The organism is Clostridium thailandense (genome assembly GCF_019207025.1).
In the GTDB taxonomy this organism is placed as follows: domain Bacteria; phylum Bacillota; class Clostridia; order Clostridiales; family Clostridiaceae; genus Clostridium_AM; species Clostridium_AM thailandense.
In genome coordinates, this window is sequence record NZ_JAEEGC010000017.1 from 1 (window position 1) to 43,390 (window position 43,390).

Here is a 43,390-nt window from a genome sequence, read left to right on the forward strand (position 1 = left end):
AAAGTATTTATCGTGCTGGAAGAATCTAAATATATCCCGGAGCATAAGTTAAGTGTCGGCCGTGGATGTCTATATAGTTTATAATAATCATTTTACAAAACAATTATTGCATAATTGTCTCATATTTGTTACAGTACTATTACATTTATTTTTTGCTTGTAAGATAAATATAGATAAACTACAATATATATGTAACTTTAAATCTGATCTTTGTTTTATATTAATCTTTTTATAAGAAGGTGAAAATATGAATATTTTTAGTAAAAAAAAATTAAAGGTAAGCAGACAATCTACAAAAAATCATACTAAATTCTGCATTGACTATTATTATTTGGAGAAATCTAATGATTTTAAGATTAAGATATTTGAAGAATTGTTTAACAAAAACGCATGTTTAACAATAGTAGACACTAACTTATCCTATCTCCAATCTCAAACTGGAAAAGATGAATTAGAAAATAATCTAATTACTTTATTAGATTATCTTAATGTGAAGTATAAAAAATTAATAGTTAAGCCATCTTCCAATGGATCAGGATTAAAAGCACTACTTAATAGTAAAGCTAAGGATAAAGGTAAAGAATACATAATCGGCTTTGTTGTTTCAAAAAAGGATCTTGAAACTATAGAACCTATCATTAAAACCTACAATACCCATTACTACATAGATTCCGCTGAATTGGATAAAGACGAGTTACTTGAACAAGTTGAAGTATACTATCATGATGAGGATGACCTATTAGATAAGTTTGCCTATAACATCTTTGATTGCAATTCTGTCAAAAATTTAGTCATAAATTCAAAAATCGAAAACACTGAATTCGTTGACTCTGTCGTTACTAAATTAGAAAAAGAATTTAATACTTAAATTTATAGACAAACACGACTGAAAGTAGACATATACCGAAGTCTAAGTCTACTTTCAGTCGTAGATATCTATAAACTCTATTTTGTATAAAATAAATCAACATTATCTTTTGTAACGACACTAACTCCTGTATCTACGAAGGATGGAAGTGGACCTGAACTTTTGCTTGATCCATCTGTAGATTTTATTAAGCCATGTTTAATTTCATAAAGGAAATTCATTGATTGATACCCCATAATATATGTACCCTGAGCAATTGAAGCCGATATAACTCCAGATTTAATTGCATCCAAAGTTCCCTTATCTGTGTCAAAACTCACTATCTTTACTTGACCAATTTTGTTTGCTTCTTTAATAGCAGCTGCTGCTGCAACACCACTTGTAGCTTCAGTACAAAAAACACCTTTTATGTTAGGGTGTATCTGTAGAATTCCCCCCAGCATCTTTGCAATCTCTGTTTGATCACCTTGGGCATTAGCCACTTCAACGAGCTTTAAATTTTTATATTTTGTTTCTAACGCTTTTTTAAATCCAGCAACTCTTTCCTCATGATTTTGTTGTGTTGGAAATGTAATTATAACAACTTCTCCGCCTGCTGAACCTACTTGATCATTTAAAGTTTTTGCAGCAACCTCTCCCGCATATTCATTATTTGTAGCAAGAAATGAATATCTTCCACTTCTTGGTGAATCAGCATCAAAAGTTACAACCGGTATTCCCGCTTCTATAGCCTTTTTGATTGGAGCATCTAGTGCATTTGGGTTAATACATGTAACTGCAATGCCAGCAGGCTTTTTAGCAATAACCTGTTCTAATGCTGTTACTTCTTGATTTATATCATATTGAAGACCACCTGTATAAATTGTTTTTATTCCATATAGATTCCCCGCATCTTCAAACCCCTTGTAACAACCTTTCCAATATTCAATGCCCGAATGAAAAGTAACCATGTAGTATTCTTCATTTTTTTCACCTACTAAAGGACTTTTGTTGTTTTTATTTGCAGCATCATTATTTCTGGAACATCCCGCTAATACCAAGCAAGATGCAAGTGTTACCATAATAATAAGCGAAAAAGTTTTTTTTGCTTTCAGCACCTAAACTCCTCCTCACTAAATTATTTCAAAATATATCTTAATTTTTATTTATATTTCTATGAGTTAAAAAATCTATAGTAACAGCAGCAATTAGTATGATTCCATTTACAAGGTCTTGCCAATAAACAGGAATATTCAAAATAATAAGTCCATTATTAATTAAATTTAAAAGAATAAGTCCAAGCACTGTTCCTAAAATTGTTCCTTCACCGCCATTAAGACTTGCCCCTCCTATAACCGCAGCCGAAATACTAATTATACTGAGCTCTGCTCCTGATCCTGTGGGTGGAGTTGCAACATTAAATCTAGCTGCAACTAATATTCCCGCTATACTTGCTAAAAAAGCTAATAAAACGTATACACAAATTTTTATTTTTAAAATATTTATACCGGACATAACAGCTGCCTTTTCATTGCTCCCAGTGTACAAAACCTTTCTCAGCACTTCAGATTTTCGCATCATAAAATCGCCAATAGAAGCAATTAATATAAACACTACTACTACAAAAGGCAATCCCAATATTGTACCATGGCCGATGAATGCAAAGGATTTTGGAACATTAAAAAGTGATATAGAGTATCCTTGAGTCAAAACATAGGCTCCACCCCTAGCTATCCCCATAATCGCTAAGGTGGTAATAAAAGGATTTAGTCCAATCTTTCCAATAAAAATACCATTAGCTAACCCGCATAACATACCAATAACAATGGCAATTAGACATGCAATCCATATATTTACTCCCGCCAAATATAATGCTCCAACTATTACTCCAGCAAATGATGTCACTGAACCAACTGATAAGTCAAATCCTCCAGAGACTAAAGCAATCGTCATTCCCACTGCAACGATTCCATCTCCAGATAAACCGACCGCTATAGACATTAAATTATCTGTAGTAAGAAAGTGTGGTGAAAGGATAGTTAGTATAAGACCTATTACAACTATTATAAAAATTATTGTAGTTTCCCTAAATAAAGTAATTTTCTTCCACAATGCTTTTAGACTTCCGTTCCAGCTCTTATTGTTTACTAGTGCCTTAGAATTCATTTCCAATTCCTTCCTCTTGTTCATATTTATTACTTTATCAGATCGTTTTCTTTCGTTTTTGAACTATATTAATTATATCAGTTAGTTACTTAATGTGTAAACTAATAAATTATTCTTATTATCTGAATAGCGCTATTTTTATAAAAACAAAAAAACATAAACAAGATTTAAACAAATCTTGTTTATGTTATAATTACCATTAATTATAAGATTTCTTTTATGAACTTTTAGATTTTGTATAAACATCAAAAGCTACAGCTAATAATAATACTAATCCCTTAATAGCCTGCTGCCAATCAATTCCTAGTCCAATCAATGACATACCATTATTCATAATTCCCATTACCAGACCACCTATAATCGCTCCAATAACAGTACCTATACCACCACTTGCTGATGCTCCTCCAATAAAACACGCTGCTATGGCGTCAAGCTCAAATCCTTGACCAGCATTTGGAGTTGCTGAGTTTAACCTAGCTGCGAAAACAAGCCCTGATAGTGCTGCTAATACTCCCATATTTACAAATACCCAGAAAACTAATCTTTGCGTCTTTACTCCAGATAATTTTGCCGCTTTTTCATTTCCTCCTAAAGCATAAATATGTCTTCCTAAGACTGTTTTAGTCATAATGAACGTATAACCTACGATCAAGACTGCCATTAGTACTAGCACATTAGGAATACCTTTATATGAAGCAAGATTAAAAGTAAACGCATTTATTGCAGCTATAATTAGTACTATTTTTGCTATAAATATTCCTTGAGAACTAACTGCAAGATTAAATTTCTTTTGAGTATTTCTCTTACGTATTTCAAATACTACATATATTACTGTACAAATTATACCTATCAAAATAGTAGTTATATGATAACTCTTACCATGGAAGATATCGGGTATAAAACCTGAACTTATTTTTTGGAAAGCTACAGGATATGGTGCAATTGACGTACCATTTAAGCTTACCATTGTTAATCCTCTAAATATCAACATACCTGCTAATGTAACTATAAACGCTGGGATTTTAACATAAGCAATCCAGAATCCTTGGAAGGCACCTATCAAAGCTCCCACTAATAACGAAAGAATTATACTAACAACAACAGAAAAATGCATTTTTATCATTAATATTGCTGATATAGACCCTATAATAGCTGCTACTGAACCAACGGACAAATCGATGTGAAACGCAACTATAACTAATAACATACCTACAGCTAAAACCAAAACATAACTATTTTGTAGTATCAAATTTGTAACATTCAATGGTTTTAACAAAGTACCACCAGTAACAATTTCAAAGAACCCTGCTATTACCACTAGTGCTATTACCATACTATATTCTTTAACAATATTTTTAAAGTTTCCCATCACTGTCCCCCCTGTTTTTGCTTTACTATAATCTTCTTTAGTCTTGTTTTTCACTATTTCATTAGAATCTTCCATCTACTACACCTCCTGTTTTTTGTTCACAACCAATTTCATGATTTTTTCCTGAGATGCTTCTTCACGACTTAACTCGCCCATAATTTTTCCTTCATTCATAACATAAATTCGGTCACACATACCTAATATTTCAGGAAGTTCTGAAGAAATAACAACTACACCTTTACCTTCTGCAACTAATTCATTAATAATAGTATAAATTTCATATTTTGCACCAACATCTATACCACGAGTAGGTTCATCTAGTATTAATACATCTGGTTTAGTAAAAATCCATTTACTTAACACAACCTTCTGTTGATTTCCACCACTTAAATTACCTGTTTTTTGCTGTATACTAGAACATTTAATGTTCATTTTTTTGCGAAAATTCTCTGATTCTAAAATCTCTTTATTATCATCTACTACAAAGTTTTTAGATATATGCCCTAGATTGGATAAGGTTATATTTCTCTTTATATCATCTATTAAAATTAATCCATATTCTTTTCTATCTTCTGTAACGTAAGCAATACCGTTTTGAACTGCTTTATTTACGGTACTAACGTTAATTTCTTTACCATCTTTATATACTTTTCCACTTATTCTCTTTCCATAAGACCTTCCAAAGATACTCATAGCTAGTTCAGTTCTTCCGGCTCCCATTAAACCAGCAATACCTACAACTTCACCCTTACATACATTAAAACTAGCATTATTAACAATTTTACGTTCCTCATTTGTCGGATGATATACAGTCCAATCCTTTACTTCAAAGAAAACATCTCCAATTTTATGTGTTCTCGTTGGATAACGATTTACCAAATCCCTTCCAACCATTCCCTTAATAATTCTATCTTCTGTTACACCATCTTTTTCAACGTCTAGTGTTTCTATAGTGGCTCCATCACGCAAAATTGTTATGGAATCCGCAACCTTTGAAACTTCATTTAGTTTATGGGATATAATTATAGAAGTTATCCCCTGTTTCTGAAACTCTAACATTAAGTTTAATAAATTCTCACTGTCATCTTCATTTAGTGCTGCAGTAGGTTCATCTAAGATTAATAATTTAACCTTCTTAGATAGAGCCTTTGCAATTTCTATTAATTGCTGTTTTCCAACTCCTAAAGTGTTTACACGTGTATTAGGTGATTCACTTAACCCAACTTTTTCAAGTAATTCTTTTGTATGATTGATAGTGCTATTCCAATCTATAACACCATTTTTAGCTTGTTCATTTCCTAAAAATATATTTTCCGCTATGGACAAATATGGAATCAACGCCAACTCTTGATGAACAATTACTATACCTAATTCTTCACTTTGTTTTGTGTCTTTAAATTCACACACATTACCTTTAAATAAGATATCTCCGGTATAAGTTCCATGAGGATATACACCACTTAAAACCTTCATAAGAGTTGACTTTCCTGCTCCATTTTCTCCACATAAAGCATGAATTTCGCCTTCCTTAACTTTTAAATTTACATTATCAAGAGCCTTTACACCTGGAAAAGTTTTTGTAATACCTCTCATTTCTAGAATGATATCCGACATGTATTGTTCAACTCCTTTAACATATTAAATAATTTAGTGATGGTAGTTACCATCACTAAATTATTTGAATCATTGATTTGATACTAATTTCCAAGTTTATCTTTAGTATAATATCCACTGTCTATTAATTCTTTTTGATAGTTTGATTTATCTACTGAAACTGGTTGACATAAGAAAGAAGGAACTACTTTAACACCATTATTGTATGTTTTTGTATCGTTAACTTCTACTTTTTGACCTTTTAATACAGCATCTCCAGCTGCAACAACTCTCTTAGCCAATTCTCTTGTATCTTTGAATACAGTTTGAGTTTGTTCACCTTTTATAATTGATTTAACTGAAGGCAATTCAGCATCTTGTCCTGTAACAATTGGCATCGGTTGGCTTGCTGTACCGTATCCAACACCTTTTAAAGAAGATATAATACCAATACTGATACCATCATATGGTGACAACACAGCATCTACTCTAGAACCAGTATAGCTCTTACTTAATAAGTTATCCATTCTTGCTTGTGCAGTAGCACCATCCCATCTTAAAGTAGCACATTGATTAAAATCTGTTTGTCCACTTTTTACTACCAATTTTTTCGAATCTATATATGGTTTTAAAACTGACATAGCTCCATTAAAGAAGAATTGTGAATTGTTATCATCTGGTGATCCAGCGAACAATTCAATATTGAATGGACCTTTTCCGTCCTTTAATCCTAATGCCTTTTCAATATATTGTCCTTGTAGAACACCTACTTTAAAGTTATCAAAAGTTATATAATAATCTACAGCATCTGTTTTTGTTATTAAACGGTCATAAGATATTACTGGAATGTGTGCATCTTTCGCTTTTTGAAGAACATCTGTTAACGCTGAACCGTCAATTGAAGCTACAACTAGTAAACTAACTCCTTGTGTGATCATATTTTCAATCTGAGAGACCTGATTTTGTACTACGTCCTCTCCATATTGTAAATTTGTTTTATAACCAAGTGCTTGGAAACCCTTAACAACATTGTTACCATCATCAATCCATCTTTGCGATGACTTTGTAGGCATTGCGATACCTATTGTTTTTCCATTAGAGGCTGCCCCTCCACTTGTTGCTGTTGAACCTGACTTGGATGATCCACATGCTGTTAGTCCAAATATCATGCTAGTTGCAATTACTGCCGTTAAAAGTTTTTTAATTTTCATTCACATTTCCCCCTCATTTTTGTTTTGTGTTCGTTTTATTTCGTTTGTTTTCGTTTACAATCACATTCTATCATACACGCAAATTCTTTGCAATAGTTTACATGAATTTTATTTTATTTTTTTGATTATTTTTTTACAAATTTATATATTTAAGAACTCTTATCACTTCCGATTTAAATTATTACGTTTCTTTTGCTTTCGTTTTTGTCCGTTTATCTAGAGTTTTAATAACTAAACATAATATTATAATATAGAAAATTGGCGTGCATAATGTAAAATTTTATTACAATAATGAGTTTTATCAACAGCTATCTAATGTTTTCTTTCCTTCACTTATGAAGTTGTAATATTATTTTTCTTAATGTATAATTAGGTTTGTAAATAAATAATCAATATAAAAAGGTACAGGTGGATTTTATGTTTGCTGCAGAGCGAATTAGATTAATAAAAGAACTTTTAACGGATAAAAAGCATATTGATGTTTCCACATTAAGTTCTCTCCTTAATGTTTCTGAAGTAACAATAAGAAGAGATCTTGAGAAACTTGAAAATCAAGGATTTCTCACAAGAACACATGGTGGAGCTATAATTAATGATGAATCAGTGGCTGAAGATACAGAATACGACAATGATTTTGAAGACCCACTTGTTGAATATAGAAAAGAAATAAGTGATATTGCTGTACAACTAATTGAAGATAATGATGTAATAATTTTAAGTCCAGGACCCACTAATTTACAAATTGCTAAAAAGCTGTCCTCAAAACGAAATGTAACAGTACTCACAAATGATCTCAATATTGCAAGTGAAATTTCAAACAATATAGGTAATAAGGTAATCCTTCCTGGTGGAGACTTAGACCCGGTTACTTTAAATTTATTTGGTAAACTAACAGAAGAAAATATAAGAAAATTTTATGTTAATAAAGCTTTTATTGAAGTAGATGGTGTTAGTCTTGACAGGGGTTATACTTTACAAAATATCGATAGGACCTCTGTAGTCAAAGAAATGCTTGGTATTTCTCATCAAAAGATTATCGTATGCACATATAAAGCTTTTGATTTTATAGCCTTTTCTCAGTTGGCCCAAATATCAATTGCCAATAAACTTATAACAAATCCACAAATACCTGATAACTATAAGAATTATTTTTTTGAAAACAACATTCAACTTTTTACTGCTTTTAATACTTATGAAGGTGGTATATAAATGAATAATATTATATTAAAAATTGAAAATATAAACAAAAAACTTTCTGAATACTTCTCCTTAAAGAATATAAATATAGAATTAAACAAGGGTGAGGTACACGCAATAGTTGGTGAAAACGGTTCCGGTAAGTCTAGCTTGATGAATGTCTTATGCGGCATATATACAAAAGATAGCGGTAGTATTTATATAGATGGCATATTGGCTAATATAGACTCTCCCTCCACCGCAAAAAAACTTGGTATTACAATAATTCATCAAGAGTCTTCACTTTTTGAACATATTAGCATTGCAGAAAATGTCTTTATAAATACCATGCCATATTTAAACAAAAAATTCAGAATAGTAAATTTTTCGAAAATGCATTCTGACTGCAAAAATCTACTTAATAGACTTGGCCTTAACATAAGTAGTAAAACCCTTGTGAGATATCTTAATCCAGCTCAAAAGCAAATTGTTGAAATTGCAAGAGCTTATGCCTCTAAATCTAAAATAATCATCATGGATGAACCAACCTCCTCTTTAGGGGAAAATGAAACTCCAATGCTCTTTAATATTATAAATGAATTAAAAAGTAATGGAGTTTCAGTATTCTATATAACTCATAAATTTGAAGAGTTAAAACAAATATGCGACAGGGTTTCTATAATGAAAGATGGCAAAATAATAGAGACCAAATCAATTGAAAATATAGATATAAGTGACATATTTCATGTAATAGCTGGCTTCGAACTGAATAAACCATATCCTAAAATAAATTTTAAGCTAGGTAAGGAAGTTCTAAAAATAACGAAATTAAATTCTGAAGGATTTTTAAAAGATATCAGTTTATCTCTTAGGAAAAGAGAAATACTAGGTGTAACAGGCTTAATTGGCTCTGGTGGAACAAAAATTGCAGAAGCAATATTTGGCATTAGCAAGATTGACTCTGGAGAGATTGTTATAAATGGAACTGCTAAACAAATTAATTCTCCTTATGATTCTATTAAATCTGGTATAGCATATGTTACAGAAGATAGAATTGTTAATGGGATATTTCCAAGTCTTAAAATATATGAAAACCTTTCAGCTGCAAGTACATCCAGAGTATCAAGCAAATTTTTAATAAATAAGAAATACGAAAAGGAAATCGCAACTTCCTATGTAGATAAGCTAGCAATTAAGCCTCCTACAATAAATGATAAAGTATCACATTTAAGCGGAGGAAACCAGCAAAAATTAGTACTAGCCAAATGGATTATGTCAAAATCGAAAATATTTATTTTTGATGAGCCCACAAAAGGCATAGATGTAGCCTCAAAGATAGATGTTTATAATTTAATGAATGAACTTTTACAAAAAGGTGCTTCTATACTACTCATATCCTCAGATATTAATGAACTTATAGGTATGTGTGACAGAATATCAGTACTATCAAATGGAAAAATTGTTGACACCCTACCAAGACAAAGTTTTTCCGCAGAAAAAATACTTCAATTAGAAATCAATAAATAAGCGAGCTGGTGCAGTTCTCTATAGATGCACCAGCCTCATTATCATAGAATACCTCTACAAGAGTTTCTAACTATTAACTCAGGTTTATATATATAATTATTCTTGTCAATTTTTCTCTCTATTATATCCAGCAGCATTCTTGCGGCTTTCCTACCCATATCTGTTTTAGGATGCTTTATAGTAGTCAGCTTAACTTCTGTTGCTGTCGCAAGGCTTGAATCATCATAGCCTATAATTGATATATCTTCTGGAACTTTAAGATCACAATCTCTTACAGCTTGTAAAACTTGAAATGCTATTTTATCGTTATAACAGAAAAATGCAGTAGGTTTTTCCTTTCGCGACAAGACATTACTTGCAAATTCATAAGCATAGGAACTCAATTCTTTAGTGGTATAATTGCCCAATAAATCATAATTAATCTGTATACCGAACTCTTCGAGGGCTTTGATATACCCTAGTCTTCTATTTACTCCCTGCATATCATCACTCTTAAAAATTCCGCATATTCTTCTATGACCTAACTGAAGTAAATACTTTGTTCCAATGTATCCTCCATCAAAATCATTCATACCTAAATACGAACAATCTAATTCATTATATTTAGCATGAAACATGACATATGGAATTCCCTTTTTTTCAAGCTCTTTAAAATAACTTATATTTACATTTTCTAAAGAACTTAATGTAGGCTCGATTATAACCCCATCAAAATTTCCGTCAATAACTTTTCTGAGACATTCTTTTTCTTTATTTTTATCGTTGTTAGTATTAAAAAGAGAGAGTGTGTCACCGGACGAACTTAAAACATCTTCTATTCCACTTATAATGCCCGGAAAAATATAGTCAGATATATAAGTTGTAATTATAGCTATATTTCTACTTGCTTTCTTTTCTATACTATAACAACAGAAAGTTCCTTTTCCTTGTTCTCTTTTTATAAAACCATTATTCTCTAAGTTATCTAATGCTTTTCTCACTGTGTGCCTGCTTACATTAAAAGTTTGAGCTATTTCATTTTCAGTTGGAATCTGCTCCATATATTTTATAGCACCAGAATATATATTTTTGATAAAATGCTGTTCTATCACTAAATACTTAGGTAATCCATTATTCTCCATAAATTTTCTTGTTCTCCCTTCAATTGTACGTACAATCAATAGTTCTATTTTACTATCTGAGCTAACTTTAAGCAATATCTATAATTCAATAAAATGCAAATCTTGTACAATTTCTTGACTTATGGTTAATGTAGTATTTTGTAAAAAAGGGCTGTTACACTTATACAAGATACCTACACTAGACAATTAACTTATTCCGGAGTATAAGTTAATTGTCTGCCCTAGTTCTCTATAGTGCGACAGCCCATTTTTTATAAAAGTGCATGAATGTTAAAATTAGCGTAAGCGATAACCCCATGCAACTTCATTGCATCTAAGTTGGTTTCTGAATGTAAGTGGTGATGTATTTTTATCAATAACTACACATTCTATTCCTGCTATTTCTGCCCAATCTACAAGATCTTGTGAAGTTACTCCATATGAGAAAGAGGTATGGTGAGCACCTCCTGCAAGTATCCAAGCTTCAGCAGCATCACGTAAGCATGGTTGTGGTTTCCAAAGAACACGAGCAACTGGAAGCTTTGGCATATCATTTTCAATTTTTACAGCGTTAACTTCATTTACAATTAGGCGGAATCTATTTCCCATGTCAATTAATGAAGCGCAAACTGCTTCCCCTTCTCTACCATTGAAAGTTAAACGTGCTGGATCATCTTTTCCTCCAATTCCTAGAGGATGGACTTCAATTTTGGGACGCTTATCAGCTAGCGTAGGACAAACTTCAAGCATATGTGCTCCTAGTATTAATTCATTTCCTTTTTCAAGATGATAAGTATAATCTTCCATAAGTGATGTACCCTTAGGATCCATTACCTTCATTACACGAACTAAAGCAGCTGTTTTCCAATCACCTTCAGCTCCAAAACCATAACCTGCTTCCATTAAACGTTGAACTGCAAGTCCTGGCAGTTGTTTCATTCCGTGTAAGTCTTCAAAAGTAGTAGTAAATGCACTGTAGTTTCCTGCTTTCAAAAAGGCCTTCATTCCAAGCTCAATTTTTGCTTGTTCATAGATAGAATCATAAATTTTACCTGGCGTACGTGCTTCAGGTGCCATTTCATATAATTCGTTATATTCTTCTAAAAGCTTCTTTACTTCTGAATCTGATATTTCATTTATGCTATCTACTAAATCACCTATACCATATCCACTTACTGACCAGCCAAATTTAATTTGAGCTTCTACTTTATCTCCTTCTGTTACAGCAACTTCACGCATGTTATCCCCGAATCTTGCCACCTTAAGTTGACGCCCTTCAGTAGCTGCAGCTGCTGTCTTCATCCACTTTCCAACACGTGTACGAGTTTCTCCATCTTCCCAGTGTCCTACAACTACTTTACGAGAAATACCCATTCTTGCACCGATAAATCCATATTCACGATCTCCATGAGCTGATTGATTTAAATTCATGAAATCCATATCAATGCCACCCCATGGAATGTCACGATTAAATTGAGTGTGAAGGTGTAATAATGGCTTTTTAAGTTCAGAAAGTCCAGGTATCCACATTTTTGCTGGTGAGAATGTGTGCATCCATGTAATTATACCAGCACAGGAATCGTCCGCATTAGCTTCTATACACACTCTGCGTATAGCATCTGGTGTAGTTACAACAGGTTTAAATACTACTTTATAAGGAATTGCATTATCATCATTTAAACCGTCTACTATAATCTGTGAATGTTTATCTACCTCTCTTAATGTCTCTTCTCCATAAAGATGCTGACTTCCAGTAACAAACCAAAATGAATATTCTCTTGTTTCTAACATAATTAATCCTCCCTAAATTTTTACTAATTGTTATTTTATAACTGATTTAAAATCTATTTTTTCTTCTCTATTAGTTTCTTTGTATTTTCTATAATATCTTTATGTGTTAAATTAAATTTTTCAAATAACTGCTGAGGTTTTCCTGACTGACCAAAGCAATCTTTTACTCCCATTATCATCATAGGAACAGGATAGTTTTCTACAACTACTTCTGAAACTGCACTACCAAGTCCTCCCATAATATTGTGTTCATCTACAGTTAATATAGCACCAGTTTCTGAAGCTGCTTTAATTATTAGTTCCTTGTCTATTGGTTTGATAGTATGGATATTTATAACTCTTGCACTTATATTATCTTCTTTTTCTAAGGTTTCTGCCGCTTTAAGAGCTTCAAATACCATAGATCCGGAGGATATTATAGTAATATCCTTACCCTCCTTTAAGGTAACTCCTTTTCCTAATTCAAACTTATAAGTCTTTTCATCATTTATTATTGGCACGCCCATTCTTCCTAGTCTTATATAGAATGGTCCATCCGTTAATATAGCCGCCTCTATAGCCGCCTTAGTTTCAACCGCATCAACAGGGCATAATACAGTAATGTTTGGTATAGTTCTCATAATTCCTATATCCTCTAAACATTGATGTGTTGCCCCATCTTCTCCTACAGATAACCCAGCATGTGTAGCACATATTTTAACATTTAGCTTTGGATAACATACAGAATTTCTTACTTGTTCGAAAGCTCTCCCTGCTGCAAACATTGCAAAGGAACTAGCGAATACTGTATTGCCGCAAGCTGCTAATCCTGCTGCTGTGCCTATCATATTTGCTTCTGCTATTCCAAAATCAAAGAATCTATCTGGAAAAGCTTTTTTAAAAATTCCAGTTTTTGTTGCTTCTGCTAAATCTGAATCCAAAACAAGAAACTGATATTTGTTACCTAGTTCAGACAAAGCTTTACCATAAGCTTCTCTTGTTGCTATTATTTCTGACATTTAAAGCACCTCCAATACAGAAATCAACTCATCTAATTCTTTAATGGCTTGATTATACTGTTCTTCATTAGGTGCTGAACCATGCCATTTAGCTTGATTTTCCATGAAAGATACACCTTTACCTTTTGTTGTTTTACATATTACAGCTGTAGGTTTTTCTTTTGTTTCTTTTGCCTTTATAATTGCTGATTCTATCTGATTATAGTTATGTCCATCTATTTTTATAACATTCCAGCCAAAAGCTTCAAATTTTTTATCTATTGGTTCTGAGTTCATAACCTCACAAGTTGGTCCATCAATTTGAAGGCCATTGACGTCAACAAAAGCAGTAACATTATCTAATTTGTAGTGTGCTGCAAACATAGCAGCTTCCCAAATTTGTCCTTCTGCTATTTCTCCGTCTCCTAATGCTGCATATACTCTATAATTCTTATTGTGTATTTTAGCTGAAAGAGCCATTCCGTTAGCCGCAGATAATCCTTGTCCTAATGAACCTGAGGACATATCTACACCTTTTATATATTTCATATCTGGATGTCCTTGCAAAACACTATCTATACTTCTAAATCCCTTTAAATCTTCAACCGAAAAGAAGCCCCTTTCTGCTAAAACTGAATATAATGCCGGGGAACAATGTCCTTTGGATAGTACAAACCTATCTCTATCTTCCCATTTACTATTATTTACATCTATATTAATATTGTTAAAATATAGTACTGTCAATACATCTGCTATAGAAAGTGAGCCACCTGGATGCCCTGATTTCGCTCTATATACTTGTTCTACTATGTGTTTTCTAACTTTTGTTGCTATAATAGCCAATTCTTTTTCTTTACTTTTATCCATCTGTATCCTCCTAACAGTTTATTTATGACTAACCTTTTAGCAATTTTGTCACTAGCTGTTTAGCTACTTATATTACATTAATTTTATTGTCCATAATATGCATTTTTTCCATGCTTTCTTAGGAAATGTTTATCCAAAAGTATTTTGTTCATAGACTCCATACTCCCTTTTAAATTAATAGTATTAAAAGCCATTTTAGCAACTTGTTCCATTACTACAGCATGGTAAACAGCGTCTGCTGCATCTTTTCCCCAACTAAATGGTCCATGTTCATTTACCAATACTCCTGAAACAAATAACGGATCTATATCTTTAAAAGTTTCAATTATTACATTTCCTGTTTCTTTTTCATATTCTCCCTTTATCTCCGCTTCAGTCATTGGCCTTGTGCACGGTATGTCACCATAGAAATAGTCTGCATGAGTTGTGCCGAATGCTGGTATACTTAATCCTGCTTGAGCAAAGCTAGTAGCCCATTCTGAATGAGTGTGAACTACTCCTCCTACTTCCTTAAAAGCTTTATAAATTACAAGATGAGTAGGCGTATCTGAAGATGGCTTTAAGTTTCCCTCTACTATGTTACCTTCAAGATCAACAACCACCATGTCCTCTGCTTTTAGCTTATCATAATCCACACCGCTTGGTTTTATAACTACAAATCCCGTTTCTTTATCTATAGCACTTACATTTCCCCAAGTATATATAACAAGATCTTTTTCTACTAATTCTAAATTCGCTTCTAGCACTTTCTTTTTTAAATCTTCTAACACACTTCAGCCCCTCTTTCTTATTACATTATCCTTAAATTCAATTAATCGTTTGCATAGTATAGTATAATTTTACTATAGACTACAAAAACCTTTTAATAATTGTATGTACTTAAACAAAATTTGTACGTACATCTTGTAGCTTTATATTATCATCTTAAATCAAATTAATCAATAACCAAAATAAAATATTTTAAGAAAATTTATATTATTTGTATTAATAAAATTGCTTAAAAGTGTACAAGTCTACTTATCATATCGATCATTAAAAGCAAGTAATTTTTTATAATCTTCGTATGTATCTATATCAGTAAGTTCATATTCATCTTTAATGTCTACAAAAATTATATCTTCAGTATGCTTATTAATAACATTTTTCCCACCATTATCACCTTCAAGCGACATCAGCTCACCTATAAGTTTCTTTGGAAATATTACAGGATTTCCTCTTCTGTTTTTAATCCTCGGAATAACTATATTGCAACTATCGTATTTATTAAAGGTATTAATTAATAGTTTTATAGTATCAATACTAATTAAAGGCTGATCTGCAGTAAAGAACATATATCCATCAGCTATTGGAGTACTATTTATTCCTAGCTTTATCGATTCACTCTGCCCTTTGTACGCATTTTTATTTTCTACAGCTTTAAGGCCCTTTTTAGTTGCTATATTTAATATTCTTTCATCTTTTGATACAATTATACTACTATAAAAATTACAACTTATCACCTTTTCCATAATATATTCAGCTAGTAGTTTATCCCTAAAAGGCATTAAAAGCTTATCTTTACCCATCCTCTTGCTATAACCAGAGGCCATAATTATTGCATTAATCATTATCTATCTCCACCTTTAAATCTTAAAGTTTAATTAGACTATATTCTTTGTTTTTTAAGCTTCCACTTATAATTCTATCTATATAACCTTTATTTTTCTCTAAAATACAAGTTATTAGTTTGTACGCTAGTTCTCTCTTTCCTAACCCCTCCACCTTATTTATAAATAATATCTTCTCTCCTTTTGAATCTTTAAATAAACCTTTATTATGATAAATTAGAGAAACCAAACCTGCTATGTTAATCAGATCATTTTCTTTCATTTTTGTAATATTAATAAACTTTTCTAATCTATGGACGTTATCATTGTTTATTTCTTTTCCTATTACTTCGATATCTATAATACCAATAGTCTTTTTCGTGTTGTTAATTACAACAGGCTCATCATCCTTCCAGCCCTTAATTGGCTTTTTTTTGGAACCATCCGCTTCTATCAATATATAGTCAAAATAGGACAATTTATTATCTATAACATTTTCATTTAATCCAATAATTTTATTTTCGCTATTTACACACTTACCATATAAATAAATTCCATTATGATTATTAAATTTATCAAAACTGCCCTCACCAATAGACACAAAATCATAATATTTCTTTTCAGGCATATAAATTTTTGTAGTAGTAGTTACAAGAACCTTACTCTCATTTCTAAGCTCTTCAGCCAAAGAATACATGAATGTAGTCTTGCCACCAGCGCCTACAATAGACACTATATCTCCTCTATTTAAATTCAATAAATCTTTCAGTTTCATATAACACCTCTAAGTTTATTTTATCATATATTATTCATCTTTCAGTGAGCATATAAAAACTTTTTATCTATAGCAAAAGCGTGCTGACCTAGTCAACACACTTTTTATTTTGCTCTAAAAGCCAGCTTAATACTACTTCTGAAAGAGCTATCCTCTTGTCTGAAAAAGAATGATCTGAATCTAAAATTATGCTTTTAAGATTAGCAGCTTTACCTTTTGGGAGAGAATCTACCAATGCTATATGGTGTTCTTCTATAGTTGCAGTATCGTCTCTGCTTCCAGCAACCATTAATATTGAGTGAGATTTTAATTTTTTCACTAAATTTATCAGATTCCAATTCTCCTTATTTTCTATAGCACTATTCAAGAATTCTTCTGCGGTAATACCCCTAAGTGGCAACATAGAATCCTTCCATAATTCAACAGAAGATTTAAATAATTTCTCACTTTTAAAAAGCATATCACCATATAATCCTACATTGAAGCCTGCAAGAGAAGCTACTAGTTTTATCTCAGGATGCTTTGCTGCAGTCATTAATGCTGTAAATCCTCCAAGGCTATGTCCAATTAAAATTATATTTTCTGAATCTACCCTATAAGATTTTTTACACTTTTCAGATCTCAAAAAATCTATAGCTGCATCTGCATCTTCAAGAACATTATTTACAGAGTAAAAGCCTTCACTTCCCCAACTTCCTCTATAGTGAAAAATCATGACATTGTATCCAGCTCGTCTAAAAACTTGTGCTAAATCAAAATTTTTTTCATATCCAGGAAATCCGTGGAAAAGTATTATTGTAGGATGAGGTCCTCGTCCTTGTGCAATATAGAGTGTGCAATTTAATCTACACTCGTTGCTATTAAGTGTAAAACACTCTAGCAATGCTGGATATTCCCTATCAATTTCTAAAGGATCACTATTTATGGCTTCTAAATTCATTTTAACTCCCCCTAACTTCTAAATAAAGCTAAAATACTAAGAAATAATACACTAAGGCTTAGTATTTTAGCTTAATTGTTTTGTGAAAAATATTTTCTATAAAAATTTATATATAGTTGTATAATTATATTTTTCTCCTGCCTTCAATATTGGTGAAGGAAAGTGCTTATGTTTTAAAGAATTGGGGAAATATTGTGTCTCTAAACACAATCCACTATTCTTCCCATATGTAACACCATTTTTACAATATTCATGTTCATCGACATAATTTCCAGTATAAAATTGTACTCCTGGCTTATTTGTATAAACTTCCATAATCCTTTCACTAACTGGATCAAAAACTTCAGCTGCTTTTTCTGGCTTTTCTTCACTTATGTTTAATATCCAATTATGGTCATATCCATGTCCAAATACAATTTGATCATATTCGCTGTGTATTCCATCTTCTATAGTAGTTAACTTAGTAAAATCCATTGGAGTCCCTTTTACTTCTTTAATTTCTCCTGTAGGTAAACTCTCTCTATCACTTACTGTAAATTTATCAGCATTTATCATAACTTTATGTTTTAAAATACTTCCAGCTGCATGACCTGATAAATTGAAATAGGAATGATTCGTTAAGTTTACTACAGTATCCTTATCTGACACTGCAAAATAATCAATCTTTAGACTATTGTCTTCAGTTAATGAATATACAACCCTTACCTTAAGGTTTCCAGGGTAACCTTCTTCCCCATCCTTACTAAGATAAGATAGTTGAAGACATTCTATTTCTCCCTGTGTTATTATTTCTGCTTCCCAAAGTACTTTATCAAATCCTGTTAGTCCTCCATGTAACTGATTTTCCCCTTCATTTTTTGTTACCTTGTACTCTATTCCATTAATTTCAAAGCTTGCTTTTTCAATTCTATTTGCATGTCGTCCTATAATTGCTCCAAAAAATGGACCTTTTTTCAGATAACCCTCTAATCTATCATATCCCAATACAACATCATCAAATTTTCTTTTTTTATCAGGTACTATAAGAGATACTACTACACCACCAAAATTTGATATTTTAGCAATCATTCCATTGCTATTGCGTAGAGTAAATAAATCAACATTCTTACCTTCTAATGTTTTTCCAAAGAATTCTTTAGTAATTGTCATATTAAACTTCTCCCTCCATGAATAAATTACCTTTTCATACATTGTAACATTAATTTTAGACTAAATTACCTTCTCAGAAAAAAAGAATAACTTTTCCATAGGAAGCAAAGTTGCACCAAGTATAGATGCATTTCCTTGTAATTCTGAGAAGGATATTTTACATTCTTCTTCATCGTAGAAATTATTTTCTTCAAATACCTTACTTTTTAAATCTTTTTCTATTAATGTTTTATAATACGATATTTCCCCGCCAATAATTATATTTCTAGGATCCAGCATTAAAATTATATTTTTAATTCCCTCTGCAAGATATTCCAAATATTCATCTAATATTTCCTTAGCCTTATCATTATCTTCTGCTAACCTTAAAAAATAATCTAAATCATTTTTGTCATCACCAAATGCTTTTTTATATTTATTGACTAATGATTTTTGTGAAGCATACAGCTCCCAACAACCTTTTTTACCACAATTACACTGATCTCCATCTTTTAAGATAGTCATATGTCCAAATTCTCCAGCACGTTTATTATAGCCTTTATAAAGATTGTCACCAATAATTATGCCAGTACCAATACCTTCTGTGATCGATATAAAAACTAAACTGTTTATAATATTATTAAAGTTAATAAATGCTTCTGCATATGCTGAAGCATTAGCTTCATTTTCAACAAAAATTGGGAATTCAAAATCATCTTGAAATTCTTTAAAACATATATTTTTTACCTTTAAATTTGGTGCATTCTCTAAAAGTAACTTTTTTTCATTAACTGTACCAGGTAGTGAAAAACCTATTCCTAATATTTTTTGTGTAGTTATATTATGAGCGCTTATGATATAGTCTACTTCTTTTCTAATCCTTAAAATTAACTCTTTAAAATTATCCAGTTTACTAGGTAAATCAAAAAATCTTTCTTCTATTATATCAAAATTTAAGTTTGACAAAATAATTCTAACTTTATCTTTTGCGATACATACACCAAAAGAATATCTGGAATCAGCAATAAATCTGATTATCGTAGGCTTTCTTCCACCAGTAGATTCTGCAACTCCAGCTTCATCTAAAAATCCCTGTTCTATGAGTTCTTTAACGTTGCTTATAACTGTTGGAATACTCAATTTCAAAGCTTTAGATATATCTTGTTTTGTCATCTGCTTATTTCTATACAATAGTTGAATTATTTTTTTTTGATTTATCACCTTTATCGTCTCTTGGTCTATAAAATTTAATTTATTCATTTTTTACCACCACTTAAAATTTTTATATTATAATAAGCTTATGCTTACAAAATGTCAATTTTAGCTCCACAGGTCTATAATACTATAAAACTTATTTATAAGTAACTATTTTCTATATATTTACTGTAAAACAACTAATTTCTTAAGTTTATTTCTAGAAAAACGTTTCCTTACGCATATAAGCAGCGGTCTAACTTCCATGACTGCTGCTTATAGTTATTTATTCTATACATTTACTAGCTCCTAAGCTTAACATTTCAAAACAACTTTTTATTCTTAGATAAGATGAATAAATTCCACCTATAAGTGTTACTGAAAGTAAAAGCTTAATTAGATCTCCTGCACTATATGGAACTAAATAATTTAATGTACATACAATACCAGGAATAACAAATAAAATTACTGATACTAATCTTCCGACTTTATCAAAAACAAATGGATTGTTAGACAGTTTGTTATATCTCTTAATAAACATTGATGTTATTAAAAATTCTAAGAATTTTAAACACACAAAACCTAAAAACCACATAGGTAAAGCCTTCAAAATTATCAATGCTGTATAAGAAAAAATTATATAGGTTAAATCTGCTGATACATCCAATTTAGCTCCTATAGTTGATGTAGATTTCATTTTCCTAGCAATTTTACCATCCAATAAATCTGAAAGACAAATTGCTAAAAATATAGCTATTATAGTTACAAATTTTTCTTTTCCATCTATAGGTTGTCCTAAAATAATATATGTAAATATAAATGACATAAATATTCTTACACCTGTGATACTATTAGGTATAAATTTAATAATCTTTTCCATACTGTTTCCTACCTTTTAAAATTATTATCAAAGCTATAGCTTTGATTATGATTCAATGCTATCATATAAATCTGGTAAAACCATATACAATCTAGAACATATTTTAGATTGTATATATTACTTTAATCCAAAAAATCTCTCATTATTTTTGTCAAAAACTTTTCCAATATACTTACCCATTATACCAATAATTCCAAGTGTTATTCCAAACATCATTATATTAATTGCTAAAACTAATCCTAAATTATAAAAAGGTACTAACATAGAAATTATTTTATTATACATTTATACCACCTCAACCCTTAATATATTTTATATCTATATTTAAATTTCTCTTTAATATTCAGCTTATATTTGTATTTTAGCTTTCAACTGTTACAGTTTAGTTACAATTCAAATACAGTTTAGGTACAATTTATTTACCTAATAAAAAATAAATAATCAAAAAACTAAACTTCTTCCAAACTAGTTTTGCCACATTTCTGCCTTATTTTTGTAATATAATTGTGATTATTTGTCTCTATAATAAATCTGAGATGATAAGGAGGAGATAAAAAATGAAAAAAATATTAAGTATCATAACTATTTTAACAGTTTTAACATTTGCTTTTACCGGATGCGGAAACAAATCACAAAGTAGTAGTACACAAAGTACTTCTACAACTGAAAGCAGTAACAGTAAAACAAACACTCAAAGCAGTGATGCTAGTAAAAAGACCCCTGACCTTTCAGGAGAGGTTACAGCAATTAGCGGTACTGAAATTACCTTAAAGCTTATTGAAGTTCCAACTGCGGGCGGAGATAAGAATGCTACATCTACTGATGGACAAAATAAAGATCAAAGTACAACAACAGATGGACAAAGTAAAGATAAGACTCCACCTGCTGATGGACAAAATAAAGATAAGACCCCACCAACAGAAGGTCAAAAGCCTAAAATGGAAATAAAATATACAGGAGAAACTAAGACTTTAAAGCTTGCTGATGGAGTTTCTATTACTACAATGGTTAAAAATGAACAAAGTGGAGCTCAACAAAGCGGAACTCATCAGGGTGGAACTGAAAAGACTTTAGCTGTTAAGGATATAAAAGTAGGCGATAGACTAAATGTTTGGTACACAGACAGTAATAAAACTACAATTTCTAAAGTTAGTGTTTTAAATGTTCCTACTGCTAAAAATTAAATTACAAAAAAATTACTACGAAAATCCTCGTAGTAATTTTTTTTTAAAAATTTGTTGATTTGCATAAATTTAGGCTTTGTCCTATTTTATAAAAGCCCAAAACCTAAATTTTCGCAAATTCAAATACATTAACTTAAAATTTTATTTTAAGCCCATGCATCAATTATATTAGTGGAATTTCCACTTGATGAATTTGTATTCGTAGAACTTAGCAGTTTATTAACTTCATTTGTATCACTTTCAGTACTATTATTTGTACTTGTTTTTCCTGTCTTACTTGTATTATTTTTGCTGCTTTGCTCAGTTCTTTTTTGTTGAATTTCTGATTCTATTTGTTCGATTTCTGATTGTATTTCCTTAATTTTTTGCTGTTTTGTTTTGTCATCATCTTTACTTTGATTAACTTTCTGTAATTCACTTTGTAATTTTGCCTTTTCGCTTTCAAGTTCTGATATATCACTACTACCACTAGCACTACTACTAGTACTACTACTACTGCTGCTACTACTACTACTTTTAGTATTGCTACTTGCCGCCGAGTAGCCTCTACTTGATACGAATGAAACTGACGAAATACTCATATTAACCTCATTCCTTCCATTGTGTATTTAAACTATAAATATGATCTTATTGCTATTCTTATTAATACTGTTATAATAGTTCTCTAAGATCATGATTTATTCTAAAACATTTTGACTTTCATTTTGAATAGTATCATATTGATTTCCATCCATATAATTAGGATTAAATGCCATCATTCTAGGCCTATTGTTTTCTTGTTCCTGAATTTTTTCAAGTAAACTTTTCATATCTGCTTCAGACATAGTATCTAAATCAAGACTTGTTATATCAGTTGATTTTTCATCTGAAGTTGATATTGTTGAAACATCAGTTTTTAATTGTGTAAGTGTTTTCTTTATATCATCGGTTGACATATTATCAATATCTGCAGATCTAATCGAATCTATGTCTTTCTTCACCTGACTAAATGCATCAGACTCTGAGGATTCAGTTTCTTTACTTTCATCAGCTTTACTCTTAGCTTTCTCCTGAATTGTTTTCAACATGCTTCTCATATCATCTGTCGATATACTATCTATATCTATATTTGAAGCGTTACTTGATTTACCATATGGACTTCTAACTGATTGCAAATCCGTTTTTAATTGAGTAAGCGTTGACTTAACCTCATCATCCGACATACTATCAATATCCGCATTTTTAATAGAGTCCATGTCTTCCTTTACCTTATCAAACACATCGGGTGGTTCAACCATTGGTTTCTGACTGGACACAGCACTAGCTTGTTCTTGAACATTTTCAAGTAAACTCTTCATATCTGCTTCAGACATGTTATCTAAATCTGCACTAGTAATATCATTTGTTTCTTCACTTGAATTAGATACAGATGAAATATCACTTTTCAATTGAGTAAGAGTTTTCTTTATATCATCAGCTGACATATTATCAATATCTGCTGTTTTGATAGAGTCCATATCTGTCTTTATTTTCTCCATACTTTCAGATATTTCTGAAGATCCACTGTCTTGCATCTTAACCGAATTCGCAAGCATTCTTCCATTATAATTTAAGCTGCTAATATCCATATCTTCACTAGACACAAAAGGCCTTGTTACAGTAGAAACTTTTGTTTCGGTTTCACTTTGTGAAGAAGTGGAATCTTCATTACTACTTACCTTTGTATTCAAGAGAGAATTTAATTGGTAAACTTGATTGTAATAATCATATTGGTTTGAATAAATTTTCATACTTTTTACCTCCTAATTTTTACCTGCTTCCCTGCACTTATTTTCCTATTTTAATTATCGAAAGCTATTAACTTTATTTTGTGGCAATATTGTGGCAAACTTGTGGCAATTTAAAATAAGCTATTATTTTAAATGATATTATACTTTGAGTATGGTAAAATTTTTATCAAGAGGTGAATTAAACATATGGATAGTAAACTTATATACATTGCTGATGATGAAATTAATATCTGCAACATTATAAGATCCTTTCTTATAAAAGAAGGATTTAAAGTTGAAATATTTAATGATGGTCATTCTATTCTTGAAGCCTTTAATTCTAGACAAGCTGATATGCTAATAGTAGATATTATGATGCCAGAAATAGATGGTTATTCTCTATGCTCACTAATACGAAAGAAAAGCTCTGTTCCTATAATAATAGTATCTGCTAAAGATACTGAGGCTGATAAAATAGCAGGGCTTACACTAGGAAGTGATGATTATCTTACTAAACCATTTAGCCCAATGGAACTTATTGCTAGAATTAAAAGCATCTTTCGAAGAATAGCTTTAGATAAATCTTCTTCCAAAAATGATGAACTAATAAATATTTTTGATATTTCTATAGATGCTCATTCAAAACAGGCTAGCTTTAATGAGAAAAGCATAGGCCTTACAGGAATGGAATTTTCCTTGTTTCATTACCTTGCTATAAATAAAAATAGGGCTGTTAGCCGGAAAGAGCTACTGGACAAAGTATGGGGTTTTGAACATAATGTTGAAACTAGGGCTACTGATGATATGATAAAAAGGATTAGAAAAAAGCTCTCAGATTCTGGTTCAATTTTAAAGATTCATACTGTATGGGGATTTGGATTCAAAATAGAAGATAAGGAATGATATGATGAAAAGAACTACGATAAAATGGAGAATTTTTAAATATAATCTTATCGTAATTATTATGCTAATAACTTTAACTACAGTTATATTTAATATTGTCGTGCGTTTATATTTTGAAAAAGAAATTATTCGTCAATTAAATAAAATTGCATTAAGTACCGAACACGTTGCATTGCAGCATGGTCCAAACCTTCTTTCCGAACCTCAAAAGTCACCTCCCCTGGATCAACAAAATGGCAATGATATTTTTAAATTTTATCTTACGTTAGATCGTTCATTAAAGGAGCAAGTTACTGTTTTAAATGCAGATTATATTTTACTTGATAAAAACAAACTTATAGTTACTCCTTTTCCTAATGAACGATTTGGTCCTTCTGGAGATTTAACTGACCAAATAACTAATGCTATCAATAAATCACAAAATCTTAATGATGAAATATATTTAAACTTTAGTTCTTATAGTACCAAATATATAGCAATTATAAAACCAGTACCTTCTCATAACACTTTTGGTTTAGGATGGATAGCCATATATTCAAGCCTTGATAAAGTTAATCAGATACAATTTTTTATAAACTTAATTCTTCTTGCTATTCTTATTTTCTCAGCCTTGGTTATTGTAGTAGTTTCTTCAATTGTATCTAAAAAGATATCTGCACCCTTTTTGGCTCTCAATAACCATATAAAATACATAGCTGAAAGAAACTTTGGTAATAAAATCAATATGCCTGTAGATGATGAGTTGCGCGAACTTGTGAGTAGTATTAACATTATGTCTGAAAAGCTTGAATCCTACGATAAAGCTCAGAAAACGTTTCTACAAAATGTATCTCATGAATTTCGAACTCCTCTTATGTCTATACAAAGCTATGCTGAGGGTATACAGTATGATGTCGTAGATTATAATACTGCTTCTAAAATAATAGTTGATGAATCCAAACGTATTACTCATTTAGTAGAAGATTTGCTTTATCTATCTCGTCTTGATTCAATTGAAGAAAGCTATCATTATGATAGCCTGGACTTTGATAAATTGCTAAGCAATTGTATTGAACGCATAAATGGCATTGCTATCTCAGATAATATAAAAATTACCAATAAAAACCTTAGAAGATCGACTAAAATATACGGAGATGAAGAGAAACTTTCCCGTTCAATCACTAATGTACTAAGCAACTGTATACGATATGCCAACAATATTATTTTAGTTACATCAGAAATTGTTAATAATACTATAATTCTTACTATCTCTGACGATGGCCCTGGCTTTGAATCCAATGAACTTCCTAATGTATTCGAACGATTCTATAAGGGAAGAAAAGGAAAGTTTGGTCTTGGATTATCTATTAGTAAAAGTATTATTGAAAAGCATAATGGAAAAATTAGTGCTAAAAACTCAGAATCGGGTGCCCAATTTATAATTGAATTGCCAATACTCCCGAATAATATATAAATAATTCTCGTTCATTCTACTTTAACTTTACATATGTATATTATCAAAATAATGCAAAATAAAAAGAAACTGTCGCACTTAAGTGAAACACCGCCGAAAATATATTTATAAGTACAACAGCTCCTTTTTATTTTTAAAACTATAAATATTATACGAATTAGCTAATATTAGATTTATACCAAACAGCTTTTATAGACATATAGTCTACTTCTGGAGGAAGTACATCCTTTATTGGTTTTAACTTATTTCCTCCTATATTTTTTATAGTTTTTAATATTAAATCCTCATAAGGTTTTTGTATAAAATCATCTACATTTATTTCCATACCTTCTGATAGGCACTTAAATATATGATCCTGTATGGTTGTAATGCCTAATCCTCTTTCCTTTGATATATCTCTTATGCTTTTACCCTCTTTATATAAATTATATGTTATCATATGGGTTTTTATCTTTTCTGCCTTTTCTGGAAGATCTTTTTCTACCTTACTAATGGATTGTAAATTATTTTCTTTTAAGTATTTACATATAGCTTCTAAAAAATATTTTCCATAAACCTCTGCTTTTCTCTCCCCTACCCCTTTAATTGAAAGTAAAGAATCTAAAGTTGATGGCATGTATTCACTCATTTCCTTAAGTGTTGAATCATGGAAAATCATAAAAGGAGGAACACCTTCTTTTATTGAAATTTCTTTTCTTACTGCTGATAAAGTGGCAAATAATTCGTTATCTACCTTAGCAGCTTTCTGAATTTTATTTATCTTCATAAATACTTTTTCTTTGCTTTTTAATACATTATAGGATTTTGGTTTCAATTTTACTACTGGATATGCATCATCCGTAATAGCTAGATAATCATCTGCTATCAGCTTGTTTATCAATGATGCTATCTGTTTTTGAGTAAACTCTCTCATTATTCCATAAGTTGAAAGCTTATCTAACGAAGCAGATAAAACCTTTTTATTTTCAGATCCTTTAAGAACATCTGCTATCATATTTACACCAAAACGCTCTCTCATTCTATAAACGCAAGAAAAAATCTTCTGAGCTTCTAAAGTAATGTCCTTTTCTTCTCTAGTATCGTTGCAATTACTGCAGTTACTGCAATTTTCCATTACTTCTGTCTCACCAAAGTACTGAAGAATATATGCTCTAAGACACTTTGAAGTATAACAATAATCTACCATAGCTCTAAGCTTATTATATTCATAGTTTTTTCTATCCTCAGACATTAAGCTTTCATCAATAAAATACTTTTGAACTTGAATATCTTTTGGTGAAAATAGAAGAATACATTCACTATCCTCACCGTCTCTTCCTGCACGCCCTGCTTCTTGATAATATGCTTCCATATTTTTAGGAATATTATAATGTATAACATACCTAACATTTGATTTGTCTATCCCCATACCAAATGCATTAGTAGCAACAATAATATTTATATTATCAAAAGAAAAGTCTTCTTGAACCTTATTTCTTTGATTTTCACTTAGTCCTGCATGATAAACGCCTACTTTATAGCCACCTTTTTGAAGCTTATCATGAAGACTTTCTGCTTCTCTTCTTGTAGAAGTATATATAATTCCAGTTTTACCCTCATTATTTGATATATATTCTTTTAAAAAATTATCTTTGTCCTCTCCCTTTATAACTGTAAAGCTTAAATTTGCCCTATCAAAACCTGTTACAAACACCTTTGGATCAGATAAATCTAAAAGTTCTAACATATCTTTTCTTACGTTATCTGTAGCTGTAGCTGTAAAAGCTGTTACTATTGGCCTTTTAGAAAGCTTACTGATAAATGAGTTGATTCTTCTATAACTAGGTCTAAAGTCATGTCCCCACTGAGATACACAATGAGCTTCATCTACTGCTATGAGAGGAATGTCTAAATCTCTTAAAAGATTACAAAAACTCTCTGATTCTAATCTTTCTGGAGCAATATAAATAAGCTTATATTTTCCAGATGAGGCATAAAATAAAGTTTCTTGTAGTTCTAAGTTATCTAGTGAGCTATTAATATAAGCAGCTTCTATTCCTATTTCCTTCAAATAATCAACTTGATCTTTCATAAGGGATATAAGCGGAGATATTACAATAGTAACACCTTCCATTAATAGTGCTGGTATCTGAAAACATATAGATTTTCCTGCCCCTGTAGGCATAATAGCTAATGTATCTTTTCCTTTTAATATGCTCTCTACTATTTGCCCTTGAGCAGTTCTAAATTCAGAGTATCCATAATATTTTTTTAAAACCTCTTTTGCTTTTTGTAACATCATAAACATACTCCTTTTTTATTAAGTCAAAACTCAACGAATGACAATAAAATTTTAGGTAGTTATTCAGTGCATTCTACCTAAAAATATTTATAATTCAATTTCGATTATATCATATTTCTATTATATCCAACGTCAATATTAAATAACAAGTTTTGCCTTTGTTTTCAATTATTTAATTATAAACTTCCTTAAAATAAGAGTATAATCTATATATTAAATATTTTATAAGTACAGAAAGAAGGTTTTGTATGAGAAATCAAACTTTACTTTTGAAAAATGTAACTAAAACAATAAAAGGGAAACAAATTATTAAAGGTATAAGCTTTTCAATAGAAGATGGAGAAATTTTAGGTTTCCTAGGTCCTAATGGTGCTGGAAAATCTACAACTTTAAGAATGATTGTAGGCCTTTCAACTCCTACTTCAGGGGAAATAGAAGTTTGTGGACATTCTATTATAAAAAACTATGTGCAAGCTATGTCTAATGTAGGCTGCATTATTGAGGGCCCAGATTTATACAATTATATGAGTGGTATAGATAATCTAAAAATGTTTGCCTCTATGTGCAAAAGTGTTACCGAAAAAGATATTGTTGAGGTTGTTGAACTAGTAGGCCTAAAAAATAGAATAAATGATAAGGTTAGCACCTATTCTTTAGGTATGAAGCAAAGATTAGGGTTAGCTCAATCATTAATACATCACCCTAAACTTCTTATTTTAGATGAGCCTACTAACGGATTAGACCCTGGAGGAATAAATGAATTTAGAAACATAATAAAATCCCTTGTCAAAGAAAGAACTATGTCCGTACTTATATCAAGCCACCTTATGGCTGAGATTGAACTTATGTGCGATAAAGTATCTATTATTAAAAATGGTACTATACTCAAAAATGCAGTGGTAAGCGAACTTTTAAATACTCAAGAAGTATTTTGGGTTCTTGATAATAATCCAAAAGGGATAGAAATATTAAAAAATACATGGAATATAAGTGCTAACATAAATGGTGAAAGAATTGAAGCTAATGTAAACTTATCTCAACTTCCTGAAATCAACAAATCTTTTGTAGAAAATAATTTAATGCTCAAATTTGTTGATAGCAAGCATAAAAGTCTTGAAGATTTGTTTTTAACCCTCACAGAAGGTAATGAAATAGTTTAAATATGGCGGTGATATAATTGATAAAGTTAATAGAAAATGAAATTCTTAAAATGTTGTCTAAAAAAAAGTTACTCCTTATTTCTGGTATCTTATTAATTTTAATATCTTTGTTTGCATATGGGGAGAATCATAGCTATAAAAACACAATTAATAGATATACAAGAATTACAGGACAAACTCAGAATTATGATTGGAAATCACTCGTAAACCAACAGATTTCAGATTTAAAAAGCAGACTCAATAGTCCATACATTAGGGATAATAATAGAACCTCTACAAGTATTCAAATCGAACAATTACAATATTACTTAAACCATAATATGAATCCTATTACCCCAAGTTCAGCAAAATTTACAATTAAATTTATGCAGCAGGCAGTTATATTATTTTTACCACTGCTAGCAATAGTCTTAGCAGGTGATAACGTTTCCGGGGAATTTTCCTCAAAAACAATAAAAGTACTTTTGACCAAAGCTGTGCCTAGGTGGAAAATTCTCTTAAGTAAATACATTGCCCTGTTAATTATGACTTCTATAGTTGTTCTGGAAACAGTAATTATATCTATTATTGTATCTACCTTAATGTTTCATACTGGCGGTTGGGCAGAACCTGTAGCGACTGGTTTTAGAGTTGTATCCGGAAAACTGGATGCTTCTAATGTTATAAAAGCATATGAGTGGCAGTATGCTATACTTGTATATGGCTTAGGATGGTTTGCAATTAATACTGTTACTACCGTATCTTTTATGGTTTCAATACTAGTAAGAAATACATCTACTTCTATTGGCATAATGATGGCTTCATTAATAGGCGGAGAATTCTTACAGTATTTTTTAGCTGATTGGCCTATTGTAAAATACTTTTTTGTAATTAATTTAAATTTACCTAAGTACTTGACCGGCTCCTTTCAACCAATTGAAGGTATGACTCTTACTTTTTCCGTACTTGTATTATGTGTATGGTCTATACTAGCATTGGTTGTCAGTTTTAAAGTTTTTAATACTCAAGATGTACTAGTATAACAGGGGGTGCTTATATGAATAGAAAAATAACACGGATTGGTATATTAACATTAGCATTTTTGAGTACTATAATATTTTCTGTAGGTTTTATATCTTCCCTTAAAGTAACCAGTTCTACAAGTACAAATACTGTATCTAAAGAAAATGCTGCGACTCTTGTTCAAAATAACCAAACAAAAGAATTAAATAATAACTCATACAATATTTTAGTCATGGGAGATTCTCTTGCTAAAGGAACTGGCGATGAAAAAGGACAAGGCTTTGCAAATGATTTTGTATCTTTATGGAAAACTAAAGTAACCAAAGACATAAAAGTTAACAATATAGCCGTTAACGGAGATACCTCCACAGGTTTGCTACAAATTGTAAAAAATGATCAAACTCTTAAAGCCGTAGAGTCTTCTAAAATTATATTTATATCAATCGGTGGTAATGAAGTAAAAAAATTTCAAGCTTCAGATCCATCTTCAGATTCAACTAATGTGAAAGAAACTGAAGATATCTACTTAGAAAATCTAAAAAATATTTTCAAGTATATACGAAGCAAAAATAAAAATTCTATCATTGTTTTTATTGGTCTTTATAATCCTTTTGAAAAAGACACCACTTTAGATAAAATTAAATTGCTAAATGATTGGAATTACCAAACAGAACAACTTATTTATCAAGATCCTAATTCTATATTTATTCCTACACACGATCTTTTTAAATATAACCTAGACAAGTATCTTTCCTCAGACAACTTTCATCCTAACGCTTCAGGATACGATGCTATTTCAAAACGAATATTTGAGACTTTAAAAAATTATACTACGTAGTTATCTTTTATTCTAGTTTTAATAAAGTGAAATGCAATATTAGATTGATTAGTTTATCTGATAAAGAATGAAACCAGAAAGTGGACTTACTCGGAGGGATATAATACTAATCTGAAAGTAGATTTAAATATTTTTTTAGTAGTCTTAGTGAAGGATTTATGAAAAACTTAGAATCTTAGATTGTTTGAGCGGAGCGAGTTATCGAAGATTCTTAGTTTTTCATAAATCCTTTGCTTAGACTACTTAAAAATATTTAACGTATTAAAGATTGGTATTATATCCCGCAGAATAAGTCCACTTTCGGCGGTTCACCTATATCACGAAACTAATTTTACATAAAACACAATATTTCCATTTTTAACTTCAACCCATATCCTTCCTCCATGCAATTCTACTATGCTTTTAGCTATAGCAAGACCTAGTCCACTGCCACCTGTAGTTTGTGAGCGCGACTTATCCATTCTATAAAACCTGTCAAAAATCTTTTGTAACTCTTCTTCATCAATGTCTTCACATCTATTTTCTACAGATGTCATAACTGAGCTTTCTTCCTCCCACAGCCTTACTATTATATCTCCTGGCTTTGGCGTATATCTTATAGCATTCATTAATAAATTTTCAAATACTCTTGCCATCTTATCACCATCTACATTTGCTAAAACTTTTTTATCTGGTATATATTTTTTTATAGCTACATTATTTTCCTCGCATATTATATATAGTTCTTCTATCAGCTGTTCTATAAGTTCATTTAAGAATATATTCTGCCTGTTTAAACTTATTCCCTTATTTGTAAGCTTTGTATATTCAAACAAGTCATTTATGAGAACTTCTAATTTTTCAGACTTATTATAAGCTATATTTATATATTCTTCTATTTCAGATGTTTCTCTATATTTTTTATCCTTTATCAATGCCAAATATCCTTTTATAGATGTTAAAGGTGTCCTCAAGTCATGAGAAACATTAGTTATAAGTTCACTTTTAGTCTTTTCTGCTTTTCTCTCTGACTCTATTTTTTCTTTAAGCTCCTCAGCCATAAAATTTATATTACCTGCTAATCTTGCTAGTTCATCTTTTCCTTCTATTTCTATTTTATTATCTAAATTACCTTTGGCTATTTGAAATAGGCCTTCTGAAACCTTTTCTATATATCTCATCTTTTTGCTAGTTATAAAATAAAACAAAAATATAAAGGCTACTATCCCTTGTAATATTGACAAAAAGGATCCTGCTGAAGGTCTATTATAGACATTGCGCCCTTCAGGTACTCCTGTAATTATTAGATATGCCTTCTTATCCGAAAAGCTTATTCCATCTATCTCTACATATTCTTTTACATCTTTTAGGGCTACTCTTGTTGTTACATTTTGACTATCCTTATCGATTACTAAAGAACTATCTTTTTCCTTTTTAAAGGCGGCTGCTTTTTTTATCTCATCAAATATATCAATTTTTTCTTCACTTGCATTTTTAGATTTGTAAAATACTCTACCTTCTAAATCAGTTATATAAACTTTGACTGTAGAATTGCTGCTATTAATTTTATCAGCTGTCTTTATGATTTGATCTACAGCCGCCTTGTTATCCATGACTATTTGTCTATTTTCAATTTCATATTTCACATAGTTATATTCCTCGTATATTTTAGAAATACCATTACTATAATCTATTTCAGTTATCATATGTTTTTCTCTATAATATCCATCATACCAGCTTCCAACTATAAAAGCAGAAAGCAAGCATATTGCAAAAGTAACCACTAACTCCATTCTTATACTTCTACTTATTTTGTCCTTAGAAAAATAATAGCATCTTATATATGGAGCTAATATCTTTTTTATAAATCTTGGATATTTAATCCTCAAATAGTATACACCTCTTTGTTAAAATATAGTTGCCTTATTTCTCAAATTTATATCCTACACCCCATACTGTTTTTATATATTTAGGTTTTCTTGGATTTTCCTCAATCTTTTCTCTTATTTTTCTTATGTGAACCATTATAGTGTTATCAGATTCATAAAATTCTTCTTTCCATACACTTTCATATATATTTTCAGTACTAAATACAATTCCTCTGTTTTTAGCTAAAAGTTCTAGTATATCAAATTCTCTTCTAGTTAAGGCTATTTCCTTATCACCAATTTTTACTTCATGAGTTAGTACATCTACGGTTAGATCATCAATCTCAATTACACCTTCATTTTTGCTTTCATGGATATTGTTTAATTTAGTGTATCTTCTTATCTGCGATTTAACCCTTGCTATAAGCTCTAATGGATTAAAAGGTTTTGTCATGTAATCATCAGCACCAGTGGTAAGTCCTAATATTTTGTCCATGTCTTCAGTCTTAGCCGAAAGCATTATTATAGGCATATTTTTATTTTCTCTAATTTTCATGCAAGCTTCCATTCCATCCATCTTAGGCATCATGATATCCAATATTATAAGATGAATTTCTTTATTTTCTAAAATACTTAAAGCCTCTACCCCATTGGAAGCTTTAAGAACTTCAAATCCTTCATTTTCTAAATAAATCCCTATTAAGTTCCTAATTTCTTTTTCATCATCTACTACAAGAATAGTTTCTTTCAATTGAACTCTTCCTCTCTATAATAAACTTGTTCTACAACTAAATTATAGCAAAATAACTGACCTCTATTAGTTCATTTAAGAAAAACTTAAGAATTAGTTGCGTTTATTTTAAGATTTTCATAGTACACTTAATTATGTACTTAGGAAATATTTAATATTTTAAGGAGTGATTATTTTGAAACATTCAAGAAGCGTTGCTTCATTTTTCTCATTACTGCCAGGTGCAGGACATATGTATTTAGGTCTTACTCGTCAAGGTATACAACTTATGCTATTATTTTTTTCTGATTTATTTATATCTACTTCTTTCAGTCTTGAATTTTTAGGAGTATTTCTTCCAATAATTTGGTTCTATAGTATTTTTGATGTAAGAACAAAAAGCTTATATGAAGGCACATTACCAAATAATAATTTACCGATTTTCTCTGATATAGATTCTATTGATGATATTTTTAAGAACAAGCCAGCTGAAAAATACATTGCATACATCTTAATTCTTATGGGATTCTTATCATTACTAAATAACATTGTGATTCCTATACTTGGAAGATATTATGACTACCAAATACTACTATATGTAAAGCACTTTATAATATCTCTTATATTAATTGCTATTGGAGTTATTCTATTAAAGGGTAAAAAGATTACTATAAGGCGTGGTGATGAATTATGCAAGCGAGACGAGTAGGTACAATAACTTTAGGACTCTTATCAATAACTATTGGAATAGCCTTTTTCTTAGTAACATTTTTTAACCTGCCCATAGAAAAAGAAATTTTAAAATTTTGGCCTTTAGCTTTCATCTCTTTAGGCATTGAAATTTTAGTATTAAACAATATGGCCTTAAAACAAAAAATGTATATAAAATACGATTTTATGAGTTTTATTCTTATGGCTATTATAATATTTTTATCCTTTAGCACCTATGTCTTTAGCCAATGTATTGCAAGAGGAGTATTTTACATCAGATAAAAGAAAAGGGATTGAGACACTATTAAGTGTAACCATCCCTTTTTCTGTTAAATACAAAATTTTAAACCTTATATATAAAAATTTTTTCAAATACTATCCCCCGATTGTAGTCATATTTCTCTCTATATATTCTCCATTTTCCAAATTATGTTCTTTAGGCTTATTGATTACTACCTCAGTGATTATTTTTCTCAAATCCTCTCCCATTCTCAATGGAATCCTTAAATCTATTTCTGCATTTGAATGAAGGCAAGTTTTAATTTTTCCATCTGCTGTAAGCCTAATTCTATTACAATTGTCACAAAATTTACATGATATAGGATTTATAAGTCCTACCTTTCCCTTTGAGTTAGGCAATTTATAATATCTCGCTGGAGACGATATATCTTCTTTTATAATTTCTTTTAATTCTTTAACTTTTTCAAGAACTATTTTATTAGATATAAACTTGTCTAATGACCAATCTTTAGCTTGCCCTATAGGCATAAGTTCAATAAATCTAACATCTATATTCTCATTCTTGGTTAAATTAACAAAATCTTTTATTTCATCCTCATTAAGTCCGCCAATTAAAACTACATTTAACTTTATAGGGGTAAGCCCTACCTTTTTTGCTTCTTCAATACCTTCTAGAACTTCTTTAATATCTCCGCCCTTTGTAATATCTCGATATTTTTTTTCATTTAATGTATCTAAACTTATATTTACTCTATTTAGCCCAGCATTTTTTAAGTTTCTTGCATACTTTTTAAGAAATATACCATTAGTGGTCATTGCAAAATCTTTTAAACCTTCTATTCTCCCTATGTTTTCTATTAAATTTAGGATTCCTTTTCTAATCAAAGGTTCTCCACCCGTTATTCTTATTTTATTTACACCTAACGATACAAATATTCTTGCCAATTCTTCAATTTCTTCTAATCTTAAAATTTCATTATGTGGTATTTTTTCTATACCTTTTTCTGGCATACAATATCTACACCTTAAATTACACAAATCTGTAATAGATATTCTCAAATAATTTATATTTCGACCATATGAATCTATCATAGTGCTCCTCCAACTAATTTAATCTAAAAGTTTTGTTATATAGTATATATTATACATTTATTCAGTAATAAATTAATATACTTATCCTTAAACTTACTATTAGTAAATCTAGGACATAAATTAGAGTTTCAATTTTTCCTAATTTATTTATATATAAAATGCGTATAAAAACTCCAGTAATTCAACTGGAGCTTTTATCCTAAATAATTATTTTGTTGATACTTTTGATAACTCTAATGCACTTTTTCTTCTTTTTTCCTTAATTGATTCACCAATGTCAACAGGTTTTATTATTTGAAAAGCATCAGTAGGACAAACTTCTGCACATGCTGGTCCTTTTTCTCTTCCTATACATAAGTCGCACTTATTAGCTATCATTTTATCCTTAAAACACAACTTACCATTCTCAATTACTTTTAATCCCTGCTGTACTACTTTTTCACCATCATCATACTCTGCTACTAAATCAATAGCACCTAAAGGACATGCAACTATACAAGTCTTACAACCTATACAAGTACTTTTATCTATGTAGACAACTCCATCTTTATTAACAATTGATCCCTCTGGACATACATTTGCACAAGGAGCATCCTCACAATGTCTACATTGAATAGGTGCACTGACCTTAGCAGTTTTTACAACACTTAAACGTGGATGAAACTCAATTTCAGAAGTATCTAATTCAAAAATATTTTTATCTGAATGAGCTACCACACATGCTATTTCACAAGTTCTACATCCTATACATTTATTAGGATTTGCAACAACAAAAGAATTCATTATTTCAGCTCCTTCCTTGATATATATTCTGTATGCAATAAATTATGGGATTGATGTCCTAATGGCTCACCAAGAAACTCATCATATAGCTTTACAATATCAGGATTTTCGTGAGATTTTCTCAAATTTAATTTAGAATCATGCTCATAGGTAGAAGCTTTTCTGTTTTTATAAGCAATTTCTCTATTCTCTTCTAAAAGAAGCTTTGGTTGTCCTCCTCCACTAACACATCCTTCTGGACAAGTCATTACCTCTATAAAGTGAAAATCACATTTTCCATTTTTTACTTTTTCAAGTACTGGTACTACATTTTTTAATCCAGAAACTACAGCAACTTTTAATTCTAAACTACCAACCTGAACATTTGCTGTTCTGACACCTTGGTCGCCTCTAACAAAATTTAAATCTACATTTGGAATTGGCTCTTTAGTAATTAACTCATAACCAGTTCTTAATGCAGCTTCCATTACTCCACCTGTAACACCAAAGATAGTTCCAGCACCAGTGTAATTTCCTAAAGCTGAGTCAAACTCTTCATCTGGTAAATTTTTAAAATCAATTCCTTGATCTTTAATTAATTGAGCTAATTCTCTTGTAGTTAAAACTACATCTACATCTTTATATCCACTATCCGTCATTTCTGGTCTATCACATTCAAATTTTTTACAAGTACATGGCATAATTGATACGCTAAAAATTTTAGCTGGATCAATATTGTCAATTTTCGCCCCATAAGTTTTAAACAGCACACCTCCCATTTGTTGAGGTGACTTACAACTTGAGAGATGGTCTAAAAGTTCTGGATATTCTTGTTCAGCAAATTTTACCCAAGCAGGACAACATGAAGTAAACATCGGCAAAGTTCCACCCTCTGTTACTCTTTTTATTAATTCACTGCCTTCTTCCATAATAGTTAGATCTGCCGCAAAATTAGTATCGTAAACTCTATCAAAGTTCAAACGACGAAGAGCTGCAGCCATCTTCCCTGGAGTTAATGAACCAAGTGGCAATCCAAATTCTTCTGCAATAGCAACCCTTACAGCAGGAGCACATTGTACAAGTTTATAAAGATTTGAATTATTTAGTGCTTCTTTAACTACTTCTGCATGTCCTATATTATAGGCAGCAAAAAGTGGTTCTTTAACACTGGATAACATTCCTCTCTCTTCTATTTTAATATCTCTTGATGTTATTTCTTCATCAAAGCTAGAAGCATATGCACTACATATCTGAACACATTGTCCACAAACAACACAACGGCTTGCATCTATACTTTGTGGCTTACCCTCTTCACCAGTTATTGCATCTACAGGACAAACTTCTGAACAGCGTCTGCATCCTGTACATAGTTCTTTATCAATATTAACTATACTTATTGACATATTTAACTTACCTCTCTTCATAATTAAAGTAGTATTTTTATAGTCCCCTAACAAAAATGTTTATAAATTTACTTGTAGTTTTTCACTGTTTCAAATAAACTTAATGCAGCGGCTATATTACGAGATTTCTTTTCTTTAACTGGAGTTACTAAAGTTAAAGCTTTTTGAGGACAGGCATTTACACATGCAGGCTTACCATTCTCTTTACACAAATCACACTTATATGCAATAATTTTAACTTTATTTTCTAGTCCGTATTCCCCTTCTTGTTTTAAATTAGTCTGCTCTACTTCTTCTCCGTTATCATATGCTGGAAGCAAGTCTACAGCTCCAAAAGGACACGCTATTAAACATGTCTTACAACCTATACATGCCTCTTCATTGATTATGATAGTATTATTTTCCTGCTTGATTGCTCCAACAGGGCATACATTTGCACAAGGGGCATCTTCGCAGTGCCTACATTGAATAGGCATAGAATAATTTTCATCTTTAATAACATATAGTCTTGATATAACAGGAGTAGTAACAGTACCAACTGTAGCACCAACATTATTGTTTTCATTATGAACCGCAAAACATGCGACTTCACAAGCCTTGCAACCTATACATTTGCTTGAATTAGCTATTACAAATGAATTAGGAGTTGCTTTCATTTTTCCCCCACCCTTCTTAATTCTGAAATAGTAAAAAGTTTTGCATAAATTTCACTATTCCTATTAATTTTCAATAATTTTATCTATATAAACTTGATCTCTTTCCTCTTCCTTAACCTAAGCCTAGTTAGCAAGCCAAAGTTATGAATATGTAAAAAGAAACAAGCTACTAGCATAATTAATACTTTATTCTTTGCTCATTTGAATATATATTCATATTTCTTCCTCTAACAAAACCTATTAAAGTAATGTTTAATTTTTTTGCTAGAGCCACTGATAAACTAGTAGGAGCTGATTTCGAAATGACAATTGGTATCTGCATCTTTGCAGCTTTTAAAATCATTTCTAATGACACCCTTCCACTTATTACAATAATTTTATCTTTTAGAAATATGTTATTTTTAATAGATTTTCCTATAACTTTATCTAAAGCATTATGCCTAGCCACATCTTCACAAATAACTATTGTTTTTTTCTCATCACATAAAGCCACACTATGCGCTCCTGATGTTTTTTTGAATACTTCTGAATAATCTAGGTTTTCTTTCATGAATTCATAAACTTTTTCAAAAGATAATACTACCTTACTTTCTACTGGTTTACAATTTATAGAATCAAAAAAATTTGGAATGCTATTACATTTATTGCTATCAAGACTTTGTAATTCAACTTTTTTACAGTGGAAATTTTTCATGGAAATAACACTTTCATCTACCTCAACTTCTGCCATTCCTTTTTTTTCATCTAAATCAAATTTAATTATATCTTCTAATCTTGTAATAAATTGTTCAGTCATTAAAAATCCTAAAGTTAACTCTATAAGATTTTCAGGACTGCAAAAAAGAGTTGCTATCTTCATTTTATTTAAAAAAATTGTCAAAGGATACTCACAAACTAAGAATTCATTTACATCGTTTTTTACATTTTCTTCAATTTTAATAATTTTACATTCTAAAGTTTTATCCATAATATATTTTTCTAGTAAAAAGAATCTTTATAAAGCTTCTTCTTACTATATATTACCTCTCTATTCCATCATTAATATAAACCTTCATTAATTAATACATTTTCAAAATCGTTTACAATTGCCATATTTGTACCACCATCTATTTAGAGCCACAAATCTGAAGTTCTTGCATTTTCTGTAAGCCTAAGGTCCACTACTATTACTTTTGCATCTTTTTCTTTTGCCTTAACTATTCTATAAACAACTATAGGATGAGACTCTGCTGGATTATATTATTTCTTATTGAAAATTAAAAAATTCACAATGTTTATCACATTTATAGACATCTAAGGTGTCATGTAATTATCTTAACTTGCTTAAACTTCACTTATCTAAGAAATTTAATCACTTATTTACAGTATAATAATTCCAGCATATATATGCAAGAGTCTTTCAACATATATATGCATGGATTATTATTTACTTAATGCAAAAAAACTCTAATTTTCTCCATTTATATCATTAATTAGGTCAATTATTAAAATTAATTTCATTTATCAAATTTAATATTCATCTGTCTTTTAAGCTTGTCATACTCATCTCTTATATATTGCTCTGCATATTCTTGATCTTCAATTCTTTCTACTCTAATAGCGCAATATTTATATTCAGGAGTTTTTGAAATAGGATCCATATAATCACTCGTCAGCTCATTACAAGCCCCTACCCACCACTGATATGTCATATATGTTTCACCTTTCTTAACCCTATCAGTAATTAAAGCTCTTGCTACTATAGAACCTCTACGCGAACCTATCCTTACAAGCTCCTGATCTTGTATCTTAAGTTTTTCGCCATCTTCTATACTCATCTGTATATATCCTGGCTCATCAGCTAGCTTCTGTAGAGCGCGGCAATTTCCAGTCATAGTTCTTACAGAATAGTGTCCTACTTCTCTTACCGTTGATAAACTTAATGGATATTCTTCATCTGGCAATTCCATAGGAGGTCTCCACTCAGAAGAAAATAATTGGCCTTTTCCACTAGGCGTAGTAAATTTATTGCCTTCATATAAATAAGTTGTTCCTATATGATCTTCACTTGGGCATGGCCACTGAATGCTCCCTAATTCATCAAGTTTTTTATAACTTGCTCCAGCAAAACTTGGACAAAGACTCCTCATTTCATTCCAGATTTCTTCTGTATTTTTATAATCCATAGGATACCCCATGGCAGTAGATATTTCACATATAATCTTCCAATCAGGTTTTACATCTCCATTAGGTTCTACTGCTTTTTTAAATCTTTGGAATCCTCGATCAGCAGATGAATATACTCCCTCATGTTCTCCCCAAGCTGTAGCAGGCAAAATTACATCTGCATGTAAGGCTGTTTTGTTCATAAATATATCTTGAACTATCACTAATTCTAAATGATCTAACACTTCCCTTACTTCAGAAGCATTAGGATCACTTTGAACAGGATCTTCACCAAATATATAATAAGCTTTAATTTTGTCTTCATGTAAAGCTAGATGAGGTACTTCTGTCAACTTATATCCTGGCTTACTAGAAAGTTTTACTCCCCATGCTTTCTCAAACTTTTCCCTTACCCTATTATCAGTAACTTCTTGATATCCCGGGAATACATTTGGCAGCGTTCCCATATCACAAGTACCCTGTACATTATTTTGACCACGTACAGGACCAATTCCTACATTTGCTCTCCCAAAATTTCCTGTTAACAATGCTAATGAAGCTAATCCTTTTACAACGTCAACTGCCTGTGAGAACTGGCAAACACCCATTCCATAAAGAATCATAGCGTTTTTAGCCTTTGCATATTCTCTCATAGATTTTCTAATGTCTTGAGCTTTGACTCCAGTTATTTTTTCTGCATATTCTGGAGTATATTTTGCCACTGAATTTTTATACTCTTTAAATCCTTCTACATACTTATAAACATATTCTTTATTGTAAAGTTCTTCATTTATTAAAACATTACCAAAAGCATTAACTAATGCCATGTTGGTTCCACCTTTTAAAGGCAACCATAAATCAGCAATCCTTACTGATTCGGTTATTCTTGGATCAGTTACAATAATTTTAGCACCTTTTTCTTTTGCTTTAATTATTCTTCTTGCAACAATTGGATGTGAGTCTGCACCATTATATCCAAAGATGAATAATAAATCTGTATCCTCTATTTCTGGAATAGAATTAGACATAGCACCATTTCCTAATGAGTAAGCCAGACCGGCTACTGAAGGAGCATGTCAAACTCTAGCACAGTGATCTATATTATTTGTTCCAATTACTGCTCTCATAAACTTTTGCATTACATAATTCGCTTCATTTCCTGGCCCTCTTGCAGATCCTGTTCCCATTATGGCATCGGGGCCGTATTTTTCTTTTATTGCAATTAACCTTTCAGCAACAAATTGTACAGCTTCATCCCAAGAGACTTCTTCTAACTTTCCACTTTTTCTTATCATTGGTTTTTTTAATCTAGCCGTTAAAATTTGTGGATCATTTAAAAAATCCCATCCATAATATCCTTTTAAACATAGGTTTCCTTCATTAGTTCTTCCATCTGCTGCTTCTGCTCTTATTATTTTCTCATTTTCAACTACTAAATACATTTTGCATCCTGTGCCACAATAAGGACAAACAGTCAAAATTTTTTTCTCCATTTTTACGCTTCACTCCTCAGTAATTTAATTTACAGAATATATACAAAATAAAATAAGCCAGCACAAAACATATTCATATGCATGTACTGGCTTATCGAAAGCTAAAATACTTTAGTCATTTTTCTTTCTAATCGAACCGTTATCTATTAATTTTAGAAATATAGTTATTGTTCTATTACTATTCTTCCAATTGTCTATCTTCCAACTATATTCAAACCTTTTACCAACTACTTTATAAGCTTCATCTAAAAATTGTTTTTCGAGGTGTGGTTTCATAATTCTCCAATAGTCCTTTACTACTTCATCAGCACCTTCTCCTACTAATATTTCTGATAAATTGGATAAAATTCCACTTATATGTATCGTAATTATCTTTTCCTCTATTTGAACCTTAACACAATCTGGCCCCTTACCTCTATAGTGTTTTATAATTCTAGAAACCAATCTTCTTATATTTTCCTGCATTTCAAATTTCTCATTTGACATAACAAAACCTCAACTAATAACCATATAGAATCTAATTTTTTGAAATCCTTTTAATAAAGTTGGCTAATAGAAAAACGCTAAGTATCTTGTACTTAGCGCTCTATATCCTACCTGGCAACGACCTACTCT

General features: G+C 30.7%; 40 protein-coding genes and 1 pseudogene. 11 read left to right on the forward strand and 30 right to left on the reverse strand.

Features of this window, described 5'->3' with window-relative positions; all coding sequences use genetic code 11:
• The first annotated feature begins 247 nt into the window (after positions 1 to 247).
• Positions 248 to 868: a hypothetical protein gene (locus I6U48_RS03630; RefSeq protein ID WP_218319045.1), complete on the forward strand. Its 621-nt coding sequence runs from the start codon at positions 248 to 250 to the stop codon at positions 866 to 868.
• 77 nt (positions 869 to 945) lie between these two features.
• On the opposite strand, the gene I6U48_RS03635 is transcribed toward I6U48_RS03630, so the two are convergent.
• From I6U48_RS03635 to chvE, 5 genes are all read right to left on the reverse strand, one after another.
• A complete protein-coding gene (locus I6U48_RS03635; RefSeq protein WP_218319046.1) occupies positions 946 to 1,965 on the reverse strand; it encodes a substrate-binding domain-containing protein in 1,020 nt (339 codons plus the stop codon).
• A 37-nt stretch (positions 1,966 to 2,002) separates the two neighbouring features.
• On the reverse strand, positions 2,003 to 3,013 hold the full coding sequence (locus I6U48_RS03640; RefSeq protein WP_218319047.1) for an ABC transporter permease: 1,011 nt from the start codon (positions 3,011 to 3,013) through the stop codon (positions 2,003 to 2,005).
• 217 nt (positions 3,014 to 3,230) lie between these two features.
• On the reverse strand, positions 3,231 to 4,382 hold the full coding sequence (gene mmsB / locus I6U48_RS03645) for a multiple monosaccharide ABC transporter permease (RefSeq protein WP_218319082.1): 1,152 nt from the start codon (positions 4,380 to 4,382) through the stop codon (positions 3,231 to 3,233).
• Positions 4,383 to 4,460: 78 nt separating this feature from the next.
• Positions 4,461 to 5,996, reverse strand: a complete 1,536-nt coding sequence (gene mmsA, locus I6U48_RS03650; protein WP_218319048.1) for a multiple monosaccharide ABC transporter ATP-binding protein — start codon at positions 5,994 to 5,996, stop codon at positions 4,461 to 4,463.
• An 83-nt stretch (positions 5,997 to 6,079) separates the two neighbouring features.
• Complete coding sequence (gene chvE, locus I6U48_RS03655) at positions 6,080 to 7,186, reverse strand: multiple monosaccharide ABC transporter substrate-binding protein (RefSeq protein WP_218319049.1); 1,107 nt, start codon at positions 7,184 to 7,186, stop codon at positions 6,080 to 6,082.
• Positions 7,187 to 7,603: 417 nt separating this feature from the next.
• On the opposite strand from chvE, the gene I6U48_RS03660 reads away from it, so the two are divergent.
• Positions 7,604 to 8,395: a DeoR/GlpR family DNA-binding transcription regulator gene (locus I6U48_RS03660; RefSeq protein ID WP_218319050.1), complete on the forward strand. Its 792-nt coding sequence runs from the start codon at positions 7,604 to 7,606 to the stop codon at positions 8,393 to 8,395.
• The gene (locus I6U48_RS03665) at positions 8,396 to 9,889 is read left to right on the forward strand and encodes a sugar ABC transporter ATP-binding protein (RefSeq protein WP_218319051.1); all 1,494 of its coding nucleotides are present in this window, start codon (positions 8,396 to 8,398) and stop codon (positions 9,887 to 9,889) included.
• Between the two features lie 41 nt (positions 9,890 to 9,930).
• Here I6U48_RS03665 and I6U48_RS03670 read toward each other — a convergent pair whose 3' ends face one another.
• The 12 genes from I6U48_RS03670 to I6U48_RS03725 all read right to left on the reverse strand — a co-directional run bounded on the left by I6U48_RS03670 (position 9,931) and on the right by I6U48_RS03725 (position 21,412).
• Positions 9,931 to 11,010 (reverse strand): GntR family transcriptional regulator, encoded by a 1,080-nt coding sequence (locus I6U48_RS03670; RefSeq protein ID WP_218319052.1) that lies wholly within the window; start codon positions 11,008 to 11,010, stop codon positions 9,931 to 9,933.
• Positions 11,011 to 11,286: 276 nt separating this feature from the next.
• Positions 11,287 to 12,780 (reverse strand): L-arabinose isomerase, encoded by a 1,494-nt coding sequence (gene araA, locus I6U48_RS03675; protein ID WP_218319053.1) that lies wholly within the window; start codon positions 12,778 to 12,780, stop codon positions 11,287 to 11,289.
• Between the two features lie 53 nt (positions 12,781 to 12,833).
• Positions 12,834 to 13,778, reverse strand: a complete 945-nt coding sequence (locus I6U48_RS03680; protein WP_218319054.1) for a transketolase family protein — start codon at positions 13,776 to 13,778, stop codon at positions 12,834 to 12,836.
• On the reverse strand, positions 13,779 to 14,624 hold the full coding sequence (locus I6U48_RS03685) for a transketolase (protein ID WP_218319055.1): 846 nt from the start codon (positions 14,622 to 14,624) through the stop codon (positions 13,779 to 13,781).
• Between the two features lie 83 nt (positions 14,625 to 14,707).
• Positions 14,708 to 15,394, reverse strand: coding sequence for an L-ribulose-5-phosphate 4-epimerase (gene araD, locus I6U48_RS03690; protein WP_218319056.1), 687 nt, complete (start codon positions 15,392 to 15,394; stop codon positions 14,708 to 14,710).
• Between the two features lie 243 nt (positions 15,395 to 15,637).
• Positions 15,638 to 16,231: a molybdenum cofactor cytidylyltransferase gene (gene mocA, locus I6U48_RS03695; RefSeq protein WP_218319057.1), complete on the reverse strand. Its 594-nt coding sequence runs from the start codon at positions 16,229 to 16,231 to the stop codon at positions 15,638 to 15,640.
• A 22-nt stretch (positions 16,232 to 16,253) separates the two neighbouring features.
• Positions 16,254 to 16,985, reverse strand: a complete 732-nt coding sequence (gene yqeC, locus I6U48_RS03700) for a selenium cofactor biosynthesis protein YqeC (RefSeq protein WP_218319058.1) — start codon at positions 16,983 to 16,985, stop codon at positions 16,254 to 16,256.
• A gap of 88 nt (positions 16,986 to 17,073) precedes the next feature.
• A complete protein-coding gene (locus tag I6U48_RS03705) occupies positions 17,074 to 17,925 on the reverse strand; it encodes an alpha/beta hydrolase family protein (protein ID WP_218319059.1) in 852 nt (283 codons plus the stop codon).
• Between the two features lie 96 nt (positions 17,926 to 18,021).
• Complete coding sequence (locus I6U48_RS03710) at positions 18,022 to 19,074, reverse strand: aldose epimerase family protein (RefSeq protein ID WP_218319060.1); 1,053 nt, start codon at positions 19,072 to 19,074, stop codon at positions 18,022 to 18,024.
• A 60-nt stretch (positions 19,075 to 19,134) separates the two neighbouring features.
• Entirely contained in the window at positions 19,135 to 20,313 is a 1,179-nt protein-coding gene (locus I6U48_RS03715) for an ROK family transcriptional regulator (protein ID WP_218319061.1), read from the reverse strand.
• Between the two features lie 220 nt (positions 20,314 to 20,533).
• On the reverse strand, positions 20,534 to 21,127 hold the full coding sequence (locus I6U48_RS03720; protein WP_218319062.1) for a CDP-alcohol phosphatidyltransferase family protein: 594 nt from the start codon (positions 21,125 to 21,127) through the stop codon (positions 20,534 to 20,536).
• Positions 21,128 to 21,244: 117 nt separating this feature from the next.
• Positions 21,245 to 21,412, reverse strand: a complete 168-nt coding sequence (locus tag I6U48_RS03725; protein ID WP_218319063.1) for a hypothetical protein — start codon at positions 21,410 to 21,412, stop codon at positions 21,245 to 21,247.
• Positions 21,413 to 21,684: 272 nt separating this feature from the next.
• Between I6U48_RS03725 and I6U48_RS03730 the strand changes: the two genes are divergently transcribed.
• Positions 21,685 to 22,311 (forward strand): hypothetical protein, encoded by a 627-nt coding sequence (locus I6U48_RS03730; RefSeq protein WP_218319064.1) that lies wholly within the window; start codon positions 21,685 to 21,687, stop codon positions 22,309 to 22,311.
• A gap of 146 nt (positions 22,312 to 22,457) precedes the next feature.
• Here the strand turns inward: I6U48_RS03730 and I6U48_RS03735 are convergent, their stop codons facing one another.
• Both I6U48_RS03735 and I6U48_RS03740 read right to left on the reverse strand, forming a co-directional pair.
• A complete protein-coding gene (locus I6U48_RS03735; RefSeq protein ID WP_218319065.1) occupies positions 22,458 to 22,892 on the reverse strand; it encodes a FlxA-like family protein in 435 nt (144 codons plus the stop codon).
• 96 nt (positions 22,893 to 22,988) lie between these two features.
• Positions 22,989 to 24,080: a hypothetical protein gene (locus I6U48_RS03740; protein ID WP_218319066.1), complete on the reverse strand. Its 1,092-nt coding sequence runs from the start codon at positions 24,078 to 24,080 to the stop codon at positions 22,989 to 22,991.
• A gap of 186 nt (positions 24,081 to 24,266) precedes the next feature.
• Here I6U48_RS03740 and I6U48_RS03745 point away from each other — a divergent pair, with 186 nt between their 5' ends.
• Together I6U48_RS03745 and I6U48_RS03750 are read left to right on the forward strand one after the other, a co-directional pair.
• A complete protein-coding gene (locus tag I6U48_RS03745; protein WP_218319067.1) occupies positions 24,267 to 24,962 on the forward strand; it encodes a response regulator transcription factor in 696 nt (231 codons plus the stop codon).
• Between the two features lie 4 nt (positions 24,963 to 24,966).
• Entirely contained in the window at positions 24,967 to 26,415 is a 1,449-nt protein-coding gene (locus tag I6U48_RS03750) for a sensor histidine kinase (RefSeq protein ID WP_218319068.1), read from the forward strand.
• A gap of 157 nt (positions 26,416 to 26,572) precedes the next feature.
• On the opposite strand, the gene recQ is transcribed toward I6U48_RS03750, so the two are convergent.
• Positions 26,573 to 28,693: a DNA helicase RecQ gene (recQ, locus tag I6U48_RS03755; protein WP_218319083.1), complete on the reverse strand. Its 2,121-nt coding sequence runs from the start codon at positions 28,691 to 28,693 to the stop codon at positions 26,573 to 26,575.
• A gap of 251 nt (positions 28,694 to 28,944) precedes the next feature.
• Here recQ and I6U48_RS03760 point away from each other — a divergent pair, with 251 nt between their 5' ends.
• From I6U48_RS03760 to I6U48_RS03770, 3 genes are read left to right on the forward strand one after another with little or no spacing between them, the layout of a single operon-like run.
• Complete coding sequence (locus I6U48_RS03760; RefSeq protein WP_218319069.1) at positions 28,945 to 29,856, forward strand: ABC transporter ATP-binding protein; 912 nt, start codon at positions 28,945 to 28,947, stop codon at positions 29,854 to 29,856.
• Between the two features lie 17 nt (positions 29,857 to 29,873).
• The gene (locus I6U48_RS03765) at positions 29,874 to 30,878 is read left to right on the forward strand and encodes an ABC transporter permease (RefSeq protein WP_218319070.1); all 1,005 of its coding nucleotides are present in this window, start codon (positions 29,874 to 29,876) and stop codon (positions 30,876 to 30,878) included.
• A gap of 14 nt (positions 30,879 to 30,892) precedes the next feature.
• Positions 30,893 to 31,696: an SGNH/GDSL hydrolase family protein gene (locus I6U48_RS03770; protein WP_218319071.1), complete on the forward strand. Its 804-nt coding sequence runs from the start codon at positions 30,893 to 30,895 to the stop codon at positions 31,694 to 31,696.
• A 317-nt stretch (positions 31,697 to 32,013) separates the two neighbouring features.
• On the opposite strand, the gene I6U48_RS03775 is transcribed toward I6U48_RS03770, so the two are convergent.
• Both I6U48_RS03775 and I6U48_RS03780 read right to left on the reverse strand, forming a co-directional pair.
• Entirely contained in the window at positions 32,014 to 33,564 is a 1,551-nt protein-coding gene (locus I6U48_RS03775; RefSeq protein ID WP_246615190.1) for a sensor histidine kinase, read from the reverse strand.
• A gap of 34 nt (positions 33,565 to 33,598) precedes the next feature.
• Positions 33,599 to 34,294, reverse strand: coding sequence for a response regulator transcription factor (locus I6U48_RS03780; RefSeq protein ID WP_218319072.1), 696 nt, complete (start codon positions 34,292 to 34,294; stop codon positions 33,599 to 33,601).
• Between the two features lie 166 nt (positions 34,295 to 34,460).
• Here I6U48_RS03780 and I6U48_RS03785 point away from each other — a divergent pair, with 166 nt between their 5' ends.
• On the forward strand, positions 34,461 to 34,982 hold the full coding sequence (locus I6U48_RS03785) for a hypothetical protein (RefSeq protein ID WP_312890878.1): 522 nt from the start codon (positions 34,461 to 34,463) through the stop codon (positions 34,980 to 34,982).
• Entirely contained in the window at positions 34,964 to 35,266 is a 303-nt protein-coding gene (locus I6U48_RS03790) for a LiaI-LiaF-like domain-containing protein (RefSeq protein ID WP_218319074.1), read from the forward strand. The genes I6U48_RS03785 and I6U48_RS03790 overlap by 19 nt, the downstream gene beginning before the upstream one ends.
• A gap of 93 nt (positions 35,267 to 35,359) precedes the next feature.
• Here I6U48_RS03790 and moaA read toward each other — a convergent pair whose 3' ends face one another.
• The 8 genes and pseudogenes from moaA to I6U48_RS03825 all read right to left on the reverse strand — a co-directional run bounded on the left by moaA (position 35,360) and on the right by I6U48_RS03825 (position 43,261).
• Positions 35,360 to 36,316, reverse strand: a complete 957-nt coding sequence (gene moaA, locus I6U48_RS03795) for a GTP 3',8-cyclase MoaA (protein WP_218319075.1) — start codon at positions 36,314 to 36,316, stop codon at positions 35,360 to 35,362.
• A gap of 207 nt (positions 36,317 to 36,523) precedes the next feature.
• Complete coding sequence (locus I6U48_RS03800) at positions 36,524 to 37,099, reverse strand: 4Fe-4S dicluster domain-containing protein (protein WP_218319076.1); 576 nt, start codon at positions 37,097 to 37,099, stop codon at positions 36,524 to 36,526.
• Positions 37,099 to 38,481, reverse strand: a complete 1,383-nt coding sequence (locus tag I6U48_RS03805) for a [FeFe] hydrogenase, group A (RefSeq protein WP_218319077.1) — start codon at positions 38,479 to 38,481, stop codon at positions 37,099 to 37,101. Before I6U48_RS03805 ends, I6U48_RS03800 begins: the two co-directional genes overlap by 1 nt.
• Before the next feature lie 68 nt (positions 38,482 to 38,549).
• A complete protein-coding gene (locus tag I6U48_RS03810) occupies positions 38,550 to 39,137 on the reverse strand; it encodes a 4Fe-4S dicluster domain-containing protein (RefSeq protein ID WP_218319078.1) in 588 nt (195 codons plus the stop codon).
• Between the two features lie 178 nt (positions 39,138 to 39,315).
• On the reverse strand, positions 39,316 to 40,104 hold the full coding sequence (fdhD, locus tag I6U48_RS03815) for a formate dehydrogenase accessory sulfurtransferase FdhD (RefSeq protein WP_218319079.1): 789 nt from the start codon (positions 40,102 to 40,104) through the stop codon (positions 39,316 to 39,318).
• A gap of 74 nt (positions 40,105 to 40,178) precedes the next feature.
• Positions 40,179 to 40,376, reverse strand: a pseudogene (locus I6U48_RS30440) (molybdopterin-dependent oxidoreductase); the annotation flags it as partial.
• Between the two features lie 257 nt (positions 40,377 to 40,633).
• Entirely contained in the window at positions 40,634 to 42,775 is a 2,142-nt protein-coding gene (fdhF, locus tag I6U48_RS03820; RefSeq protein WP_218319080.1) for a formate dehydrogenase subunit alpha, read from the reverse strand.
• Positions 42,776 to 42,886: 111 nt separating this feature from the next.
• Positions 42,887 to 43,261, reverse strand: coding sequence for a Na-translocating system protein MpsC family protein (locus tag I6U48_RS03825; protein ID WP_218319081.1), 375 nt, complete (start codon positions 43,259 to 43,261; stop codon positions 42,887 to 42,889).
• Between the last annotated feature and the right edge of the window lie 129 nt (positions 43,262 to 43,390).

What these genes read in the sequence shown, in the direction of transcription:
- I6U48_RS03805 (WP_218319077.1), bottom strand. Translation starts at nt 38,481, where the DNA reads ATGTCAATAAGTATAGTTAATATTGATAAAGAACTATGTACAGGATGC.
- I6U48_RS03665 (WP_218319051.1), top strand. Translation starts at nt 8,396, where the DNA reads ATGAATAATATTATATTAAAAATTGAAAATATAAACAAAAAACTTTCT.
- I6U48_RS03760 (WP_218319069.1), top strand. Translation starts at nt 28,945, where the DNA reads ATGAGAAATCAAACTTTACTTTTGAAAAATGTAACTAAAACAATAAAA.
- I6U48_RS03730 (WP_218319064.1), top strand. Translation starts at nt 21,685, where the DNA reads ATGAAAAAAATATTAAGTATCATAACTATTTTAACAGTTTTAACATTT.
- I6U48_RS03720 (WP_218319062.1), bottom strand. Translation starts at nt 21,127, where the DNA reads ATGGAAAAGATTATTAAATTTATACCTAATAGTATCACAGGTGTAAGA.
- I6U48_RS03680 (WP_218319054.1), bottom strand. Translation starts at nt 13,778, where the DNA reads ATGTCAGAAATAATAGCAACAAGAGAAGCTTATGGTAAAGCTTTGTCT.
- I6U48_RS03740 (WP_218319066.1), bottom strand. Translation starts at nt 24,080, where the DNA reads ATGAAAATTTATTCAAACCAATATGATTATTACAATCAAGTTTACCAA.
- I6U48_RS03725 (WP_218319063.1), bottom strand. Translation starts at nt 21,412, where the DNA reads ATGTATAATAAAATAATTTCTATGTTAGTACCTTTTTATAATTTAGGA.
- recQ (WP_218319083.1), bottom strand. Translation starts at nt 28,693, where the DNA reads ATGTTACAAAAAGCAAAAGAGGTTTTAAAAAAATATTATGGATACTCT.
- I6U48_RS03810 (WP_218319078.1), bottom strand. Translation starts at nt 39,137, where the DNA reads ATGAAAGCAACTCCTAATTCATTTGTAATAGCTAATTCAAGCAAATGT.
- I6U48_RS03715 (WP_218319061.1), bottom strand. Translation starts at nt 20,313, where the DNA reads ATGAATAAATTAAATTTTATAGACCAAGAGACGATAAAGGTGATAAAT.
- I6U48_RS03685 (WP_218319055.1), bottom strand. Translation starts at nt 14,624, where the DNA reads ATGGATAAAAGTAAAGAAAAAGAATTGGCTATTATAGCAACAAAAGTT.
- fdhD (WP_218319079.1), bottom strand. Translation starts at nt 40,104, where the DNA reads ATGGATAAAACTTTAGAATGTAAAATTATTAAAATTGAAGAAAATGTA.
- I6U48_RS03630 (WP_218319045.1), top strand. Translation starts at nt 248, where the DNA reads ATGAATATTTTTAGTAAAAAAAAATTAAAGGTAAGCAGACAATCTACA.
- I6U48_RS03735 (WP_218319065.1), bottom strand. Translation starts at nt 22,892, where the DNA reads ATGAGTATTTCGTCAGTTTCATTCGTATCAAGTAGAGGCTACTCGGCG.
- mocA (WP_218319057.1), bottom strand. Translation starts at nt 16,231, where the DNA reads ATGATTAATGCAATAATTATGGCCTCTGGTTATAGCAAGAGGATGGGT.
- yqeC (WP_218319058.1), bottom strand. Translation starts at nt 16,985, where the DNA reads ATGAAACTGAAAGATTTATTGAATTTAAATAGAGGAGATATAGTGTCT.
- I6U48_RS03670 (WP_218319052.1), bottom strand. Translation starts at nt 11,010, where the DNA reads ATGGAGAATAATGGATTACCTAAGTATTTAGTGATAGAACAGCATTTT.
- I6U48_RS03790 (WP_218319074.1), top strand. Translation starts at nt 34,964, where the DNA reads ATGCAAGCGAGACGAGTAGGTACAATAACTTTAGGACTCTTATCAATA.
- I6U48_RS03800 (WP_218319076.1), bottom strand. Translation starts at nt 37,099, where the DNA reads ATGAATTCTTTTGTTGTTGCAAATCCTAATAAATGTATAGGATGTAGA.
- mmsB (WP_218319082.1), bottom strand. Translation starts at nt 4,382, where the DNA reads ATGGGAAACTTTAAAAATATTGTTAAAGAATATAGTATGGTAATAGCA.
- I6U48_RS03710 (WP_218319060.1), bottom strand. Translation starts at nt 19,074, where the DNA reads ATGACAATTACTAAAGAATTCTTTGGAAAAACATTAGAAGGTAAGAAT.
- I6U48_RS03705 (WP_218319059.1), bottom strand. Translation starts at nt 17,925, where the DNA reads ATGAATTTAGAAGCCATAAATAGTGATCCTTTAGAAATTGATAGGGAA.
- I6U48_RS03660 (WP_218319050.1), top strand. Translation starts at nt 7,604, where the DNA reads ATGTTTGCTGCAGAGCGAATTAGATTAATAAAAGAACTTTTAACGGAT.
- mmsA (WP_218319048.1), bottom strand. Translation starts at nt 5,996, where the DNA reads ATGTCGGATATCATTCTAGAAATGAGAGGTATTACAAAAACTTTTCCA.
- chvE (WP_218319049.1), bottom strand. Translation starts at nt 7,186, where the DNA reads ATGAAAATTAAAAAACTTTTAACGGCAGTAATTGCAACTAGCATGATA.
- araA (WP_218319053.1), bottom strand. Translation starts at nt 12,780, where the DNA reads ATGTTAGAAACAAGAGAATATTCATTTTGGTTTGTTACTGGAAGTCAG.
- I6U48_RS03770 (WP_218319071.1), top strand. Translation starts at nt 30,893, where the DNA reads ATGAATAGAAAAATAACACGGATTGGTATATTAACATTAGCATTTTTG.
- I6U48_RS03745 (WP_218319067.1), top strand. Translation starts at nt 24,267, where the DNA reads ATGGATAGTAAACTTATATACATTGCTGATGATGAAATTAATATCTGC.
- I6U48_RS03750 (WP_218319068.1), top strand. Translation starts at nt 24,967, where the DNA reads ATGAAAAGAACTACGATAAAATGGAGAATTTTTAAATATAATCTTATC.
- I6U48_RS03640 (WP_218319047.1), bottom strand. Translation starts at nt 3,013, where the DNA reads ATGAATTCTAAGGCACTAGTAAACAATAAGAGCTGGAACGGAAGTCTA.
- I6U48_RS03825 (WP_218319081.1), bottom strand. Translation starts at nt 43,261, where the DNA reads ATGTCAAATGAGAAATTTGAAATGCAGGAAAATATAAGAAGATTGGTT.
- moaA (WP_218319075.1), bottom strand. Translation starts at nt 36,316, where the DNA reads ATGATAGATTCATATGGTCGAAATATAAATTATTTGAGAATATCTATT.